Below are 57,671 nucleotides of genomic sequence, written 5' to 3'. Positions count from 1 at the left end.
GATGTGCCCATACACCGGCCAAATAATCTGCCTGAAGTTCAGAGCGGACGGATAGCTCATTCAATTCTTCCTCACTGACTTTGCCGCGGGCTTCATTTAGGTCTTTGTTTAAAGCAAGGAGGGTCTGAACATGGTGACCGACTTCATGTGCGATAACGTAAGCCATGGCGAAGTCACCAGGTGCCTGAAAGTTTCTTTCCAGTTCATCATAGAAGCTTAAATCGATATAGAGTTTCTGATCACCGGGACAGTAGAACGGACCTACTGCAGAACTCTGCCCACCGCAAGCTGACTGAACATAATCATTAAATAATACCAGGGGTGGTTCTGTATATTGCATGCCATTTTCCTTGAAAATATCTGACCAAATGGTTTCTGTATCTGCGAGCACTACCGATATGAAATCGGCGAGTTCAGCTTCGCGCTCTGTTTCGACATACTGGGTTGTACTTTGCTGATCTGTAGTTGTTGTGCCTGATAGGAAGTCAAGAGGGTTCCCGCCGAGAAACATGACAAGCAGCAGGATGATTATTCCTCCTGTTCCGCCACCTGCCAGTGCAGGAATTCCCAATCCGCTGCCGGAACTTCTGCCCCTACGATCCTCAACATTGCTGCTTTGTTTTCTGCCGCGCCATTTCATTGCCAGTCCCCCTGTACAGTTAGAGATATATTTAGTATATACCCAATTCGCAGGGTTCTAATGTATCGTTAGGGGAGGGGGTGTTGTCTTGTTTATGTCTGAAGAAAAATGAACCCTTTCCTGGTTCGAAAGGGTTCATCTGCAGTTCTGTTATAAAATTTGCGACAGGAATAATTTCGTTCTGTCGTGCTGGGGATGATCAAAGAGCTGCTCTGGTGTACCTTGCTCCACAATCTCTCCGTAATCGAACAGAATAATTCGATCGGCAACCTGTCTGGCAAAGCCCATTTCATGGGTTACCACTAACATTGTCATACCAGAGTCAGCCAATGTTTTCATAACATCCAAGACTTCTTTTACCATTTCGGGATCAAGTGCTGAGGTAGGCTCATCAAACAGCATGATTTTTGGCTGCATTGCTAAAGCCCTTGCAATTGCGACGCGCTGCTGCTGCCCGCCGGAGAGCTGGCCGGGAAATTTATCTGCCTGTTCCGGTATGCCTACTCGCTCTAAGAGGTCCTTAGCGATTTGTTCGGCCTTTTTCTTCTTCCATCTTCTGACCCAGATTGGGGCCAGGGTAATATTTTTTAAGATGGTCATGTGGGGGAATAGATTGAAAGATTGGAATACCATTCCCGTCTCTTTACGAATCTCTTCTATATTTTTCAAGTCGTTTGTCAAATTTATCCCATCAATGTTGATATCGCCCTCCTGGAATTCCTCAAGTGCATTCAGCGTGCGGATAAATGTGGACTTTCCTGAACCTGATGGGCCCAGTATAACAATCACTTCGCCTTGCTTTACTGTCAAATCTACATCTTTAAGTACATGCAGATCACCGAACCATTTATTGAGCCCGCTGACAGATATAATATCTTTTCGTTTCTCCACTGGGGTATTTAGCTTTTCAACTCCAAATACGCTTTCCATCGTTTCATTCCCTTCTTTAACGTTCTCCGACTCCTAATGACTGCTCAAGCCTTCTGCTTACATGTGACATTAATGAACAAAAGATAAAATAGATTAAGGCAATAAATAGGAATACCTCCATTGCTTTCCCCAGAAATTCTGGATTGGCAATGATTTTCTGCCCCATACCGAGTAAATCTGTAAGACCTACAATCGCAACGAGCGAGGTATCTTTAAATATGGATATGAATTGTCCTACCATTGCTGGGATAACTGCCCTAAGAGCCTGTGGCAATATGACCAGTCCCATCATGCGCGGGTAATTCAGTCCTAATGCCTGTGCAGCCTCAAATTGGCCACGGGGCAGGGATTGTAATCCACCTCGGATATTTTCAGCAAGGTAGGCAGCACCGAATAAGGTAAATCCAATCATCGCCCGGAGGACGTTGCTAATCTCAATGCTATTCCCGAGAAATAGTGGAAGCATTAATTGAAATACAAATAAAACAGTAATTAATGGAATGCCTCGAATCAATTCAATATAAATGATGGAAAACCACTTAATTGCTGGCAGTTTGCTTCTTCTTCCAAGTGCAAGCAATAAACCTAACGGAAAAGAGCAGATTATCGATACCGCGGCAATAAGCATAGTTAATAAAAATCCTCCCCAAATGTTTGAATTGACGGGAGCGATAATTCCGAAGCCATTTAACAAGGAAATGGTGATTGGTACCAATAATATCCATAAAATTAATACGGGTAATTTCATTTTCGCAAACTTCTGACCGAGATAGAACATGATGAGGAGCAGCGCTATATTGCCCCCGAGAATAAATCTTGTACTAGGTTCGACGAATGGCATTACAAGCATAATCAGCATTAACGCACCAATCGTAACTGCAACATGGCCGATAGATCCTTTCCAAATTCCCCAGGAAGCACCAAGCAAAGCAGAAGTAAGCCCTAATACAGACCAAATCCGCCATACCTCTTCTGCAGGGAATTGTCCTACCATCAGAAGTTTAAAGTTTGCGGTTATTACCGACCAGTCAGCCGAAATGATAAATTGAAGTGTGTTTATCGCTACATAGCCAACTACGGCAGCGGAAACAACTGTCAATAAAGTTTGCAGCCAGCTGCTAAAGAGATTCTGTTTTATCCATCCTAAAACTGTCAATGAAGATCTTGGAGGTTTTCTAGGCAGTTTTCCTGTGTCCGGCCCACTATTCAACTCTATATTTAAGTTTTCCAACAAATTTCACCTACCTTTCGACCAACTGCATTCTTTTATTAAAGATATTCATAAATAAGGAGGTCAATAAGCTGATGGTCAAGTAAACGGCAATCATAATGATAATTGCCTCAATAGCCCGACCGGTCTGATTCATGATTGTGTTCCCTACACTTACAATATCCTGGTAGCCGATAGCGACGGCCAAACTGGAATTTTTCGTCAGATTTAAATATTGACTTGTGAGCGGAGGAATAATGATTCGAATTGCTTGTGGGAAAACGACCAGTCGTAAAGAAGTAGAGCTTTTAAGGCCTAATGCTTTCGTGGCTTCTTTCTGCCCGTTGCTGACTCCCATAATTCCCGCTCTGATAATTTCCGCGATAAATGTTGATGTATAGATTACGAGCCCCAATAAAACGGCAGAAAAACCAGGGGAGAGTGTATTTCCTCCAATGAAACTTTTACCTTCTATGGAAGGCGCTATTACTTGAAAAGGGCCGCTCTGCGTAGTAATGAAAGCTGCTCCTAAAGCGATGATCAATATTCCGAATGCTGAAATGATCGGGTATCTGCGCTTCCCTGACTCCACTTCTTTCTTCATAAGCAATTTATAACTGATGATCGCCAGGATAATTCCTGCAGCAGCAATGATTCCCCAGAGTAATGAATTTGAATTTGCTTCAAACCAAGGGATGGCAGTACCGCGATTGGTAAGGTAGAAAGGCCCTACCTTTAGTGCATCCTCAATTTGTGGCATTGGAAGAAAAACAGCGAAATACCAAATGAACATTTGTACAAGCAAGGGAGTATTCCGGAAAATTTCGACGTATCCAAATGCCAGCTTACTGACTAACCAGTTTTTGGACAATCTGGCTATGCCGATAATAATTCCGATAATGGTAGCTAGGATAATGCCGAAAAATGCCACTTTTAGAGTATTTAGGATTCCTACCAATATAGCTTTCCCATATGTATCAGTTGATTGGAAATTCAAGATAGATTCAGAAATAGTAAACCCTGATGTATTGCTTAGAAAGTCGAAACCGATTTGCATTCCCAGCTGATTTAGTCCTGATAATGTGTTGGATAGGAGAAAGTAGATGGAAAAAATCAATGCTATTACAAATAATAGCTGCAGCAGTATAGGGACAATTCGTTTATCGCGCCAAAAAGGTGTTGCGACAGAAGAATTCTCTTTTTTCATTCTTTCACCTCTTTTTTAGAAATAGAGGTCTGCTATCAGAGGATATCTCATGATGCAGACCACTATTTTAAAATGTTTTTATACTTTTAGCGGAATGGAGGGGAGTACAAAATACCACCATTTGTATAGATATCGTTGAGACCGCGATCCAGTTTGAAGATTGTATCTGGTCCAAGATGGCGGTTATAGATTTCCCCGTAGTTTCCAACCTGCTTGATTACTTGATATGCAAAGTCGTTAGGAATTCCCAATTGTTCTCCGAGATTACCCTCTGTACCTAAGAGACGCATAATCTCAGGATTCTCATTTTCAAGGAATTCATCAACGTTTTCTGAAGTGATTCCGAATTCTTCAGCCTGAATTGTGGCTAATGTAATCCACGTGACAATGTCATACCATGTGTCGTCTCCTTCTCTTACAGAAGGGCCGAGCGGTTCTTTGGATAAACTTTCAGATAGAATCTGATGTGCTTCAGGATCTTCCATAATCGATTGGCGTGATACTAGACCGGATTTATCGGTTGTCCATGCATCCACACTGCCGGATTCGTATGCAGCAACTACAGCATCTGCATTATCAAAAACTACTGCTTCAAAATTAATTCCTCGAGCGCGCATTTGGTCTGCTAAGTTCAACTCTGTGGTTGTTCCAGTTTCAACTCCAATACGGGTGCCTTCCAAATCTTCCAGGCTCTCAATGCCGCTATCTGCGGGAACCATGATACCTTGTCCGTCATAAAACGTAATAGGTGCAAAGTTCAGCCCGACTTCTGTATCACGGTTTGTTGTCCAAGTGGTGTTACGAATCAGAACATCGACTTCGCCGGTCTGCAAGGCAGTGAAGCGTTCCTGGGCTGATAATGGGCGAAATTCCACTGCCTCGGCATCACCCAATACCCCAGCAGCAATTGCTTTGGCGAAATCAATATCAAAACCAGTATTCTCACCATCTGAGCCAACATATCCAAATCCAGGCAATGTATCATTGATACCGGCAATCACTGTTCCTCGATCAACAACAGTATCCAATGCCGAGCTTTCGTCTTCTGATTCGGCTTCTGCGCCCTCATCCTCTGTGCAAGCAGCCAAAAATAGTACAAAAATCATAAGAAAACCGAATAAAAATGATTTCTTCATTTTCTACCCCCTATTATAATTTTGTATAATTATTCCATCTGTTTTAGGAATTTCTTTTTATCAGATGGATAAATACCCACGGGATTTATGTATATCTAGGAAGAATGAATCAGATGTAATGTTACCTAACTTGATATGTCATATTTTATAACTAAAAAAACACATAGTCAACACAATATTTTAAATTAACACAAAATTATAATAATTTGTAAGATTATCTTACAATACTATGACAAGGAAAAAATCTCTGAAAATAAAGGGAAAATGGTTCGAAATCGGGAATTTACTGTTTTGAATAAAGGGAGGGAAAACATAAAAAAGACCCGAAAATGCAGATATCAGCTCTGGATTTTCGGGTGGGATAAACAGATTCGGTTTAGATATATCCAAATGGGATCACTTTATCTTAAATTGCTTTGTAATGGTTGATAGAGAGTTCGATAAGGTCATAAGCTTTAGTCCAATATCATGCGTGTCTTCTGTCTGCTGATATTGATGCTCGCTGCTGGTGAGCATTTCTTCGGTGCTGGCCAATGTTTCCTGTGAAATAGAAGCAAAGTCTTCAGCGGACAATTCCAGTTTTGGAAGCTCCTTTTTTAACTCCCTTAATTCTTTTTCTGTTCCCTTGAGATTATTGGTTGTTTCGGCGATTTCCTTCATCAAGTGGTCAAAGGAAGCCTTTGATTCATTGGCAATCTCCAAATTACTGCTTGTCTTAAGAAGCATTTGTCTGAATTCAGTTGTTGCGTGGTCTGTGATTTCTTCCATATTCGAGATGGAACTCGTTATTTGGTCCGCTGCCGCTGATGACTGTTCTGCAAGCTTTCCGACCTCATTTGCCACCACTGAAAAGCCTTTTCCGGAAGCGCCTGCCCTTGCTGCTTCAATCGATGCGTTTAATGATAATAATTTGGTTTGTTTAGCAATACCTTGAATTAATCCGACGAGCTTTGAAATCGATATTGCATCGTCATTGACCTTCTGGACGATTTTGTCCAGTTGATAGAAGTCGGTTTCAAAGCTTTGGAAGGAAGTGATTAGTTTTTTTATATTTTTTTCCCCATTTAAAGCAGAAAGCTGCATCCTCTCAGCGTTTGCAAATACGTGATCCATATTTCCCGCCATGATTTCAGTTTTATTTTTCATAGCAATTGAGCTCGATACACTGTCTTCCGAGCTGCTTGCCGTTTGTTCTGCGCCTGCTTTTACGACATTAATTGATTCAATCAGGTCATGACTGGATTGGAGGGCGCTATTCGATGAGTGCTGCAAATCCTCTCCTGTATGATGGAGTTCCGAAGTTGTACGCTTTAACTCATCGAGCATTGTACGCATCTGTCCGATCATGGCGTCATAGCTCTTATGCAGGGACACGAATTCCGGCAGCGTTGTGTTCGGTGCTGGCGTCTGCTGCAGATTGCCCTCCCTTACTCCTCGCATTGTATTGCGCAAGAAGGTTAGCGGCTTTGTTAAGGTCTGGACGAAAAGTGTCAGTAGAATAGTAGAAATCAATACACTTGCAGCAATGATAGAAAGGATGGAATAGCCCATTTCTATAACAGGTTCCATAAAGGAGCTATCCGGAACAAGCAATGTATAGATTCCTCCGATTTCCTCCATTTGCTGGAAGGAAATCGTATAGCGTTCGCCCTCAATCTCTCTCTTAATCTGTCCATTTCCTTCTTCTGTTATAGCCGTAATCAGCGAATCGGAAATCGGTGGCAGTGTATCTGCACTAACTGTGAAAGGATTCGCTACATTATCTGAAATATAGAAGAACTGGGACTTTATTCCGTCTGTTTCCAGCTCTTCCTGCTGGGTACGAATACTCGCATTTAATTGCTGCATAAAATAATGGGGATCACTGACATATAAAAAGTGCAGATTTTCTGCTATGTATCCCATTAATTGTGTTTCTCTTGCTAATCGGTCCTCTATGGTATTCATGGTGATATTTTTTGCCTGTATATACGAAGCCGTTCCGACACTTACGATGGAAATAACGATTAAAGTTATAAATAGGATCAATAATCTGCTTCGCAGCGTTGCTTTTGAAAGAAATCTATTGAATAACCGATACATGATACTTTTCCCCTTTATGATAAGTAGTCCTTTTGTACTGCTACCAATAAATTATAGCAGTCAAATATTAAGCCAATGTTAAGTTTTGACATTATTAAATTAGTAAAGGTTAGAATTGGAATTGCTAATTTTGTCCACTTCCATTCCATTGAGCAAAAAATAGGAGTATAATATATCGATGACGCTCAAATATAGGAGGAATAAAATGGCTACTATCAACAAAGGTGCAAATAAGTTCTATGTGGGAGACAATGTCAGGAATCCATTGGCAGAGATTACTTTTGTGGAATCTGGAGAGGAAAGACTAGTCATAGACCACACCTACGTATCGAGTGACCTTCGTGGCCAAGGTATTGCAGGACAATTAGTAGAAAATGTAGTGCTTTATGCTAGAGAGGCTGGCAAGAAAATATTGCCTTTATGTCCATATGCTAAAAATAAAATGGAAGAAAATGAAGCATATCATGACGTTTTAAGTAAATAATAAACATAGATTATCTAATATTAATTATAGAAAGGTGCTGAGGGTGATGTACCTGACTGTTCAGGATACTGCAGAATATTTGTCTATGGATGAAACGAAAGTATCTGCACTCGTATTGCAAGGACGTATTCGTGCGATTCATGATGGTGAACAGTACCTTATCAATAAAGAACAATTCACGACACATTTTGAACAAGTAGAGAAGTATCGATTGATGATAGAGGAATACCTTAGTGAACCGATACCAGAAGATATCGATGTAAAGGATGAAGATTAGGTAAGGGAAATTCGCTTACAATAAATCAAATTATTATCTTCCTAGTTATCTTTTTGTTTATATATTTGCATTTCAAATACATTCCATCTAATGTTAAGACTAAGCTGGAGAGCATTCCGGTTTATGCTTAACATTTTTGTTTAAGGAGCTAACTATTATGGCTAATAAAAAATATTCGAATTACAGAAAAGAAGCAAAGTCATTGAAATATGAAGTAAAAGAACCTGAGGAATTATTGACGTTTTTATTAAAGGTTATGTCCAATAGAAGCCGTAATTCTGTGAAGTCAATTTTGGCCAGAGGTCAAGTGACGATCGATGATCATATTGAAACTAAATATAATTATAATCTTCGTCCGGGCCAGACTGTCACAATTTTAAAGAACAAAGCGGCAATAAAAGAAAATGTACTAATCGGGATGTCCATTCTTTATGAAGATGAGGATGTAATTGTCATCAATAAGGAAGCGGGACTATTATCGATTGCAACCGAAAAAGAGAAGAAACAGACTGCGCTCCACCAATTAATGGAGTATGTTAGAAGAGAAGACCCTGAGAATAGAGTGTTTGTTGTCCACCGATTGGATAAAGATACTTCGGGAGTTATGATGTTTGCCAAAAGCGAACAGGTTAAACGGAAGATGCAGGATAACTGGAAGGATATTGTAAAAGAACGCACATATGTCGCTCTTGTAGAAGGAAAGGTTGTAAAAGAGAAGGGATATATTTCTTCGTGGTTAAAAGAAAGTAAAACACATTTGATGTACTCCAGCCCTACAAAGAATGACGGAATGCATGCAATCACACACTATCAGGTAATACAGGCGAATGAAGAGTTCTCATTACTGGAAGTTCAGCTTGAAACAGGAAGGAAGAATCAGATTCGTGTCCATATGCAGGATCTGGGGCATCCGGTTGTAGGAGATAAAAAATACGGTTCCAAGCAACGGAATGCAATTGGAAGATTAGGTCTTCATGCAAAGGTGCTGTCATTTAATCATCCAACAACAGATCAGCTGTTGTTGTTTAAGGCAGATGTACCACAATCGTTTCTATCTAAATCAAAATAATTTTGCCAAGTCTAAATATTTTTTTGCAAAAATCAAATAAGTAAGAACATTCAGGGTGGAAACAATGTATAATTAACATACATTGTTAATCTGGAGGTTTATTATTTTATGTATATTTTTGCAATGACGAAAGAAATGGCTTTATCAAAAAAGATGATGGTATCTGAACGATGAATAGGAAATTGGCCTTTTTGGATTTACTTTGTTATGGAGCAATCCCTTTCTTAATCTGGAAATTCGGAAGGGAGCCTTTGGGTGATTATTGGGCCATACTGCTTTCAACTGCTCCCGCATTCATTTATACGGTTTATCGGTTTGTGAAGGAGAGACAATTCAACGTTTTAGGTTTATTTATTATTTCATCCCTGCTTATTAGTACAACGGTTAATCTATTGTCATCTTCAGCTGAGAGGATGCTTTGGAATCAGGTTTTTTTAGGGTTTGGATTTGCCTCTGTTTATTTATTTTCTATGCTAATAAAGAAGCCGCTGGCACTTTACTTTGCAGTGGATTTTGCCTATTTGCAAGGCTACCCTCGTAATGACTCAATATCATTATTTAAAGTGAAAGAAATTTTTATGGGATTTCAATACATTACATTACTATTTGCTTTACGCAATGTATTTCAGAATCTATTAAAAATGTGGCTTTTAACGCGTTATGGTGCGGATGGCTATGGCCAAATGATTATTTACATGACGATAACCGGCTGGGTCTTTAGTGGTCTCATTATGGCAGGGTTCTATTTGAATTCTGTGAAAATCAATCAATTCTTGAAAACCAATATGGAAGAAAGCAAAAGGGCTGAGGCCAACAAGTGACTCAGCCCTTTTAAAATGGCGCCTTTTTCACGACTCTTCCTTTTCTGCCGGTAGTTGTTTCTGCGTGTTTCAGTGAGTTGACTACGGATTCCTCGGTAACTTCAATTACCGCCTGAAACAGCTGATTCATCACGGGATGGTCATCACGTAAATGAGTAATGGATTCGGTTGCATTTTCGGTAAAGTGAGGGTGTTTATTTGCAGTTGAAAATGCGATTGCGATATCGCCGCTTCCATTGTCTATATTGCTCCCGACTCTTCCAAGTCCTGCTGCAGATCGCTTGGCAAGCCGTTTCAATTGCCGGTCATAGAGTGGGGCGTCTGTTGCAATCACTATCATGATGGAGCCGTCAGGAGTGTCAATCTCAAGATTTTTCCAATCGGCAAATCGCGCTTGATCCCGTTTTCCGAAGTTGCTTAGTACGAGGCAGCCGACAGTATATGCTCCTATTTCCGTGGTGATTTCTCTGGAAGCTGTGCCGATTCCGCCCTTGTACCCAAAACAGACCATCCCTTTACCTGCACCAACAGAGCCTTGTGGAGTGGGAGATGAGGTTGCATTGTTAATCGCTTCTATAGCGTGTTCGGGCTTTACTGCCTGCATTCGTATTGAATTCAGATAGCCATCATTGCATTCTCCAACGACAATATTGATTGTACTTGTTGTATCGCCGATTTCTTTGCTTTCATTTATCATATATTTAAGAGTTCCATCGGTTACCGCGCCAACACTGAACGTATTCGTTAGCATAATGGGAGATTCGATTAGTCCAAGCTCATTGATCTGCACAAGTCCGACTGTTTTGCCGAATCCATTAATAACCGAGCTTGCAGCAGGTATTTTTTCCATAAATAAATTCCCGGAATGAGGAAGAATGGCAGTTACTCCCGTACATATCGTATTTTCATCATCCACTTTTTCATATAACGTCACATGTCCAACCTTTACATCACTGACATCTGTAATACAATTAAATTTCCCTTTTTGTAATTTCATGACAATCTCCTTTGATGAGGAATGTTGTAGATTAAGACTAAGACCTTTCTGTTCTTCCTATATAGTCGGTTTATTCGTTTTTATGTATACATTTTGATTATAGCAAAATCTAAATAAATAAGTAATTTTTGAATGTATTTGAGCTACTATGGGAAACTAATGATATTATTTGCCATGGAGGATAGAACATGAAACGAATCGTGATGATGGCACTGTTAATGGGTTTATTTTTCTGGACTGCCGACACAATTATAGCTGAATCGAATGGAACAGAGATAGGTGATGCAGCACCCGATTTTGAACTGCAGACGATGAATGGGGAAACGATCCAGCTTTCTGACTATAAGGGCAAACGGGTGATGCTCAATTTCTGGACGACCTGGTGTCCGCCGTGCAGAGAAGAAATGCCGGATATGCAGCGGTTTTATCTGGATAACGATCCAGTAATCCTTGCAGTGAATTTAACCGATACGGAAATGAACAAACAACAGGTTGTACAATTTGTTCAAGAATATGAGTTGACCTTTCCCATTCTGATGGATGTGGATGGTAAAGTCTCCACCATGTATAGAATAAGTCCAATTCCCACAACCTATATGATCGACTCGCAAGGGATTATCCGATATAAAGCGTACGGTGCACTCAACTATGAACGCATGATTGCCGAATATGAGAAGATGAAGTAAATGTACGGATTTGGCCCTGCCCCCTGATTTGTTAGAGGGGGCTTTTTTATGGAGTGAACCGCTTGGAGCCTGTAGCGCACAAAAGTTACTTTTGGTGGACCAATTAAGCGGGTAGAGGCCCAGTTGGAAGTTGGCTGTCCCTTAGTATAATGTTACTGCAGAAAGTACAGTTTCGAAGTAGAATAAGGAGGGGCGGGGTATAATGGGAAATTAATGGTATATCACATAAAATTACTGGTAAATCATTAAGGCTCTTTTCGTAAGTATTGTTGTTATTTCTAACTTTGTATTTGATGGAAACTGTGACGTAACAATATATGATTGGTGATTTATCCCCATTCCGGAAACAAACTACGCTTTTCGCGGGCTCGTGTAAGCCAGAGCACTGCTTGCGATTGCTTCCTTGTTCCCTTGCACCGAGGAAGCCTGCTTCGAAGCGTTACTGGAAGACGCAGGTGCATCTAGCGGGGGCTTAGCGTTTTCAGTTTTTCTGAAGACAAAAAAGCTAAAGTGAATTTCCTCATTTCTATGCTGCTCTGTCAATTGTTTGTAGAAATTATGGTGTGGTAACCTCCGCTCCGGAAATACACTGCGCTTTCCGCGGGCTCGCGATGAGCCTCCTCGCTCGCAAAGTTCGCTCCCTGTGGGGTCTCATCGTCTTCGCTTTCCCGCAGGAGTCTTCGTATATTTCCTCCGCTATGATTGGGTTTTCTGAATCGATTTACTAATATTCAATTATGAAGCTGATGGATTGCAGCGCAGGGCAGTCGACTCCAGCGGGAAAAGCAACGGCTGAAGATCCCGCAGGAAGCCGGGCTTGCTTCCGAGGAAGCTGAAGCGTTGCCCGCGGAAAGCGACTGCCCGGAGCGGAAATCGGGCATTGCTGTTACCTTGCAGTTTATATATTTTATGGAAAACAACAATCTTTGAGAAAACAGCCATCATTAAAATTACGGATATATCCCAAATGTTAATGAAATATCCCGAATATTAATGATATATCAATGAAAACAAAGAGGCATCGAGAAAGCTGGGACAGTGCGGACGCACGATTGGGGGAAGCGGCAGATATATCTTGTATATTGGATGGGCGGTATAATATCCTTAATTGGATTTCATCCTCATTAAGTGTTATACTATAAAAAATTTCATACGTTTTATTCCTTCGGGGTAGGGTGGAATTCCCAATCGGCGGTGATGAAGCATTAGCTTCTAAGTCCGTGACCCGTGCGGTTTCAACAACCAAACGGTGGATCTGGTGTGACTCCAGAGCCGACAGTTAAAGTCTGGATGAGAGAAGGAATTTTGGACATGCATCTTTAATAGCTGTTCCATTTTGTGCATTTATGTGCAAATACTGGAATGCTATTTATTCACGGTGCGTGTAATTAAAATTCTAACTTTAAGCCTCTGAAGATCATTCAGAGGCTTTTTTCTATGTCGGAGGCAAATTGGTGTGGAGGAGGAAGGCTGATGTTTACAGGAATTATTGAAGAGATGGGGACAGTGGAAAAAATAAAAAAAGTATCTGAACAGGCAGTATCATTAACGATTGGATCCAAAGAAGTAATAAAAGACGTCAACATCGGTGATAGTGTCGCGGTCAATGGGATTTGTTTGACCGTAAAACAGATGTCTTTGAAAAGTTTTGAAGTCGATGCAATGCCCGAAACAATCAGATCTACGTCATTGCAAGCACTGAAACCAGGCGCAAAAGTGAATCTGGAGCGAGCGATGATGGCGAATGGCAGATTTGGAGGCCATTTTGTTTCCGGACATGTTGATGGAACAGGAAGTATTATCGATAAGCGGAAGAAGGAAAACGCGATTTATTATGATATTGAGATTAAAGAAGCATTAGCAGGATTTTTAATGTATAAGGGATCCATTACAGTTGATGGCATAAGTCTGACTGTGTTTGGTGTCAGCGGCAATGTTTTTACGATTTCATTGATTCCCCACACCGTTTATGAAACGGTATTAGGTGAAAAAGGAAAGGGCGATATCGTCAATATTGAATGTGATCTGCTTGCTAAGCATGTGAAGCATATGCTTCAGATTCCAAATGAAGCAGATCAGGAAGGCGTCAATGAGGACTTACTGAGGACAGCAGGTTTCATGTAAATCGAAAAGGAGTGATTAGATGGTTCATACTATTGAACAGGCTATAGAAGATTTAAAAACTGGAAAACCCATTATCGTTATGGATGACGAAAATAGAGAAAATGAAGGAGACTTTATTGCACTTTCGGAAAGGGCAACACCTGAAGTGATCAACTTTATGATTACACATGGAAAAGGGTTAGTCTGTACGCCAATAAAGGCAGATCTTGCCAAAAAGATTGGTCTTCCACTGATGACTGAAAAAAGTACAGACCCTTTGGGAACAGCTTTTACTGTATCGATTGATCATCGAGACACAACAACAGGGATCAGTGCTGCAGAAAGATCAAAGACAATACTTGAATTGACTAATCCGAAAGTGGCAATTGACGATTTTAAAAGGCCGGGGCATGTATTCCCGCTGATAGCAAAAGCTGGTGGTGTCCTGGAGCGTCCCGGACATACTGAGGCCGCTGTAGATTTGGCAGTCCTGAGCAATGGGTTTCCTGCCGGGGTGATTTGCGAAATTATTAACGAAGATGGAACGATGGCCCGCAAGCGGGATTTGGAAAACATAGCAGAGAAGTTTGACTTGAAAATAATAACCATCGCAGATTTAATTACTTATCGGAAAAAACAGGAGAAACTAATACTTCAATAGAAAAAGGGGATGGAATATATGGGAAATATATATACAGGAAATCTAGTTGGTACAGATTTAAGGATTGGGATAGTTGTAGCGAGGTTCAACGAATTTATCACAAGTAAATTACTCGATGGGGCATCTGACACGTTGAAAAGGCATGGTGTTGCAGAAGAGATGATTGACACTGTCTGGGTACCCGGTGCATTTGAACTGCCGTTAATTGCCCACAAGATGGCAAAGAGTGATAAATATGATGCGGTGATTACGTTGGGAACCGTCATTCGTGGCTCAACACCACATTTTGACTATGTTTGCAATGAAGCTGCAAAAGGGGTTTCCAATGCTGCTATCCAAACGGGCAAACCGGTCATTTTCGGTATTCTGACAACGGAAACCATTGAACAGGCCATCGAACGTGCAGGTACGAAGGCAGGCAATAAAGGCGCAGAAGCAGCAGTTACAGCGATAGAAATGGCGAATGTGATAACAATGCTGGATTGATCCAGCATGAATAAAGTCGGGAGAGGTACTTTACCGCTCCCGACTTTTAATCTAGAAATATCCTTCCTGTTAAGCTAAACTACTAGTTAGGGGATTTTAAACGAACCGGAGGAGATTACCATCAAATTACTCATAGCACAACTTGGCATCGTGGCAATAGTCTGGGCGGGAATGGCCACGTTTTTTGAAGAAATGAATAACACAAGTAAAATCATTTTTTATCTTGTGACATCCTGGCTGCTATTTTTAATTGTAATTATGATTAAAACATTTATTAGGAATCGGACCGGGAAGAATAATTGATCGCTACTTATGCAACGCGAGGAAGGTTTAACTATGCTTACAATTGAAAATTTACATAAATCCTATGGCGAAAAGATACTTTTTAACGATATTACTTGTACAATTGCAAATCAGGAAAGAATTGGATTGATAGGTGTTAATGGTACTGGTAAATCAAGTTTCTTAAAAGTTATAGCAGGCTTGGAACCGCCTGAAAAGGGAAGCATTAAGCATCCAAAAGACTATCAAATAGAATATTTGGCACAGGAGCCTGTTTTAGATCCCGATTTGACCGTTATGGAGCAGATTTATTTTGGCGAGGCTTCCATCATGAAGTTAATGCGTTCTTATGAAGCAGCACTATTGAAACTGCAGGAGAATGCCGACAACCGGGGAAATCAGGAACGGCTTATCCAATTACAACAGAAAATGGACGAAGAAGAGGCTTGGGAAGCAAATACTGCAGCTAAAACCGTATTGACGAAGCTTGGAATTACCGATTTCGGGAAAAAGATTACCGAACTGTCAGGCGGACAGCAAAAGCGTGTGGCAATTGCAAAAGCACTCATCCAGCCTGCTGATTTACTGATTCTCGATGAGCCGACAAATCATCTTGACAATGAAACGGTCGAATGGCTGGAAAAATATTTGCAGACCTACAAAGGTTCCTTGTTGCTCGTAACACACGATAGATACTTTTTAAATCGGGTAACAAACAGAATCTATGAGCTTGATAAAGGCAATCTCTACAGTTATGAAGGAAATTATGAGATCTTTCTGGAGAAAAAGGCAGAACGCGAAGCACTTGAAATCAGCAGTGAGCAAAAACACAGGAATACATTAAAACGTGAATTGGCCTGGCTTCGCCGCGGTGCAAAAGCAAGATCAACTAAGCAAAAGGCAAGAATTGAACGTGTAGAAGACTTGAAAAAGGAAACCTTTGATACAAAGAAGGATGACCTGGAATTCCAAGTTGGTTCGACCAGATTAGGTAAGAAGGTTATTGAACTTAAAGAAATTGAGAAATCCTATGACGGCAAAGTGCTTCTCCGTGATTTCAGCCATTTAATCGTGCCTGGGGAGCGTCTGGGTATCATTGGTGCAAATGGTTCCGGAAAAACAACATTATTAAATATAATGGCTACCCGCATTCAGCCTGACGCAGGAGAAATCGAAATAGGGGAAACTGTCAAAATCGGCTATTACACACAGGGTGACGAGGAATTGGATGCAAGCGTGCGCATTATTGACTATATCAAGGAGATAGCAGAGGTTATTCACACAAAAGACGGACAAGTAATAACTGCTGAACAAATGCTTGAGCGCTTTCTCTTTTCCCGTTCCCAGCAGTGGACCTATATTGGCAAGCTTTCCGGTGGGGAAAAGCGCAGACTGTATTTACTTAAAGTTCTAATGACAGAACCGAACGTGCTCTTCCTCGATGAACCGACAAATGACTTGGATACTCAGACATTAAGTGTCTTAGAAGATTATCTGGATCATTTTCCGGGAGTTGTTATAACCGTATCCCACGACAGATACTTTTTAGACCGGGTAACCGAGCGTCTGCTGGTTTTCAAAGGTGAAGGGAGAACGGAGCTTTTCTATGGAAATTACAGCGACTATCTCGAGGAGCGAAAACAGAACGAACGACCACAGCCTAAACTCGAAAAAGTTAGCGAAAGACCTAAACAACCAAAGAAAAAGCTTTCCTATAATGATCAGCGGGAATGGGAAACAATTGAAGACAAGATCATGGAACTTGAAGGAAAAGTAGAGGAGCTGCAGCAAGGGATCATAGACGCCGGCAGCGACTCCGAACAAGTGCAAAAACTTTTTGCCAAACAACAGGAAGCTGAAGCAGAACTGGAAGCAAAGATGGAAAGATGGGAAGAACTTTCTCTCCTTGTAGAGGAAATGGAAAATAGATAGGTGAATTGTTTCAATTGTGGCTTGTCTGGGAACGGATTGGCCGGGGCCGGAATGTGTGGATCTGTGAGGGTGGATGCTGATGCTTGGAGTGAAAATGCTGAAGTTTGGCGCAGAAATGCTGAAGTTCACGAGAGAAATGCTGAAGTTTGGCGCGAAAATGCTGAGTTTGACGCAGAAGTGCTGAAGTTCACAAGAAAAATGCTGAAGTTCACAATTACAGAGTACCGGCCGTGCCGGCAGCACCGCCCAGCGCAAGAGCCCCCGTCAAACGAGCGGCACCAAATAGAATTAGAGCTAGGGCCCAGTCGGAATGCATGAGCCCGACCACCAGCCTCGCACTAGCGGGGCTTTTCAGCAGGAAAGAAAAGCCGGTTTGGAGGCCTTGTGAGTGAAAATGCTGATGTTTGGAGCAAAAAAGCTGATGTTCACAAGAAAAATGCTGAAGTTCACAATTACAAAGTTCCTGTCGTGCCGGCAGCACCATCCAGCGCAAGAGCCCCAGCCGAGCAAGCGGTACCAAATAGAATTAGAGCTAGGGCCCAGCCGGAATGCATGAGCCCGACCACCAGCCTCGCGCTAGCGGGGCTTTTCAGCAGGGGAAAAAAGGCGATTTGGAGGCCTCGTGAGTGAAAATGCTGATGTTTGGAGCAAAAAAGCTGATGTTCACAAGAGAAATGCTGATGTTCACAACGAAAAGGCTGATGTTCACAAGAAAAATGCTGAAGTTCACAATTACAGAGTACCGGCCATGCCGGCAGCACCATCCAGCGCAAGAGCCCCCGTCAAACGAGCGGCACCAAATAGAATTAGAGCTAGGGCCCAGCCGGAATGCATGAGCCCGACCACCAGCCTCGCACTAGCGGGGCTTTTAGCAGGAGAGAAAAGCCGGTGTGGAGGCCTTGTGAGTGAAAATGCTGATGTTTGGAGCAAAAAAGTTGATGTTCACAACGAAAATGCCGATGTTCACAAGAGAAAGGCTGAAGTTCACAAGAAAAATGCTGAAGTTCACAATTACAGCCCACTGCTAATCCGCCTATCCCCGCTAGCCCACAGCGCCCCACGCCCCACAAGGCCGGTTGCGCTCCCTGCTCCTCCACGATCCGCGATCCGCACTGCGCAACACTTGGCAGCGCAACACGCCCCACGCCGCACGCCCCACAAGGCCGTAGCGCTCCCTCCCTCTCCACGCCCCGCCCACGCCCCACAAGGCCGTAGCGCTCCCGCCCCCTCCACGCCCCGCCCCAGCCCCACAAGGCCGGTAGCGCTCCCGCCTCTCTTGGCTAAAGGCAGTGTCTTGTCATATACAACAGTGCACAAAAATAGAGTGGAGGATGCCTTTTAGTGGTATCCTCCACTCTTTAGTTTAATTTAAGCCTTCAATTTCAATACTTTCGACGATGGCGGTTCCATTATCCAGTAGGTTTGCTTCCAATTGGACTTGATCACCTTGCTGCAGGAAGACTGCAACAGGTGCTTTGGCAGAAGTTAGGGTGTAGATTGTTTGATCATCTGCTAGTAGAAATTGGATTAATTGTCCTTCATTTTGATTTGTTACGACGACTCTTTCAATGGAGCCGGTTCTGGTTTCGAGATCAGCGCCTTCTCCAGTGGACTCGACATTGCTTGGATTCTGTGCCAGTGCGAGACGGTAGGAATCGAGCGTCTGTCTTGCTGTATCGCCAAAGACGACGAAGTCTGAATCTGCTGCTTTGATATATGCATAATGCTTAAATAGTCCGTTTGGATCCAAGACGTTGACTACCCAGGTTGGATTCCCATCAATGTTATACAATAGAGGCATGGATCCGGTCCAGTTTTTCTCAGGGAACTCTTTGTTGACGATTTCTCTTGCACCTTTACTATCCATGATTCCATTATTTTTTGAACCATTATAATAAACAAGTTCACCGGTACGGGCATTTACTAATGTATATCCCAGAGCGGAGTCAATGTTTTCTTTTGGAGAAGACATATCAGTGAAATAATGCATTTCTCCATTTTCATCAAAGATTGGGGTTACATTGCTTTCTGTGCCGGACTCATTCGGGATTTTTACATCTTTTTTGCCGAAAATAGAGTTCAGCCAGCCGTGAATGTATTTACCGAAATACTCGTTTTCGTCAGAGGCTATCTCTGAACTGATTGAACCATCAATGAATTCAGGGGCATCCTTTGTATCATAAAGGGTCACTTTGCTAGTTAGCGGATCAACTACAGCGACATTCAATTTAGACATATTAGGCTTATTCGTTAGACCGATTGGCTTATAAAGTGTCTGTACGTACCACGGTTTTCCATCTTCATCAACCTCAATTTGGGCTTCGCCGCTTTGAATATAATTTGGGTATGCGTTATAAATCGTCCGTTGAATGTTATGGTTAAAATAGCTTGAATTTGTATATTTCATCTTGCTGCTGATGAATTCAGGCTGTGCATTAATATCGGTTGCAGAAATCATAAAGTAGCCTTCTGTTTCTTTTCCGCGGAAATAGCGCCAGAAATCAGTGAATTCTACAGGGGCAATAAACACAATATCATCATTAACCTGTTGTACCTGTAGCTTTCCAAGGTTATAAAACTGTGTATTCGGGACAACACTCATTGCCTTTTGTACCTTATTTCTTGCTGATTCCGGGGAGACAACAATCGGTGTTGAGTCCTTATCGAGCGGTTTTGCTTCTTCCATTTCCTGTTTTGCAATCGAATCGTACGTGTCATTTAAAGCGAATATCCCCATAATAAAAAACGCTGGTATGGCAATCACAGCCACTGCAACAATCCCGACAGAGACAATATCGAATTGCCTGCTTGTTTTGGTAAACGGCTTGCTCATCGTTATTCCATACAGTGCAAGCACCCCGATAAATCCGATTATTAGATTGGCAGTTGTCATATTAGGTATCGTAATCGCCGGCATCATCAGATAGACGATAATGAGGGTAACGAGAAAAAGAATTAAGGTGATTATTCCAACAGCTTTAATCGTAGTGTTGCGATGCTTCTTATTTCTAATTATAAAATATACTGCAATCATAAAGTAAAGAAGTAAAGAAAGAATGGTTGTTGTTAAAATACCGGTCATGGTTTTCACAGCTCCTATAGTAGTTTCTAATTAGTTATACGGTCCAGATAAGGAAAGGGTTTCAAAAAACTATACACTTTTGTTTAACTTTTAATCTTTTTCATTTAGACTGAAGGCAGACAGAGTGATTAAGGGTGAGGTTATGCAGCAGATATATAGTGATATTATTCAATTTCGGGGAAGTCATTATGATTTTGGCTTCATGCAAGGGAAGTTGCTTAAAGATTCTTTCACGATTGAAAACAGGAAGAAACAATGGAAATTAAGAAGACCCCGCTTTACAATCGAGGTTGAAGAAGTGAAACAAGCAATGTTGGATTTTGCACCTGGCATATGGGATGAGTTGCTTGGATTGAGGGATGCCTTGGAGTGGAGCATGGATGACACACTTCAGGAATTTGGCGGCTACCGGACTAATTACAAAAGAAGCGGATGTTCCATATATTCTGGTTCAGACTATATGATACGCAATTACGATTATCATCCTAAAACATATGAAGGACGTTTTTCACTTTATCAGCCAAGTGACGAAGGCTATGCAGTCATGGGTCCAACACAGCAAATCACCGGAAGATTGGACGGTATGAACGAGAAGGGGCTTGTGCTGGGGTACAATTTTACCAATCGAAAGAGACCTGGGGAAGGATTCATCAGCAATATGATCAGCAGAATTGTGCTGGAAACCTGTGCGAATGTGCAAGAAGCGATTCAATTGCTTCAAAGTATTCCGCATCGCTATGCATTTAGTTATGCAGTATTGGATGAAAGAGAAGAAACTTTTATTGTGGAAGGTTCGGCGAGAGGCACCCATGTAAGAAAGGGAAACATCTGTACCAACCATTTTGAAGAATTAGAGCAGGAAAACCGTAATTATCTGGATGATTCCTATAAACGCATGCATGCGATTCAAGCGCAACAATCAGCTGCTACGGACGCTCAGAAGGCCTTTCAGATGCTTAATGATACCGATAAAGGGATTTTTTCGAAGCAATATAAGAACTGGGGTGGAACGATTCACACTTCTGCCTATTTTCCAAAGAATTTAAAGGCATGGTTTGCACTTGGAGGGGACAGCAGGCCAAACGAAATCAATTTTTCAAAGTGGATTCTTGGTGAGAACATCGAATATCCTAGGATATATGGTGAAGTAGATACCGAGTTGCCTTTTGCCCATATGGAAAAAAATGTACGATAAAAATGATGTTTAAAAAACTAAGAATTAAGGGAAAATAACCGTGGACTGTATTTATTTATAAAAATAGTTATAATGAACACAAGGATTTATATTAGGAGGAATCATATGAAGCTATATCAAGTAAGAAAAGGTCAATTTGTGTTTTATCAGAATGAACTGCATAAAGTATATTCGGTAAAGCCAATGTTTAAAAAATCTATCCATATGTATCGCTTGAAGGATATGAAGCAGATCCTCACCCAGGCCCCTGAAATTGAATTATACAGACCGAAACATAATGACACGTTTATTTTCTACGGGAAGCGATATACAATCGACCAATATGCAAAGCCGCAGCCGGGAGATTATATTCTAATTGTAAAGCCTGCTCCAGATTTTCTTGATCACTACTCATTAAATGAAATCGAAAAAGTGGAAAGTGTTGAGGATGGAAATGTGATTACGACACGTGACAATGGTGTAAAGCATAATGAATATGTCGTCCTTGTTCCGGGAAGGCAGGATGCTAGTCAGGAGATCGCCTATTACGATAAAAATCTCGTTCCGGAAGAGCAGCAGATACAGGATGAGTCCATCAGTTATCTTGCAGAGAATGATGAGACATTGAAGCCTGCAGTAGGTGATATTTATCTGGATGTACAAAATAATACAAAAGCGATGGTAGTAGCGATGACTGAAGATGAAATTGTATTTGGCCATGGCGTACGCATACATGTCGCAGAATTACTGAATGAAAAGAATTACGAACTCGTCTATCAGTTTGAAGTGGACTGATCTTGTCTGTAAAGAAAGCAAAATCCCGGCAATGTCGCCGGGATTTTTTTACTGTCTGGGAAATTATAAAATCGGTTGAATGTGAATAACAATTAAAACCAGGCTCAGCTGCAGGCGCCAGCGGCTAGCGATACTTCCCTTACCCCGGTGGAATAAGTTTACATCGGCTCAGTTCGTTCAACTGGTTGCCTTTATCTCCTGCGGTTCAGACCGTACGCTGCTGACCGGCGATCTGCTCTTCTATTCTTTATTCCATTCGCTTAATGCCTTGTATCCAATGCTGTTGATAGGGTCCTTGGAGCTCGAATAGGCGGGAGAATACCCGAGCTCGAGTTCGGGAAGGTCCGCTATAGTCAATTTTCCCTTAATGGCAGTTGCAAGTACTGCCATCCGCTTATCGACACCATCAAATCCTACTACATTTGCGCCATAGAGCAATCCGCTTTCTTTGCTATAGAATATTTTTATCCATAGCTTTTCAGATCCTGGGTAATATGCTGCGTGGGAATAGCTGGGTAAAAATGTTTCTTTAAAATCTATCCCTTCTTCTGCAAGTGTCTTGCTGCTATGGCCAGTCAAGGCAACCGTCAAATCAAACACTTTCAGGATAGCGGATCCCTGGTTTGCGTGATAAGGGGTTTGCCCGCCATTCAAATGACTGGCTATAATATAAGCCTGTCTGTGGGCTGGCCAGGCGAGTGCGATGTATCTGGGAGAACCAGTCAGGAAATCTTTGGTTTCAACGGCATCACCAAGTGCATAGATATCCGGATCACTTGTCTGCATATAGTCATTGACAGCTATTGCTCCAGTACTTCCTAACTCAAGCGAGGCACCGGTTGCCAATTCGGTATTCGGCTTAATTCCAATCGCGAGAATCGTCATATCGGCCTTTATTTTTTCTCCGCTATTTAAGAGGAGAGTCCTGCCGTCATCTCCAAATGCCTGCAAGCCGTCGTTCAGGATGATGTTGACACCTTTTTCTTTCAAATGCCCCTCAATAATCTCTGATACTTCTTTATCCAAATTCCCAACAAGCTGTGAAGACCTGTCGACGATTGTACAATCCAGTCCTAATGCCTGCAGGTTTCCAAGCATTTCCATACCAATAAATCCTGCCCCTGCAACGGTGACTGAAACTGGCTTGGAAGAGTTTATAAATTCAATGATCCTGTCCATATCCTCAATCGTGCGCAATGCAAATGTCCTGCTGTTATCTATCCCTTCTACTTGGGGAACAACAGGGGAAGCACCCGGAGAAAGGATGAGTTTATCATAATGTACTTCCTGTATTGTTTCCTTTTTCTTATACGTAATCGTCTTCTTGAAACGGTTAATGGAGGTAACTTCCGAACGGATATTGACCTGGACATTGTATTTACCTGCGAACTTTTCAACTGGATATAATAACGTATCCCGCTTTTCGACTGTCCCGCCGATATGATAGGGCATGCCGCAATTGGCAAAGGAAATATATCCACACTTTTCAAACATCATGATTTCGGAATCTTGGTCAGTTCTGCGTATTTGGGCAGCAACGGTTGCGCCACCACCGACTCCGCCAACAATAATAATTCTCTTCTGTGGCATCAGTTAACTCTCCTTCTGATGAATTCGCGTTTCTTCTTATATTACCCCTAATGTGCTAAGAAAAACGATTAATATTGTGATTGGAACAATCCAGCGCATTAGTTGGAACCATATAAGATAGGTACCGCCCTGAAGTTTATTACCGTTGGAAAACTCCTGCTTGATCAATGTTCTATCCATGATAAAGCCGATGAATAAGGCGATAAACAGACATCCTGCCGGCAGCATGATATTACTTACCAGAAAATCGCTTGCATCGAAAACAGTCTTGCCAAAAATCTTGAACTCTGCAAGCAGGTTGGATGACAATGCTGCAGGTATTCCGGCAATAATCACGAGTATCCCAGCTAAAAACGATACCTTCTTGCGGGACCTTTCTTTTTTCTCCGTAAATGCTGATGTGATAATCTCAAGCATACTGAATGAGGAAGTCATAACGGCAAACAAAAACAGCAAAAGGAACAAGCATAAGAATAGTTCGCCAAATGGCATTTGGGCAAAGGCTTCCGGGAGGACAATGAATAGCAGTCCCGGTCCTTCTGCAGGTTCGAGTCCAAAGGCAAAGACGACAGGGAAAATGGCAAGTCCTGCCAATAGAGATACAAAAATATTCATCACAGCGACAGAACCCGCTGAAGCAGGTATGCTGACATCTTTTTTTAGATAGGAACTATATGTCACCATTACCGAAATACCGACTGCGAGGGAAAAGAATGCCTGTCCTAAAGCATATAGAACGTTCTCTGCGTTTAGCTCCGAAAAATCGGGCTGCAGGAAAAAGCGAATTCCCTCCATCGCTCCGTCAAAGGTAACTGAGCGAATCACAATCACAATGAAAAAAACAAATAATAATGGCATTAGCAACTTACTTGCCTTTTCGATTCCATCTTTAATTCCAAATGAAACAACGATAATATTCAGAAGCACAAACAGTGCAAGACCAGCAATTGTCAGAAGCGGGCTGCCTGTAATCGCTGCAAATAATTCAGGGTAGTCAGCATTTTCCTGAATGATTTTCCCTGGAATCGACAGAAGGCTGTAAATAAGTACCCATCCGCCGACAACACTGTAAAATGACATAAGAATAAAGGCTCCTGCAACTCCCCAGTGACCAATCAATGACCAGGGAGCTCTGGGTGCCAGCTTCTGGTAGGCACTTACTGCTTCCTTCTGGGCGCCCCTGCCGATAATGAATTCCGCAATTAGAAGCGGGAGGCCGATCAGTACTGTGAATGCAATAAATAACAGGAAGAAAGCCCCGCCGCCGTTTGTTCCAGTCATATAGGGAAACTTCCAAATGGCACCGAGCCCGATGGCTGCTCCTGCAGATGATAATATAAAGCCGAGCTTGGTCGACCATTGATCTTTCTTGTTGTCCATGAGTCAAAATTCCTTTCGTATGTGAAAAAATTATCTTCCTAGTATAACACAATCGCATGCTGCATTGAATGCCGATATGGAATCGGTGTATGGCTGGTCATCTATAGAGGTTCACAGTCCGCAAACATCGTATATTCTAAACAAATGTATGTCTTTGTGAAATACCCATTTTGATTTTCGTTATTTATTTGGAAGCAATGCCGTTGATTGATCAGTACGTATAATTAACAATAAATTCATTATATTAAAAATAGTTGAATAACTAAGTTGTACACATTTATACTTGGTGTAAACCTTACATATCCTTCTGTATAGGTACCTGTTTATTGGCTGTTAAAGAATTGAAGTAAGAAAGGGGAGGAAAGGTATGGCAGCAGTATCGTTAGATGTCCCACAAATAATGAACTATATAGGTGGCATATGGCAGGCCGTAAAAGAATCGCGAGGGGTAATTAACCCAGCAACAGGTGAGACAATCGTGCAGGTGCCCTTATCAGGTACGGATAGTGTAGAAGAGGCAGTAAAGGCTGCTAAAAAAGCACAGCAGGATTGGAGGCTAGTTCCAGCCCCACAGCGGGCAGAGGTATTATATAGAGTCGGCTTTCTGATGAAAGAGAGGAAGGAGAGGCTTTCCCAGCTGCTGACAATGGAAAACGGTAAGGTAATTGAGGAGGCCCGCGGCGAGGTCCAGGAAGGAATTGATATGGCCTATTATATGGCAGGTGAAGGGCGCCGTTTATTCGGCCAGACTACGCCTGCTGAACTAAAAGATAAATTCGCCATGAGTAATCGCGTCCCTGTTGGTGTGGTCGGGCTCATTACACCATGGAATTTCCCGATAGCAATTGCGACCTGGAAATCCTTCCCGGCGATTCTGGCGGGCAATGCAGTCGTATGGAAACCGGCAACCGAGACACCGATCATGGCATATGAACTGGCCAAAATTTTCGAAGAAGCAGGTCTTCCCAGTGGTGTTCTGAATGTTGTTTTTGGGTCCGGTTCGGCAGTTGGTGAAGCGATGGTACAGCATAAGGAAATACGGGTTATATCATTTACTGGATCAAATGATACAGGGCGGAGCATTGCAGAGAAATGCGGGAAGCAATTGAAAAAGGTTTCCTTGGAAATGGGCGGGAAGAATGCAGTAATTGTTATGGATGATGCCGATCTCCAACTTGCGGTGGAGGGAATCCTTTGGAGTGCATTCGGTACAAGTGGGCAACGTTGTACGGCATGCAGCCGTGTAATCGTTCATGAGAAGGTGAAGCAGGATCTGGAAGAACGGCTGCTTGCAGCCATGGATAAGCTGACCATTGGGAATGGTTTGGATGAATCGGTTAAGGTGGGACCGATCATCAACCAGACTGGAATCGATAAGATTAAGGAATATATTGAGATTGGAAAAGATGAGGGGGCTATATTGCTTACCGGCGGACAGCAGGTTATAGATGATGACCACAAAGACGGGTTTTATTTTGCTCCTACTTTATTTACGGATGTAACTGCAAACATGAGGATTGCCCAGGAAGAGATCTTTGGACCAGTAGTTTCCATTATCCCGGTGAAAAGCTTTGATGAGGCGGTAGAGATGAATAATGGTGTGGAATATGGTCTTTCAAGTTCCATTTTCACCAATGATGTGAACCAAGTATTTAGGGCACAAAGAGATTTGGATACGGGAATCGTCTATGTGAATGCAGGAACGACGGGTGCGGAAATTCATCTGCCGTTCGGTGGCACAAAAGGAACCGGCAATGGACACCGCGATTCCGGCGTGCAGGCCCTGGATGTATTTACGGAGTGGAAGGCAATCTATGTGGACTATAGCGGAAAACTGCAGCGCGCACAAATAGATGTGGAATCATAAGCTACTTATAGAATGCTGTTCAAATTGCGGTGAAACAAATAGATGTTTTGCATCCGCATTTGGATATATTCCAGTAAACTGCAGGGAGTGAGCAATATGAAGATAGGAGTACTTGGTGCAGGGCTAATGGGGAAAGAGGCAGTGCGTGATTTGGTCAAGAGTACGGATGTAGATACTGTAGGGCTGGCAGACATTGATATCGGCCGCGCACAGGCAATCTGTGATCAGCTGAACTCAGCTAAACTAAAGGCATTTCAGGTAAATGCTGCTGAACAAGGAGAACTTGCAGCATTTATGAAAAGCTTTGATGTGATAATCAATGCCCTCTTTTATTCCTTTAATGAAGTAGTGGCCAAAACAGCGATTGCGGTTGGGGTGAGCTCTGTTGATCTGGGAGGACATATTGGCCATATGACAGATAAAGTACTGAAAATGGCAGAAGATGCGAAAGCGGCTAACGTTACACTCATACCCGACCTTGGAGTGGCACCGGGTATGATCAATATCTTATCTGGGTATGGTGCAAGTAAATTGGATAAGGTGAAATCAATTAAGCTGTACGTAGGCGGTATCCCGGTAAGGCCAGAACCACCAATTGAATATAATCACGTTTTTTCCATGGAGGGGGTATTTGACCATTATACAGACCCATCTCTCATTATCCGAAATGGGCTGAAGCAGGAAATCCCTTCCCTTAGCGAAGTTGAAAAGGTTCACTTTGAGAAATTCGGTCCACTGGAGGCCTTTCATACATCTGGTGGAACATCGACCCTTTCCCTTTCATTTCCGAATATAGAGACACTCGAATATAAAACGATCCGCTATCCTGGCCACGCGGAGAAGTTTAAACTGCTGGTCGACCTGAATCTGACAAAGCTCCATTATGAAGTGGAAGTGAATGGCAGCATGGTAAGCCCGCGTGAAGTGCTCCTGAAAGCACTGGATCCGATTGTCGAACTTGGTGATAAAGAGGATGCCGTGTTATTAAGAGTAATCGTTTCTGGAGAAAAAGATGGGGAGCCTGTTTCCTATCAATATGAGATGATCACATATAAGGATCAGCAAACAAAAGTAACCGCCATGGCACGAGCTACTGCCAATACCATTTCGGTCGTAGCTCAAATGGTAGGGAAGGGAACGATAGATAAAAAAGGCATTTATCCACCTGAACAGATTGTACCAGGGCAATCGTATATAGAAGAGATGAAAAAACGCGGGGTCCATATTGTCGAGTCTGTAACCAGCGGAAAATCATCCCCTGCTTAAATCTGTTTTTTAGTGGAAGAAATGAATAAGACAATTTTAAAAAGCCAGTTCAAACGATTGCTGATATATCGGCAATCAACTTGAACTGGCTTTTAGATTTTATTCTTTAATGGAAAACACTGGATAATCTTATCCAATCCAATCCCTAACGAGACTGTATTACATACATTTGAGATGTATACGAACCGGAATTATTTTGCTGCCTTTTGCAGTTTACCGATCATTTTAAGTGCGCGCCCTGTTCCGATTGCAACGGATTCAAGTGGATTTGGAGCCATGTGTACAGGAACACTTATCTCATCAGACAGCCAATCCTGCATGCCATTTAATTGCGATCCACCGCCAGTCAATACAATTCCATTGTCAACAATATCCCCGCTCAATTCTGGAGGGCATTCTTCCAATGTGGAACGGATGGTTTCCAAAATCTGTTCCAGAGATTCTTTGATAGCATGGTAGATTTCAGTGGAAGAGATTTCAATTGTTTTTGGCAAACCGGTCACCATATCGCGGCCGCGAATGTCCATTGTTACTTCTTTGTGATTCGGATGCGCATAACCGATTTCCATTTTGATATTCTCAGCAGTACGTTCACCGATAAGAATGTTGTATTTCTTGCGGATATGCTGAATTATTTCCTCATCCATTTTATCTCCTGCCGTACGGACAGAATTACAGGATACAATCCCGCCGAATGAAATGATGCCTACTTCTGACGTTCCTCCACCGATATCCACAATCACATTGGCGATTGGTTCATCAACAGGAAGGTCTGCTCCAATTGCTGCTGCAACAGGTTCTTCAATTAAATGAACTTGTTTTGCCCCGTAACTTGTAACAGCGTTATGAATTGCCCTTCTTTCGACAGTAGTGCTCCCTGAAGGGGTGCATACGACCACGGTTGGCTTGCGCATAGACATGCCAAGCGTTTTGCTTACTTTTTTCAATAATTCTTTCAACATTTGAGCCGTTACATCAAAATCCGCGATGACGCCATCTTTTAAGGGGCGAATAGGTACAATATGTTTCGGTGTTTTACCGACCATTTCTTTTGCTTCTGAACCTACAGCTACAACCTGTTTCGTATTAATATCAATTGCCACAACAGATGGCTCGTTTAAGACAATTCCTTTTGATTTTGAGTAGACAAGAATATTAGCAGTACCCAAGTCGATACCGATTTCAGCATTTGAAAACATAGTATGATCCTCCAATGATGACAGATTATTTTTTTATATTACTCTTTAATAAGAATTTACAGTTTCAGGAGGTAGAGTTCTTCCTGACTCCGACCAGAAAAAAGCGATAGATTTTCCCCAACTATAAAGTACGTTACTCTTAAAATTAAAACATTCAATGGGGGAAAATCAAGTGACATTTTTATTACAAATTATTGCAGGATGTAATATAAACCCTTGATATAAAAGGTGTCAACCACTTGTTTGTAGTAAAATATTCCTGCTCATTGAACATTTTCCTGTTTATCCGTTTTTAGGGTGTTTACTATTTCTATTATATATAAGGGTTTGAGATTAACAGGCATAAATTACCGCAACAAATGAACCATTATGGAAATCCCTTCCTCTATTATTACAAAAAACCTATGCTATGATAATTTTGCACCAAGCGACAACAACAAAAACCAGAAGGAGAGTGCATTACATGTTTAAAAAAGTAGGAATAGCTACTGCATTGTCAGCAGCTTTATTATTCGGTGGAACTTTTTCAACTAATGCGGAAGCTTCAACTAATCAAGATAACCAGTTAAACAGTTCATATAAAGTCTATTACTCTATTAATGGACAATGGGGTACAGCTTCAGGGGAAGATGTACAAGGTATACTGGATAAGGTCATGAATCGGTTCGATATTAATTGGAGCGAATTTGACTGGAATTCTTTCAAAGTAGAAAAGCAGAATAATGCTCAACAAAATGCTAAAGATGAAGATAAAAATAAAGAAGAAAACAAAGCTAAAGAAGAAGTGAAACAGCCTCAGAAGGAAAAACCGGCAGAGGCAGAACAGCCTGCCAAAGAACAACCAGCTAAAGAGAAGCCGGCAGAACAAGAAAAACCAGCAGCTGAAAAGCCAGCACAGGAGGCACCTGCTAAAGAGGAGCAACCAGCACAACCGGCAGCACCTGCTAAGCAACCAGCACAACAAGAAGAACAGCCAGCTCAGAATCAGCAACAATCAGAATTAAGCCAATTTGAACAAGAGGTAGTTGAATTGACAAACCAGGAAAGAGCTAAGCAAGGTTTGGCACCTCTGGAGATTGATACAGAATTAAGCAAAGTGGCACGTGAAAAATCAAATGATATGGCAACAAATAACTATTTTGACCATAATAGCCCAACATATGGCTCGCCATTTGATATGATGAAGAGCTTTGGAATCTCATACAGCACTGCTGGTGAAAACATTGCACAAGGACAACGTACTCCTGAAGAAGTAGTAAATGCCTGGATGAACAGTGAAGGTCACCGTGCAAACATCTTAAATGGCGACTACACGCATATCGGAGTAGGATATGTTGAACAAGGTAACCACTGGACACAACAATTTATTGGAAAATAAGTATAAAGCAAAACCAGCAATAAAGCGTCCGTCAATCCAATCGAAACGATAAAGGCGTTTTAAGCTGAAGGTAACTGAATAAAAATACTGATTGGAAAGACCAGCTCAAACGGGCTGGTCTTTTTTTTCACTACTTTTATGACACGGGATTGAATTGTTTTGACACGAAGTACAATTATAATTCTGCAGATGGGTAGAATAGATAGTGAAAGGGTATAGCGATTTACATACTGATTTAACTACATATTGCTAATGAGGTGTAATAAATGGTACAAGGATCAGCTAACTTAAATATGGAATTAACGGAAAAGTGGCTCCAGGATTATGTAGATAACTGGGTAAGTTTTTTTAAGAAACAGACCGTGGAGGGAGAGGTTGCCTCTTATATCCCCGTTTTGGCAGCTGCTGATAGGGAAGCATTGGGTATCTCCATTATTGGAAAAAATGGAGGGACTATCAAATCCGGCACAATAGAGTCAAAATTTACCATCCAAAGCATTTCAAAAATCCTTACCTTTATTGTAGCATGTATGGAAAGAGGGTTATCCTATGTCTTGAACCGTGTTGACGTGGAACCGACCGGAGAAGCGTTTAATTCGATTATGCATCTCGAGATGACACAGCCCAAAAAACCATTCAACCCGCTTGTTAACTCGGGAGCACTTACCATTTCCTCCATGCTTGAAGGGAATACTTCTGATCAGAAATTGGAAACACTTTTTATTTTGCTGGAAAAGATAATCGGTTATCGTCCAGAAATAAATGTGGAAGCATATGAGTCGGAGCGGGACACGTCCATGAGGAACAGAGCGATTGGCTATTACCTGCTGGAAGAGGGGTATTTGGAATCCGATTTGGGGATTACTTTGGAAACTTATTTTAAGCAATGCTCAATTGATGTGACAATTGATGACCTGGCGAGAATTGGACTGGTATTATCCAACGATGGGCTTGATCCGGATACAGAGGAAGAGATTATCCCGAGAAAAGTAACGAGGCTTGCGAAGGCCTTAATGCTGACATGCGGAATGTATGATGCCTCAGGGAAATTTGCCGCCTATGTTGGGATACCGGCTAAAAGCGGTGTGTCAGGCGGGATAATGGCTGTCGTTCCACCGCGGGTCAGGGAAGAAGAGTTCCCTTTTCTGGAAGGCTGCGGAATCGGTGTCTATGGACCTGCACTTGATAATCAGGGAAATAGTATGGCTGGTATAAAGCTTTTGCGTCATATAGCGAATCAATGGGATTTGAGTTTATTTTAGGAGGTATTCCTATGTGTGGAAGGTATACGCTGCTCGCTGATGAGCTGGAGGTTTTGAAAGAATTTGGATTGGACCAGGAGATTGAATCCTTTCATCCAAGCTATAATGTAGCACCAGGTCAGAATGTGCTTGCAATCATAAACGATGGGAATGGAAAAAGAGCGGGATATTTACGCTGGGGACTTATACCGTCGTGGGCAGAGGATGAAAAAATCGGTTATAAAATGATTAATGCAAGAAGCGAAACGGCACATCAAAAGCCAAGTTTTAAAAACCTCCTGACCCGTAAGAGATGTCTGATTGTTGCCGATAGTTTTTATGAATGGAAAAGAGTATCAAATGAAAAGCAGCCGAAAAGAATACAGGTGAAGGATCGGAAACTGTTTGGCTTTGCGGGGCTGTGGGATAAATGGGTGCAGGGGGACCGTACATTATTCACATGCACCATACTGACAACGAGTGCCAATCGCTTTATGGAGGATATTCATGATCGGATGCCCGTGATATTGCCAAAGAGTAAAGAGGATGAGTGGCTGCAGCCTCATAAGCTTAAGCCGGGTGAAGCAAAAGAGTTTTTGCATAGCCTTGCTGATGTGCCGCTTTCGGCTTATAATATCTCAGATTACGTCAATTCCGCCCAAAATAACGATCCGCTCTGTGTCAATCCAATAGTATAAATAAAGGGGAAGTCCTGAAACTTTCAGGACCTCCCCTTAAGATTAAGCAGACTTTGCTTTTGCCGATTTTTCCTGTTCTTTTTCTTCCTTGGCAATTTTCATGAATTTCTTCGTTTCATAGGCTACGACACCAGAAAGTCCCAAGAGACCAATCAGGTTCGGTATTGCCATCAATGCGTTCATGATGTCGGCCATTAGCCAGACAACATCAATCAGTTCAATCGCTCCGTAGAATACAACCAATACAAAGACGATTCGATAGATAGATAGGGCTTTATCATTCTTAAATAAATATCCGAAACACTTCTCACCGTAGTAAGACCAGCCAACAAGTGTTGAGAAGGCAAAGAATACAATGGAAATCGTTACAAGATAACCACCTGTTTCACCAAGGAACGCTGAAAACGATGCACTTGTCAACGGAGCTCCGTCAAGACCTCCGGAAAATTGATCTGCCATGACAATCGTAATACCAGTAATGGAACAGACAAGGATGGTATCAATAAATACCTGTGTCATCGAAACAAGTGCCTGACGACCAGGGTAATCTGTCTTCGCAGCGGCAGCAGCAATTGGAGCCGAACCGAGGCCGGCTTCATTGGAGAATACCCCACGTGCAACCCCGTACCTGATTACGGTTCCCAATATACCTCCACCTACAGCACTGCCAGTAAATGCGTCCGTAAAAATCAGGCTAATGGCAGCGGGGATAAGGTCAAGATTCATTACCATAATGATTAGTCCGCCAATAACATAAATTGCTGCCATAATTGGCACAAAGAATGCAGTAACTTTACCAATGCTTTTAATACCCCCGAGAATTACCAAACCAGTTAAGAGAGTAAGGACAATACCGGTTACCCAGGTCGGGATATTGAATGATGATTGCAATGCATCCGATACAGAATTGGATTGAACCATGTTTCCAATTCCAAATGCAGCGATGGCCCCGAAGATAGCAAAAAGGACACCAAGCCACTTGGCATTCATTCCTCTTTCAAGGTAATACATCGGTCCACCTGACATTTGCCCTTTGCTATCGGTTGTGCGATATTTGACAGCCAGCAATGCCTCCGCGTATTTTGTCGCCATTCCAAACAAAGCAGTAATCCACATCCAGAATACCGCACCGGGTCCACCTACTACTACGGCAGTAGCCACACCTACAATATTACCGGTTCCTATTGTAGCAGCCATGGCGGTCGTCAGTGCCTGATAGTGACTAATATCACCCTTTGATTTCTTATCCTGTCTCTTTGGGCTGAAGGCAAGCTTCAAAGCATACGGCAAGGCCCTAATCTGCAGGAAGCCCAAACGGAATGTTAAATACAGTCCAGTGCCAACAATCAGAATCAGTGTTGGCGGTCCCCAGACAAAACTGCTAATGTCACCAAGAATATCTAGCATTATCCATCCCCCTTTAATTTGTATACTATTAAATATTCCGAATATTTAACGTTATGTCAAGCGAAATTAGGTAATTTGTTATAAGTAAGGGTTTACATAGGGCGTTTACGATATAATTGAAGTTTTTTTAGCCTACTTGTTTTGATTACCAGAGGAGTAGTCGCTTATAATAGTATTGGACTATTTCAATCTTAGTAGTTGGTGGCTATTCCTGTTGCTTTATTCGGTAATTTCGAGCATGATTTCAGGGTTCATAGGGATATATTAGCAAAAATAACCGCTATATCAGTAATACTATCGTTATATCGGTATTTAACCATAAATTTCCAATCCGTAAATCTTTAGAAAAGGCTGTTTTCTCAAAGATTGTTGTTTTTCATAAAATATATAAATTGCGACGTACCATCAACAGCCGATTTCTGCTCCGGGCAGTCGCTTTCCGCGGGCAACGCTTCAGCTTCCTCGGAAGAAACCCACTTCCTGCGGGATCTTCAGCCGTTGCTTTTCCCGCTGGAGTCGACTGCCCTACGCTCCAATCCATTAGTTTCATAATCGAATCAGTAATTTTTAATTCGATTCAGAAAGCCAAATCATAGTGGAGGAAATACATGGAGACTCCTGCGGCAAAGCGAAGACGCTAAGACCCCACAGAGAGCGAACTTTGCGAGCGAGGAGGCTTAGCGCGAGCCCGCGGAAAGCGCAGTGTATTTCCGGAGTGCAGATAAAGCACCAATGATTTCTAGTTACGTCGCAGTTTCTATCAAATACAAAGTTAGAAATAACAACAATACTTACGAAAAGAGCCTTAGAAAAAGATCCGATTATTAAAAACAGGAAAGTGGTGTTATGATAATGGTACGTGTATTATTTGTATGTTTAGGTAATATTTGCCGGTCGCCGATGGCTGAAGCTATATTCAGGGATTTAGTGAAAAAGGAAAACCTTTCTGATAAAATTGAAGTGGATTCAGGTGGGACAGGAAATTGGCATTCCGGCAATGTACCGCATAAAGGCACAAGAATCCTGCTGGACCGTGAAAAGATATCCTACGAAGGAATACTTGCACGGCAAGTTGAGGAGAATGACTGGGATGCTTTTGATTATATTATTGCCATGGATGAGCAAAATATAGAAGACTTGGGTAAGATACATAAAGCGGACGATTCCGTTATCGTTATGAAATTAATGGATTTTGTCGATAATTCTCCCGAAGTGGATGTGCCAGATCCGTACTACACTGGGAACTTTGATTATACGTTTCAGCTGGTATCGGCAGGTTGTATTCAATTACTTAATTATATGAAAGAAAAACATCATTTTTGATTAAAGGAGAGATTCAAGATGGGAAAACGCAAATTACTAATGGGTATTACACTTGGAGCGGTTGTAGGGGGAGCCACTGCATTATTTGACAGAGAGGCAAGGGAATATGCAAAGGATAAACTGACTGCAGCCAAATCGAATTCATCTTATTTTATGAGCCACCCTTCAGAAGCCATTCATAACTTAAGAGATGCATTTGACCAATTTAATCAAACCTTTGCTGATGGTGCTGCTAACGCGATCAATGCCTTGGAACAAGTTGAGACAACTTTGGATAAAGTAGCGAATAAAAAAGAGGTTAAAGAAATACAGTAGAACAACTAGCTTTTTACGGGAGCGTGCGATTTTGAAAGATATACTGAACCTCGTTAAACAATTCTATCAGCGCATGGAAGAAGTTGATGTATTCGGTCTTGCCGCCCAATTGGCATATTTCTTCTTATTATCACTGTTCCCATTCTTGCTGTTCTTACTGAATTTCATTGGCTATCTATCGATTGATATCCAGGTAATCCTTGATACGATTGCAACGTTTGCACCTTCACAGGTAATGGATCTAATTCAATTAAATGTCCAGCAAATGCTGAAGGAACAGAACGGTGGGCTTTTATCAATCGGAATCATTGGTACACTTTGGGCTGCCTCAAATGGTGTCAATGCCATAACCAGAGCCTTTAACCGAGCATATAGGATTGAAAGTGACCGTTTCTTTTTTGTGGACCGGTTAATAGCAATCGTCATGACGATTGCTATGGTAGTGGTCATTATAATAGCTCTTTTGCTGCCTGTGTTTGGCAGAATGATTGGACAATATGCATTCTCTATCTTTGGCTTATCCGCAGGGTTTCTTAATGTATGGGAAACCTTGCGTTGGGTCGTTTCCTCGGCAATATTCTTCATTGTATTATTCTTCCTTTATAAAATTGCCCCGCATAAAAGGATTTATTTCAAAAATATCATCTGGGGTACGGTATTCGCTACTGTGTCCTGGCAGACGGTTTCATGGGGTTTTTCCTTTTATGTAAACAATATCGGTGATTACTCGGCAACATATGGCAGTCTCGGAACTGTCATCATATTGATGATCTGGTTTTACCTGTTTGGCATTATTGTCATTACCGGAGGTGTAATCAATGCCTTTATACGAGAACATCGCTCAAGATAATGCAGATTAAGCTATTAAACCCCGGACAAGTTCAATACAGAATTGCCCGGGGTTTCTTTCTATAAGCTCTTAATGTGTTTTAGTGTTGCGTGATTAAGTTCCAGTCGTAATTGAACAAACCGAAACAAAACCTAAGCAAACCTATGTCTAAGCGGATTTGAACTACCTAAGCAAACCTATGTCTAAGCGGATTTGAACTACCTAAGCAAACGTAAACCGTTTAAGATTACAAGGATGGTACTTCCTTCATGGCCAAGTACACCAAGAGGAAGGTCGATCAGCTGGAAGTAATTACTTAAAATAAGCAAAACGATCACACTTAGCGAAAATAGAATGTTCTGTTTAACAATCCGGTTCATTCGGCTGGATAATTGAATGGATCCGGTAATTTTAGATAAATCATTATTCATCAACACGACATCTGCTGTATCTAGCGCTATATCTGTTCCTTGCCCCATAGCAATACCGGTATTGGCGCTTGCTAAAGCTGGTGCATCATTGATTCCGTCACCCACCATAGCCACATTTCTGTACTGTTGACGCAGTTCTTTGACAAACTTCACTTTATCCTGTGGCAGACAGTTTGCGAAGTAGCGATCAATGCCTGTTTCCACGGCGATAGCTTTGGCGGTCAATTCGTTATCCCCTGTTAGCATGAATGGTATGATGCCATTGCTTTTCAATTTTGCAATCGCTTGTTTGGTAGTTTGTCTCACGGTGTCCTTTAAGGCAAACATGGCTACAATCTTATCTTCCTTTTTGACAAACGCGACTGTTTTCCCTTCTGAAGCCAGCCGTGCAAGTGCGTTATGCTGAAATTCCATTGCTGCTTCTTTTCCTACAAAGTCTGCTTTTCCGATTGCCCATTTATTTGTCAGGACAGCCGATACGCCATTTCCGCTGAAATTTTTCCAATGGAGTACTTCTGGTTGATTGCTGCTGCCGGTATTTGTCTGACAAAAGCTGGCAATAGCCTGGGCTAGGGGATGTGTTGATTGTTTTTCAATTGCCCGAGCAGCAGCCATGATTTGCATTTGATCTTCATCTGGCGCAAAAATGGCATCTGTGACAACCGGTTTCCCATTTGTTAAGGTACCCGTTTTATCGAGAGCTATTGCTTGAATACTGTTCAGATTCTCAATATGCACCCCACCCTTAAAGAGAATGCCTTTCCTGGCAGCGTTTGAGATGGCCGATAGGGAGGCGGGAGAAATGGATGCGACAAGTGCACAGGGTGATGCTACTACAAGCAGGACCATTGCACGGTATATACTTTCGGATAGTGACCACCCAAGCGTAAGATGCGGCACAAACATCATGATGGCCACTATTGCTAGGACAGCATAAACATAGGCATTTTCGAACTTCTCAATGAATAACTGAGATGGCGACTTTTCCTCTTGTGCAGTTTGCACCAGATCAATGATTTTTTGGAATAGAGTCTCACTTGGCCTTGTTGTAATCTTTAGCATGATGGTCCCGTCAAGAGCAACTGTCCCGGAAAATACCTTATTGCTAACTGATTTATTAACTGGTATTGATTCACCGGAAATCGTACTCTCATCAATCGATGATGCCCCTTTAACGATAAGCCCATCCGCAGCAATCCGTTCACCAGCGCGAACAAGGACGAGGTCATCCAACTGGAGTTCAGAGACGGGAACGGTTTTCTCCACACCGTCTTTGATCAGCAATGCTTCTTCCGGCTGCAGGTCCATTAATGAGGAAATCGCTTTGTTGCTTTTATTGATGGAGTAGGTTTCAAGTGCCCCGGATAAAGCAAATATAAAGATAAGTATGGCTCCTTCTGTCCAGTATCCAATTGTAACCGAACCGATTGCTGCAAGAATCATTAATATTTCTACGTTCAATTTCTTCGTCCTGATGGTTTCGGTAATACCTTCTGATGCTTTAGCATATCCGCCAACCGCAAAAGCAAGGAGATGAAGGATTACCCACCATGATTGGGACAGATTATCTCCGAATAACCAAGTAAAGAGTATCAGCGCACCACTCAATAGTGCAGCTATCAGTTCAATATGTTCTCCAATCCTGTGAAATAATGTAGTCGAAACAGCGTCCTTTTTAGGATGTATTGCAGAATTTAATGACCCATGAGTAATATCCATTATCATTTTACCTCCTTAATTGATAATAATAATCATTACCATTTATAAATAGGTAATTACTGATATAACTTAAAAACACTGATCAATCCGTTGATTAACGTTTAATAAATGGTACATCAATGAAAAATATATGATGTTTCAAACGTACATTAGATATTAAATTATAATAATTATAATTTAATATCTAATGTAATTATATCATCGATAGAAGGGGAGTCAATCAGAAATTGCTCACCCTACCTTATTTTTAGCCCATATAGTGTTATAGACAATGTGTATATTTTAGTGATACAGAACAATAATCGTTTATTTAAAGAGATGAATCTGTTACAATTATCTGTGAGTTTTATATATAACACAAAGGGGTGGAGCAGATGAGGAAATTTAATTGGTATCTGATTTTAATCGCAATTATTGCGGTACTTAGTGCATGCGGTACTACTGAGGAATCAGAAGAAACAGAAAAGCGTGGGGGAAATGCAGCCGAGGAGGCTGCAGATGAAAGATGGGAGCAAATACAGGATGCGGGAGAGCTTGTTGTAGGTACTTCCGGTACATTAATTGGCGCTTCGTTTTATGATGAAGATGATGAATTGACCGGTTACGATGTGGAGGTATTGCGCGAAATTGCAGCGCGTCTTGATCTTGATGTTCGTTTTGAAATAATGGGAATTGACAGTATGCTGCCAGCTGTGCAAAGCGGCAGAATTGATGTTGCAGCAAATGATATTGAAGCAACCGATAAAAGAAAAGAAGAATTTAACTTTAGTGAACCATATAAGTATTCCTATAGTACAATGGCAGTGCGGGAGTCAGATAACTCAGGAATTGAAACATTGGAAGATTTAGAAGGCAAAAAAGCTGGTGGGGGCGCTACAACCATCTATAGTCAAATTGCAGAACATTTCGGTGCTGAAGTAATCACCTATGGCAATGCACCAAATGAGGCGTATTTAAGTGATATCAGCAACGCGAGAACAGACGTTGTAATCAATGACTATTATTTAACTAAATTCGGTGTGGCAGCATTTCCTGATTTCGATTTGCACTTGCATCCAACACTGAAATTCCATCCAACAGAACAAGCTGTTGTTATTCCTAAGGATGCGGATCAGCTGACGGAAGAAATCAATCGTACATTAAATGAAATGCGTGAAGATGGTACATTGTCGGAGCTGGCAGTAAAGTTTTATGAAGAAGATGCATCCGTACCTCCTGAAGGTGAAATAGAAGAAATAGATGGTCTGGATTTGTAAGGGGAATAATAGATGAACGTAAATGGATTTGATTTTGGAGGATTATTTGATGTAGAACTGGCAATCGAGAGTCTTCCTTTCATTTTAGAAGGAGTTCCGATGACACTGCTTATTTCGGTTGCTGGAATGGGAATTGGCCTTATTCTGGGATTGTTGCTTGCGCTGGCCAGAGGCTCTAGCAATATTCTGTTGCGCTGGCCGACACGAGTGTATATATCCTTTATGCGGGGAACCCCGATGCTCGTATTTCTTTTTATTCTTTATTTTGGTCTGCCGGTTGTAGGTATCGAATTTAACGCCATTACTGCCGCCATCCTTGGATTTGGATTGAACAGTGCGGCCTATATAGCTGAAATCGACAGGTCGTCCCTCAATAGTGTAGACGATGGGCAATGGGAATCGGCAAGAGCATTGAATATGCCATATTGGAAGACACTGCGAATCATTATTCTGCCACAGGCGATCAGGATAGCCCTTCCGCCTTTAACGAATGTGTTTATGGACGTGGTGAAGGCAACATCACTTGCTGCTGTTATAACAGTTCCAGAGCTTTTCCAGAAAACACAGATTGTTGCCGGCAGGGAATTCGATGCGATGACGATGTATGTATTAGTTGCGCTTATTTATTGGCCGATTTGTATCTGTATTGGATATTTACAGGAAAGATTGGAAAAGCGATATAGTAAGTTTATCTAGTTTAGGATACTCTTTTGAGTATCCTTTTTCTTTTCTTTGAGTAAATGTAAGTATCTTTCTTTGAAAGTGTATAATTTAGCATTATCGGAAAAAAATAGGGGAAAAGAAAGGAATGGATAACATGAAGATAAATAGAATAGCTACTGTTGTACTGTCCGCTTTCTTATTGTCCCTATTTTTTCCAACTGCTATACCGGCCGAAAAAAAGCCGGAAAATGATATTGAAATCCCTAATCATGTTTTAAATATTTCTAAAGAAAACACATATCCAAATTCAACTGAAGACCAGGAAGTGATTGAACCTAGTGAACTGACCCAAGAGTTATTGGACGGTGTATCCATGCCAATTGAAAACCCTGATTTGATTAAGATGCTGAATGAGACAACGATTAAACCATCTCCAATTTCGATTGGTTACCGTGGAATGATCTATCTTGGAAGATGGGCCTTGAATTACAACTCAGAGGAGTCCAATATAAACTGGGAATATCAGCAGATAAATATAAATGAGCTGAATAATATCGGTGGGGATAATACTCAAAACATGAATTACATTCAACAAGAACAAAAGGAAATAAAAGGAGCGCTGACAAATAAGATTGCTGATCCTGATGATGTAAAGAAAATGATGCTGCTTAAATCGAAGGAAAAGACCAAGCTTCCATTATCTTATAATACGATTATCGGTAAAAATACAAAGAAAGATAATTCCTATGCGATTCCGGCGAAAAAGTATGGAACATTACAGGCGTACGCTTCGGCAGTTAATGAGAAAGGGCAGGTTACCTTTGGTGAAGTCTATGTTCAATTAAAAGGGTCAAAGAAATCAATTGAAATCAAAAATGTAACGAAACAAGGGATTGGAGCCTGGATACCGATTCAGGATCATGTTTCTTACTCCTTCCAGATAAAATAGAAATGGCCCTGTAAAATAAATTTTTACAGGGTTTTTTTATAAATGAGTTGATTTTTTTATCTCGTTACTTTATTATGGTAAAGTGTTAAAGGATTATTCATCACAGACAGACATAGGGGGAAGCATTAGCATGGAATGGATTGTTATTATATCCGTATTCGTAATGATGATATTAAGTTTACTTCGCGTAAATGTAATTATAGCAATTATTGCTGCAGGACTGACTGCAGGTTTAATATCTGGTTTATCTTTCGTGGAATCAATTGACCTGCTTGTCAGCGGAATGGGGGGAGGTGCCAGCACTGCACTAAGCTATATACTTCTGGGGGCATTTGCCGTAGCTATCAGCTATACAGGCATCACAACCATTTTAGTCAACTATCTTATACGGATGCTGACAGGAAAGAAAACAATGATGCTGCTGGCAATTGCAGGTGTTGCATCATTATCTCAAAATGTAGTGCCGGTGCATATTGCCTTTATACCAATTCTAATACCGCCATTATTGAAGCTCTTTGATCAAATGCGCATGGACCGTCGAGCGGTTGCTGTCTCATTGACATTTGGCTTGAAAGCTCCATATTTAATGATTCCGGCTGGATTTGGTCTGATATTCCACGGTATTATCGTTGAAGGCATGGAAGGAAGCGGCGTGCCGGTTACTGTCGAAGAAACGGCAATGGCTATGCTGATTCCGGGACTGGGTATGGTTGTAGGGTTATTGATAGCAATATTTATAACGTATCGCCGTGATAGAGACTCCGTACCTGGAGCTGGTGGTGCTGGAACAATCATCCAGACGCCATCAACAGACAATGTTAGATTCAATAAAACGCATTTGCTTACGATTATTTCTATTTTAGCAGCACTGCTTGTCCAGATTCTTACCGAAAATCTTATTCTCGGCGCCTTAACTGGTTTGCTGTTTATGTTTCTATTCCTTGTCGTACCATTTAAAAATGGGGAAAGGGTCATTTCGGAAGGTGTTGGCATGATGGGCTCAATTGCCTTTGTCATGCTTGTTGCATCCGGTTACGGAACGGTGCTGCAGGAAACGGGTGCAGTGGATGCCCTGGTTGAATTATCCTCTTCGTATTTGGGGGATAATCAGGCAGTTATTGCATTCGTGCTATTATTAGTTGGTTTATTAGTTACACTTGGCATTGGATCATCCTTTGGGACAGTGCCAATTATTGCTACATTATTCGTACCTATTTGTATAGCTGCTGGTTTTTCGCCGATGGCTACCGCAGCGTTAATCGGTACTGCTGGGGCACTTGGGGATGCTGGTTCCCCAGCATCCGACAGTACACTTGGTCCAACGTCCGGTCTGAATGCGGATGGAAAACATAATCATATATGGGATACAGTTGTTCCAACGTTCATTCACTTCAATATTCCATTGTTTATCTTCGGATGGATCGCTGCAATGGTTCTATAGCATAATTTAATATAAAAAGGGACAAGGTAAGAAAAAAACAGGTGGGTTGTTATGCGAAAATTTATGGCAGCATCTATCATTTTTCTTACCCTTTTTGTTTGTCTCTCGGGACCTGCAAATACAAGTGCATTTGGTTGGGGATATAAAAAGAATACAGAACATCAGATTCCCGATATTGGGAAATATAAGGAAATACTGGATAAATACGGTGCTTACTATGTAGATGATTCTGGTGAAAAAAATATTTATCTTACCTTTGATAATGGCTATGAGCAAGGATATACAGCAGAAATTCTGGATGTGCTAAAAAAGGAATCTGTTCCTGCAGCTTTTTTTGTGACAGGGCATTATGTGGAGAGTGCTCCAGAATTGATTAAAAGGATGGTTGATGAGGGTCATATTATTGGAAATCATTCCTATCATCATCCGGATTTCACTGTTATCAATAAAGATGCCATCAAAAAGGAATTGGAAACATTGGAAGAGGCAGTTGCAGAAGTAAGTGACCAGAAGGATATAAAGCTTCTGCGACCGCCACGAGGGGTATTTAATGATAATACATTAAAATGGACGAATGAACTTGGGCTTATTCATGTATTCTGGTCACTTGCTTTTCAAGACTGGAATGTGAGTGAGCAAAAGGGTCCGCAATATGCCATTGATCAAATCATGGCACAGGTGCATCCGGGAGCAATTGTGCTTCTGCATGCTGTCTCTTCCGATAATGCAGAAGCCTTAGAGCAAATTATCCAGGAACTGAAAAAACAGGGATACACGTTTAAAAGCTTAGATGACCTGATTATTAAAGATTTACTTCCTGATGGTTTAATTGGTCTATAAGGAAGGTATATAACAAACAAGGGATTGTCTTCATCACTGACGGCAGTCCTTTTGCTATTGGTAAATAAAAAAGAAAAACAAAATACTTGAAAGTCAAAAAAGGTCAGAGTATAATGAAATCAAGGTCAAAGATAGTCAAAGTCAAATTTGATTAATATAGATTGATAAAAACCAAGGAGGAATGGGAAATGCAATGTCAACAGTGTGGTGTTAACCAAGCTAGCATAAATGCACAAATGCAAATCAACAATCAGAAAATGGAAATGCATATTTGCAATGATTGTTTCCAGGAACTTCAGGATAAAATGATGAATTCAAATGACTTTTTCTCTAATACTCCATATGGAAACTTTAATGATGCATTTGCAAATAGCTTTTTCCAAGGTAATGGAGGAAGCAATATGGGAACAAAAACAAAACAGAAAACAAATAAACGGAATGGCCTGATTGATCAATTGGCGAAAAATGTTACCGATGCAGCAAGATCGGGGGATATTGATCCAGTAATTGGCCGTGCCAAAGAAATAAAACGCGTAATTGAAACATTAAATAGAAGAAATAAGAATAACCCGGTTCTGATTGGAGAACCAGGTGTAGGTAAAACAGCAATTGCAGAAGGACTGGCAGTTAAAATTGTGGAAGGCAATGTACCTGTAAAATTACTTAATAAAGAGATATATTTGCTTGATGTTCCATCACTAGTTGCCAATACGGGTATTCGTGGTCAATTTGAGGACCGAATGAAAAAACTGATTGAGGAATTGCAATCCCGTGAGAATGTGATCCTGTTTATTGATGAGATTCACCTTATGGTCGGTGCCGGAACTGCTGAAAGCTCACAGATGGATGCAGGGAATATTTTGAAGCCTGCACTTGCAAGAGGAGAATTACAATTGATCGGGGCGACAACGCTTAAGGAATATCGTCAAATTGAAAAGGATGCTGCACTGGAACGGCGTTTACAGCCAATCATTGTCAATGAACCGTCTGTGGAGGATGCAGTACAGATTCTGGATGGTATTAAAGACCGCTATGAAAGATTCCATGAGGTTCGCTATTCCGATGAGGCAATCCGTGCTTTTGTCACATTATCAAGCCGTTATATCCAAGATCGATTCCTGCCCGATAAAGCAATCGACCTAATGGATGAGGTTGGATCGAGACTTAACCTTGCCAACGCACAAAAGGATTCCAAGACTCTTAAACAACGCTTGGATGATGTAGTGAAAGAGAAGCAGGAAGCGGCAGACCGGGAAGATTATGAACAGGCTGCAAACCTCCGCTATCAAGAAATACAATTGCAAAAGCAATTGGAAAAAGTGGTTGACGGAGAAAAAACGTTAGATGTCGATATCTCTGACATTCAACTTGTTGTCGAGGAGAAAACAGGAATTCCTGTAACCAAAATGCAGTCTGATGAACAGGAAAAGATGAAAAATCTTAGTGATAATTTGCGTAAACAAGTTATTGGACAGGATGAAGCTGTTAACAAGGTAGCTAAAGCAATCCGCCGCAGTCGTGCAGGATTGAAATCAAAGCATCGTCCGATTGGTTCCTTCCTATTCGTTGGACCGACTGGTGTAGGTAAAACCGAATTGACAAAAGTATTGGCGGAAGAACTGTTCGGTACAAGGGAAAATATGATTCGACTTGATATGAGTGAGTATATGGAGAAACATGCCGTGTCTAAAATTATTGGTTCCCCTCCAGGATATGTAGGACATGAAGAAGCTGGACAATTAACGGAACGCGTCCGCAGAAATCCATACTCCATCCTGCTGCTGGACGAGATTGAAAAGGCACATCCCGATGTTCAGAATATGTTCCTGCAAATTATGGAAGATGGGCATTTGACTGACTCGCATGGCCGAAAAGTAAGCTTTAAAGAAACAGTGATTATCATGACAAGCAATGCCGGAACTGGTGTGAAATCAGTAAATGTCGGTTTTAACAGCAATGCTCATGAGGCGGTATCCACCCTTGAGAATCTAAGTGATTACTTTAAGCCGGAATTTTTAAACCGATTTGATGCGATTGTCAACTTCAATGAGCTTTCAGAAGATCACCTCATGCAAATCATTGACCTGATGCTTGGTGAATTGGAAGCTGCCATTAAAGAAAATGACATAGCCATAACCATTACGGATACGGCAAAACGTCAACTCGTCAAACTTGGCTATGATGTACGATTCGGTGCAAGACCACTGCGCCGAGTCATCCAGGAGAAGATCGAGGATCCATTGACCGATTTGATACTTGAAGAGGAAGAAGTTCAGCAAGTACAAGTGGATGTTATTGATGACGAGATTTTAGTTAAGGCTGTTCGGTAAAAAGATTGTGAAAGAGTCCAATTAAATATATTAGAAAAAAGTCCGCTGAATCCGATTCAGCGGACTTTTTTCTATTTTTATTGTGTTTTAAGTGGTTAGCAAGAAATAATATCGAAGTTCCTCTAATAACAATTGGTTCTCCGTGAGAAACTAAAGGCAAATGAAGAAGAGGATGTTTCTAATGAAAAAATGGATTGCATTTATCATCATTCTAAATTTATGTCAATTAGCATATCCATCTGAAACTAACGGAGAAGCTGCTCCGGAAATGGAGATTCACTTTATTGATGTAGGGCAGGGAGACAGTATGTTCATTCGTACTCCAATGAACAGGACAATTCTTGTTGATGGTGGCCCACCGGGTGCAGGAGACGAAATTGTCTCCTATTTGAAAAAGCAAAATATCAAAAAGCTTGACCTGGTTGTCGCCACACACCCGGATATGGACCATATTGGAGGTCTTCCTGAAGTAATGAAGCATATCGAGGTCAAAGAGATTCTCGATACTGGCAAACTGCATCCGACCAAAACCTTTGCCGCGTATATAAATGAAGTCAGGAAACAAAGCATTCCAGTAAGAATTGCCGAAAAAGATACATTAATTGAAATAGATCCGATGATGAAGATGGAAGTTTGGAATGCCTTTGAAAGGTTAAAGAATAACAATGAATCCTCTATTGTCCTTAAAATCACTTATGGGGAAGTGGATCTATTATTAATGAGCGATGTGGAGCAGGAGCAGGAAAAAGAGTTCCTTCATGACTATAATGTCAAGGCTGAGATTATTAAAGTGGCACATCATGGTTCGAAAACGAGTTCATCCCTTGAGTTCCTGCAGGGAGTTCAGCCTGAAGTAGCCATTCTGACATACAGTAAAGAGAATGATTATGGACATCCCGTGAACCGTGTCATTGAAAATTTATATAGGGTCCATTCCATGATCTACTCTACCGCCGCAGTGGGAAATGTAGTGATAAATACGGATGGTACGGATTATATCATCATACCGGAAAAGAATCCTGTTAATAAGCTGATCGAATCAGCTGGATAACATATACGTGATGAAGTTGCATACTAGGCGAAGATTGACTTTTGTTTAAGCAGTAAAGACTTTTCGTATTAATGCGTATGGCATACATCTTGATGTATGCCATTTTCGTTTTTTGGGTTCAGCGGGTGAAGAAGTAAATTAAAGAAATGATTGACAAATCAAACGAATGGTTATATTGGTAGTTACATAAGTAATTAACCAATCAAGGAAGGGATAAACATGAAGAATTTATTAGATGATAACCGGCCAATATTCCTTCAGATAAAAGAACAACTAGAAGATTCAATCATCGATGGAAGCATAAAGCCAGGAGAAAGAGTTCCGTCCACTAATGAATTTGCTGCGTTTTACAATATAAATCCAGCCACAGCTGCTAAAGGAATCAATGAACTGGTTGCTGAAGAAATCCTTTTAAAAAAAAGAGGTGTTGGTATGTTTGTAACTGAAAAAGCAAAGGAAATTCTGGTTGAAAAGAGAAAGAAGACATTTTATGAAAATTATATGCTCCCACTGATAAGTGAAGCAAAAAAACTAGAAATCAGTGCCGATGAATTATTGGAAATGATAAAGAGGGGGAACGAAGAATGAAGATTGAAGTGAAAAACCTGTCTAAAAACTACAAGGAACATCATGCCCTGAATGACATCAGTTTTACATTGGATGGTCCGAAGATTTACGGATTGCTTGGCAGAAACGGTGCAGGAAAGACGACGTTTATGGATATTCTGTCAGGGCAGATTCTGGCCAGCGGAGGAGAAATACTAATCGATAGCGAAAATCCTTTTGATAACCAGCGCTTAACGGAATCCATTTGCCTGATTAAAGAGGGGCATAATTTCAAGAGAGATTTAAAAGTGAGACATGTGCTAAAAATCTATTCATTTTTTTATCCTAATTGGGATCAATCTCTAGCAGAAGAGCTAATAAAAGAATATAACCTGCAAATGGATTCGAAAATTAAAACCCTTTCAAAAGGAATGGAATCTGCACTTGGAATCACTGTAGGATTGGCAAGCAAGGCACCCATTACGATTTTTGATGAACCATATATTGGACTTGATGCACCATCGAGAAAGAGATTTTATGAAATTATGCTGGAAGAGTATCAGAAAGAACAACGCACCATAATCTTTTCTACACATTTGATTGATGAAGTTAGTCTTTTGTTCGAAGAGATACTGATATTGCGGGAAGGGAGACTGGTTTTACAGGAAGAAGCAGAAATATTAAGGGCAAATACGATAGCGGTGTCTGGCACTAAAGAAGAAGTGGAAGCATTCCTTACTGGCAAAGAAGTAATCGAAAAGAAGCAATTTGCCGGTAATATGTCTGCATATGTATATGGGACTGCAGAGGAAGCGAGGATGTATGGATTAGCAGCTGAAGGGGTGCCGATTCAGGAATTGATGATTTATTTGACCGAAAGAAAGAAGGGGGCCTAAAACAGAATGGGCAGACAAATTAAAGGATTACTTTATTTCTATATTACCGATATACAGCGTTCCTTAAAGATTTTTTGGAGTATTTTATTGGGTATTCTCATTCTATCATTGGCAATTGGATACTTTTTATTACGTTTTGATGAGGGAGGATTCTTTTTTGGGTTATCCTTTCCAGTCTATGTCTATTGTGCAATTTTGGGTTTTATAACAGTTAAGGAGAGTATCCCTTTTTCACTAAAGATGGGTGCTGTTAGGAAAAATCTGTTTATCAGTATTGGCATCCTATTCCTTGGGATAGCAATTGTGAAAGCTGTGATTGCTAGTACGCTGCAGACCATTACGCTGATTTTTGCAGATATTGCAGGCATTCATACATTCCAATTCATCCACCTAGCGCAATTTATAACAGATAATTGGCTAAACAGAGTACTGATAGATACGGCAATTATGTTCTTTCTGCTTTCATTCATGTTTATAATCGGACTTCTGTTTTACAAGAGCGGAATGCTCGGAGCAGGGATTGTCATCGGGTTATTAACTGTAGGATTGCTTCTTGGAATTGCACAAGGCTGGTTAATAGATTTCATTATAAATCTATTTAAGGGCTTGGATATGGCCTTTATTGCCCAAATATTTGGTGTGGGATTGGTTGTCTATGGGATTTCATTTCTATTACTAAGGAAAGTGACGACTGTGAACGTAAAATGAACAACAGAGAGGGACTGATGCTTCATACATCAGTCCCTCTCTTCGCAGTTATTATAAGCCGAGCAGAAGGGGAATGCCAACTGCCAATCCGATAATGGTGAGCAAGATAATCCATGCTAATGGCCTGGCGAAATTAATCGTCCAGCCGACACCAAAACGCTTCTCCAAAAACAATGATGGATCATCTTTATTCACATAAAATTGGCCGAGCTTCCAGTGTTTATCATCATCCTGATTGATGACATTTCCTGATATGCCACCGGTGCTCTTAACCCGGCTTCCACCTTGCCCTGTTGTCATGGATAGCCCAATAGCACCACCGATTAAGCCGATTGTTATGAGCAGCGGAATGAGCGTAAGGAATTGCTGATTGATTGGAAAAATAAATGAAAGCTGGATCAATGAGAACATGAGGGTTAATGCTAACCCTGATAATATAATGTAGGCTGACCACCTTTTGCGGAAGATTACATTTCTGCGTATGGAATCTTGTGGATTCTCCGGGTCAATCTGTTGTTTAGCGTAGCCAATCATTTTGTTGATAAAAAGAAAGAGTAATGTTAAATACATTTGCATTATCGGATTGATTAATAATGTGCGATAAGATTTTTCCTCCCAATTGGTAACTTCACCTTCAAAGTTATACTGCATCGGAATTCGCTGAGGAATGTCCTGATACGCTTGAAGCGTAATGACAATCGTAGCAATCGAAATAAGAAAGGAAAGTAGAAACCACAAGTTTGAGTGCGTCAGCTTTTGATTCCGGAATTTAGTGTCTATAAAAATCTGCTGGGATTTCTCCTTTGCCCAATTCTCTTTTTCTTTCAGCTTCTTCATATCAGAATGAAATTTCAAGTAAATAAGGAAACTGCCAACTAGAAAAACGAATATAGTTACGCTGAAAAGAATGCTTATGACAGACTCGCTGTTAGTAAGGATGGAACTTATCATTAAAAAGATTACGGTAATAAGCAGACCCAATATTCCTGTCAGCATGGAATATTGTTTCCGCATTGTTTTCAGATCCTGCCTATTATAGACATCTTCGGGAATACTCACACCAAAGCTCTCTGTTTTCCTTGTCCAATAAGGTATGAAGATCATGGAAATGAAACCAGGGATGAGCAGAAATACAAATATAATGAGCATATCATTCATGGATTTCACCTTCTTCTTTAAATTCTGTAAAGATATCACTGCACATTTCTTTGAATTCTTCTTCGGTTAAGCCTCTGCAAATGGAATTGGAGATGAGCGGATGCAAGCTGCTTTTCAATTGTTTTCTAAACGCTTTATCCGCTTTGGGTACCCCGTCCGGATTAATAACGACTCCTTTTTGCCGATGAATTAAAATAAACCCATCCTGTTTTAATTGCTGGTATGCTTTATTCACGGTGTGAAGATTGATTCCGATATCTGCTGCAAGCGACCTGACTGAAGGCAATGCATCTCCAGGATGTAGTTTCTTTTTTGCTATACCTTCAATGATTTGATGTTGCAACTGGATATAAATGGGTTCTGCTGATTCTAATTCGAGCTGAATGAACACATGTATCAGCACTCCTTTCATGATTTTGTGTTATCTGTTATATATATAGTATAACAGATAACACAAATGAAGCCAATCGAAAATAAAAAAATTGATGATTCCATTTCATATTTATTCGTTATCAACAGAGTTACCCACAGTATAAACATGAATAGAATCAGGGTATCGCGTTCCAATCCACATTATCCACAATTTAAATATAAGTTATCAACATTATGTTAATTACTGTTGAGGTAAACTCGATTTATGGCAGTGTTCTTGACAATCCAAATAAAATTGGCCAAAAAAAAAGAAAGCCAAAGCATTTAGCTTCGGCCACCTCTTTGTGTAATCTGATTGTAAATACGGTCTGCATTTTTAAACTCTTTCTGATAAAGAACTTCCTGGGTTTTAGAAAGAAACTTATCAGATTGACCAGGTTTCAGTTTAGCCATCATAATCCCTCACTTTAATGACTATAATGCCCATTAAGGTGATCCGTTATGCAGGCAGAGAGCTAATTATCACGAAACCTCTTCATCAGTTGCTTCAGCTCCATTAGATCTGAACTGCTGATAGGACATGTAATGCTCTTTTGTTATGACGAAAAGATCATAGATATCTTCATCGGGATTTACTTTTGCATAGACTTCCGGGTACACATCATTGCCTAAAGCTGCATATGGTAACTTTAGGACAGCCTTTAAGGAACGCTTGTTTGTTTTCCTTACTTTCATAAATATGCCCTCTATCCCATAGGAGGAGAATACCATATCAAAGAATTCCTCCTTGGCACGTTGATTGTATCCTTTGCCAAAATAAGGCTGGCCAATCCAGGTTGCAAGAAATCCATGGTTCTGATCAAGGTCAAAAAGATTGATTGTACCAATTGGTTGATGGTATTCATCTATAATCGTCCTGGAGATTAGCTCTCCGTTTTCTTCCGCTTCGATTGTTTGTCTTGTAATGAAATAAAATTCATCACTTGTTTCTGCTTTATGTCTAACATAAGGAAATACCTCTGGGTGAGCCATCAGTTCAAAAAGCACAGGAACCTCATGTAAATCGCGCATTTTAAGCATAAAAAATACCCTCCTCATTCCAGGCGGGTAAAAACACTGATTCTCCATAAGGAAATCCAGTGAGTGACCCACCCTCGAATTTTTATTTTAGCGTTCAACAAAAATTCGGGGTGGGAATCGAACCCACTAGAACCAGATAAAACTGGTGGCGCACCATTTGCCTTCCCTATTTAATTCTGTGTTGTAATACGATTCATTCATCTCTTTCGTATTTTAGTAATTTTATTTTACAATCTTTTTATCAAAAAGGGAACTATTTTTTTTGTTAATTTTTTCTTTGAATTAGTTTTGGAGCAGAAGTATCTTTTGTCAGGTCCTTCAAGGCATCTTTCAGTTTTGGAGATGTAAATTCAAAACCTTGGTCCAGAGCTGCCTGAGGCAAAACAAACTGCCCTTTCGTAACCAGCTGTCCCATTTCACCGATAGCTGCATGGACGATAGCGGCCGGAGCTGGGAACCAATAAGGACGGTTTAGCATTTGGGACATAATTTTCATGAAGTCCTTGTTCCTTTTCGGATTGGGAGCTGTTATATTGACAGGTCCTGACAGTTGAGGATTCAACAAACAGTATTCAATCAGACCGACAGCATCCTTGATATGGATCCAGGACATCCACTGTTCGCCATTTCCGATCTTTCCGCCCAAGAATAGTTTAACTGGAAGACTCATTAAAGGAAATGACCCTTCCTGACCGAGTACGATTCCAAAACGCGCATAAATGGTTCGTATATTCATTTTCTCGACGTGCTGGGCGGCCTCTTCCCACTGTACTGCCACTTCAGCCAAAAAGTCTTTCCCGGGGTGTGTGGTTGCCTCTGTAAAAATTAGATCTTCCGAATATCCATAATATCCGACAGCTGATCCACTAATGAAGACGCTTGGCTTGCTTTTTAGATTCTTAATCAGAGTCACGATTGCATTTGTTGCTTCTAACCTGCTTTTGATAATTTCCTCTTTTTTCTTCTGTGACCAATATCCGAAAAGTGATTCACCAGCCAAGTTGATTACGCCTTCAATGCTTGGCAGTTTATCTGCTGCATAATCATAATTTATGTATGTTGTATCTGTAGTGTTCCTCTTATCGGAGAGTGACCTTGTCAATATATAAGTATGATGACCTTGCCGATGTAGTGATTCTGAGAGATATTTACCGATAAAACCAGTTCCTCCACTAATGATGAAATTCAAACTAATTCCTCCCTTAATGCTTGCTGTTGGTTGATTTCCGGCAATAATTATAGAAATCGTAAGCTAACAACCTGCCTCAAACCGCCATATATCAGTATTTTTTACAATATATCAGATTAAACGCCAACATATCACCATTTATCCATACTCTTTATTTTATTATACACATCCATCCGATTCTTCCCGTAATATGGAGGATCTTTTTCTATAAATAATCTTCAATACGGTTCACTGGGCGCTGTGCCTATTGTTCTGTTATGATGAAGGGGAAGGGGTGGGCACTATGAGAAAAATTACCCGAATCACCACACAAGTGAAACATAAGAATCGGTTCAATATCTTTCTGAGCACTGCCAAGGGTGAAGAATATGGATTCAGTGTTGATGAGGCGATATTAATCGAATATCGTCTAAGGAAAGGTCTTGAACTGGATGATGCCATGATTACAACGCTTGTTCAAAAAGATACACTACATAAGTCATATACCCAAGCCATCAATTTTCTAAGCTATCGGATGCGAACAAAAAAGGAAATTATCGATTATTTATCAAAAAAGGAAGTAGAAGAAGAACATATAGAACAAATCATCAAGAAGCTGACAAATGAGAAATTGATTGATGACCAGCAATTTGCAAATATGTTTGTCCGTTCCAGGGTGAACACTTCGACAAAAGGGCCAAATCTAATCAAAAAGGAACTGATTGACAAGGGAGTTTCTGCTCTTCTTGCAGATGCTGCACTTAAACACTATCCTCTGGAAAAACAATACGAAAAAATAAAAAAGCTGATCAACAAAAAGATACTCTCAGGCAGGAGCAATGATTCATTTCGTAAGCAAACACAGCAATTGCAAACCAATCTGATGCAGAAAGGTTTTTCCCAGGAAGTCATTAAAGAAGCCTTTATTGGTATACAAGAAGAAAAAGACGAAGAGAGTGAGTGGGATGCGCTTGTTTATCAAGGGGAAAAACTGCTCAGAAAGCACCAGACGAAACAGGAAGGGTTCGTTTTAAAAAGAAAGGTGACAGAGGGATTGTACCGCAAAGGCTTTTCGTTTGAATTGATCAACCGATTTTTGGATGAGCAGCTGAAAGAATAAGAAATCAACGTGGAGAACTGATTACATAATTGATAAAATAGAAACATGACTGGAGGTAAGAACATGAATTATCGATATAGTGATTATTCAATCGAACAATTACATAGAGAAATAGGGGAATTGAAAGAAAAAGCACAGAAAGCTGAACAGCTGGGCAATATTTCTGAAGTTCAAATAAATGAACGGAAGATGCAGGTTGCTTTGGCATATACGTTAAATCCAGACGAATTCGCTTCAGATGGAGTTTATCAGTTGAAAATGGAACCGGGATTTAAATTTAAAATCAATTATGTCAATGGTGTTTTTGCCTGGGGCCACCGGATAAATCTTCTGGAAGAAATGTATGAGAAAGAAGAAGCATTACCAATATCGCTGCTTGGCAAAAAAGTAGCGGAATAGATAAGGGAGCGGTTTTTCTGCCAAAAGTAGCTTGGGAATCGCATGATGCTGTTACGTCGGCAATTTAGAAACATCAATCCTTTGGAAAAGAGCATAATGGAAAAATCCGAACTGATTCAAAATTCTTCTGTAAGAATTTAAATCAGTTCGGATTTTAAATTGGCCAAATTTGATTTGCCCATCAAATTCTTATCGCTGACAAGGCCTATGGGTGAAATGTTCCGGGTCACTCTTTAATGTCAGAATCTTTTATACGGTTGTGTCACCCACATATAATTTTCTCTGAAGCTTATGCTCTGAGAAAATCCAGCCTGTGTAGGAACTGATGATTTCTTCGTTTTCATCGATCTGTACTACGGCAACAAACGGGTAGTAGCTCTTGGAACGATATCGCAAATCAATAAAGCGTATCTCAGTGAATGCATCGAAATAGTTGATTTCCCAGCGGTAAACAGGTGAAAAGTTTAAGAAAGCCTGTATATTTTTATCTGTTTTCGCGATATTGATAATTGGATTATCCGGTAAAGGAACTTTCCAGAATTCGTCAACTATCTCAATATGACGGTTTTCAACTGTACCGACATAAAACTTATCCTCGGTTGTTATTGCTACTCTCCAGTAATTTTGTTTCATGGTAGGGGACGTTGCAATCTCCACTGTATCGGGATAATATTCCATTATTTTTTTGACGATTTCCCTTTTGTCCATATAACGTTTCATGTAATATAATACAATGACTGTATAAATGATCAGCCATGTGTATCCGGGATTGGCTCCGAGCGCCCAGGCGGCAATGCCGGCAATATTCAGGAAAAAGATATAGGGATCGAATGTATTAATGAATCCTTTTGCTATCCATTTATTTGTAAAAGGTCTAAATGCCTGGGTTCCATATGCATTAAACAAGTCAACAAAGACATGTATACATACTGCCAGAAATGTCCATAGCCATAGATGCAAATAACTTACTTCCGGCACAAACAAATAGATAACACTGGACACCAGCAATCCCCATAAAACGATTGCCGGTAATGAATGTGACGCACCACGGTGGTGACGTATATAAGTAGCATTATTTTTGAGTTTAAAGACTGTATCAAAGTCAGGGGCATGTGAACCAATTACTGTGCCGACTAATACAGCATTGAATAATGTTGGATCGCTATGCACTGCAGGGTCTAAAGTGGCCAGTCCACCCAGCGCAATACCCATTACGATATGCGTGCCAGTATCCATATATGAAGGTCCTCCTTGAAGATAACTTTATTCAATTATTAATAAAGTTTTATAAATGTATTGTAACATAAAGGAAGTGCAATTATGACTGATAACATCATAAAGAATTTTGACATTACCCAATTTCAGGTTGATCTGCTCCAATGGTATGCTGAAAGCAAACGTGATCTGCCTTGGCGCAGAGAAAGGGATCCATACAAGATATGGGTTTCTGAAATTATGCTGCAGCAGACCAAGGTCGACACTGTTATTCCTTATTTTAATCATTTTATGGAGAAATATCCTACTGTATATGAGCTTGCTGCTGCAGATCAGCAGGATGTTCTAAAAGCGTGGGAGGGATTAGGTTACTATTCCCGTGCAAGAAATCTTCAAAACGCTGTAAGAGAGGTTGTTACAGTTTATGGAGGAGAGGTTCCCTCAACGCCCGACGAACTTGGTTCATTAAAAGGGGTTGGTCCCTATACAACGGGTGCAATTTTATCGATTGCCTTCAATAAACCAGAACCCGCTGTGGACGGAAATGTAATGCGCGTTTTTTCCAGACTTTTAAAAATTGAAGACGATATTGCCCAGCCCCGCACCAAAAAACAATTCGAAGGGTATGTTCGTACATTAATTTCTGAAGATGACCCTTCTTCCTTTAATCAAGCAATTATGGATCTTGGTGCCACTATATGCACTCCAAAATCCCCTGCTTGTATGTTTTGCCCGGTTCAGCAGCATTGCAGGGCATATTCAGAAGGCATACAGGAAGAATTGCCAATAAAGAAAAAGGCAAAACGGCAAAAGACAATCCCTTATGTTGTCTTATTAATAAGGAATGAAAAAGGCGAATATGTTATCGAGAAAAGGTCGGAAAATGGCTTGCTGGCCAATCTTTGGCAATTTCCGATGGTACCTGTTGAAGAAATCGGTATGGATCACCTGGAAAATTGGATTTACAGCGAATATGGGCTGCAGATTCAACTTGGCGAACAGAAGGGAAAATTAAAGCATGTTTTTTCTCATTTGATTTGGCGACTTGAAATTTACGAAGCAACAACCGTTCATACCAAAACGGATGACAGCAGAATTATTTTTGCCAACCAAACGGATATAGTCAAATATCCTTTCCCCGTTTCCCATCAGAAAATGCTGAAGTACCTCGAAGACGCAAAACAATTGAATGGCTAAAAACAATCAAGACTCACCTATTGATTAGGGGTCTTGATTGTTTTCGGACCGGTAATACATCTCTTTATTGATCTCATGCAATACAGTTAATCCCTGTGCATTTATATAAGGTAAGATCTGCGAAAGTGCATGTTGAAAGTATTGCAATTCACCATCCTGCCATCTTGTTTTACTGATCATGGACAGTTCGGCAAAATCTCTTGGTAAAGTCATGTCCATATCCCTCCAATAACGAAGTAAAAAATGAAGTAAATCGCAACTATAATTTGTGCAGCAAATGGCATTTTTATTACTGCCAGATTTTACGTCCCGGGCATTGATTGCTTTTGTAAAATTCATGGGATAAGTTTTTTGCAACTGGACAAATTAATTATTGCGGAGGTGATATTGATGGCTAAAAAACCAGGTCAAACAACTGCAGGTACTAACGTACAAAAAGTAAAACAGCAAAACCAAAAAGCAGCTCAAGGACAAGGGCAGTTTGGAACTGAATTTTCTTCTGAAACAAATGCTCAAGAAGTAAGAAAGCAAAATCAAAAGTCACAATCAAACAAGAAGTAACAAATCGATAATCATTAAATTTAG

At 40.9% G+C, this 57,671-nt stretch carries 54 protein-coding genes, 1 pseudogene and 1 riboswitch (1 of these 56 running past the window's edge); of the genes and pseudogenes, 35 read left to right on the top strand and 20 right to left on the bottom strand.

Annotation, left to right across the window (positions count from 1 at the left end):
- From ypfJ to OMHG_RS13875, 6 genes are all read right to left on the bottom strand, one after another.
- On the bottom strand, positions 1-640 hold the 5' portion of the coding sequence (gene ypfJ / locus OMHG_RS13900; RefSeq protein ID WP_010651497.1) for a KPN_02809 family neutral zinc metallopeptidase. The gene continues 221 nt to the left of window position 1, outside the view; the window shows 640 of its 861 coding nt (coding positions 1-640); its start codon is at positions 638-640; its stop codon lies beyond the left edge, outside the window.
- A gap of 150 nt (positions 641-790) precedes the next feature.
- Complete coding sequence (locus tag OMHG_RS13895; RefSeq protein ID WP_010651496.1) at positions 791-1,570, bottom strand: amino acid ABC transporter ATP-binding protein; 780 nt, start codon at positions 1,568-1,570, stop codon at positions 791-793.
- Between the two features lie 16 nt (positions 1,571-1,586).
- Positions 1,587-2,726, bottom strand: a complete 1,140-nt coding sequence (locus tag OMHG_RS13890; protein WP_237566199.1) for an amino acid ABC transporter permease — start codon at positions 2,724-2,726, stop codon at positions 1,587-1,589.
- Between the two features lie 85 nt (positions 2,727-2,811).
- Positions 2,812-3,987: an amino acid ABC transporter permease gene (locus tag OMHG_RS13885; protein ID WP_010651494.1), complete on the bottom strand. Its 1,176-nt coding sequence runs from the start codon at positions 3,985-3,987 to the stop codon at positions 2,812-2,814.
- Positions 3,988-4,073: 86 nt separating this feature from the next.
- On the bottom strand, positions 4,074-5,123 hold the full coding sequence (locus tag OMHG_RS13880) for an amino acid ABC transporter substrate-binding protein (RefSeq protein WP_010651493.1): 1,050 nt from the start codon (positions 5,121-5,123) through the stop codon (positions 4,074-4,076).
- Between the two features lie 396 nt (positions 5,124-5,519).
- Positions 5,520-7,205, bottom strand: a complete 1,686-nt coding sequence (locus OMHG_RS13875) for a methyl-accepting chemotaxis protein (RefSeq protein ID WP_010651492.1) — start codon at positions 7,203-7,205, stop codon at positions 5,520-5,522.
- Positions 7,206-7,410: 205 nt separating this feature from the next.
- Here OMHG_RS13875 and OMHG_RS13870 point away from each other — a divergent pair, with 205 nt between their 5' ends.
- From OMHG_RS13870 to OMHG_RS13855, 4 genes are all read left to right on the top strand, one after another.
- Entirely contained in the window at positions 7,411-7,689 is a 279-nt protein-coding gene (locus tag OMHG_RS13870; RefSeq protein ID WP_010651491.1) for a GNAT family N-acetyltransferase, read from the top strand.
- 46 nt (positions 7,690-7,735) lie between these two features.
- Positions 7,736-7,966 carry an excisionase family DNA-binding protein gene (locus OMHG_RS13865; RefSeq protein WP_010651490.1) on the top strand — a complete coding sequence of 77 codons (231 nt, stop codon included), beginning with the start codon at positions 7,736-7,738 and terminating at the stop codon, positions 7,964-7,966.
- Between the two features lie 157 nt (positions 7,967-8,123).
- Complete coding sequence (locus OMHG_RS13860) at positions 8,124-9,035, top strand: RluA family pseudouridine synthase (RefSeq protein WP_010651489.1); 912 nt, start codon at positions 8,124-8,126, stop codon at positions 9,033-9,035.
- A gap of 170 nt (positions 9,036-9,205) precedes the next feature.
- A complete protein-coding gene (locus OMHG_RS13855; protein ID WP_010651488.1) occupies positions 9,206-9,856 on the top strand; it encodes a VC0807 family protein in 651 nt (216 codons plus the stop codon).
- 10 nt (positions 9,857-9,866) lie between these two features.
- On the opposite strand, the gene OMHG_RS13850 is transcribed toward OMHG_RS13855, so the two are convergent.
- Positions 9,867-10,853: a DmpA family aminopeptidase gene (locus OMHG_RS13850; protein WP_010651487.1), complete on the bottom strand. Its 987-nt coding sequence runs from the start codon at positions 10,851-10,853 to the stop codon at positions 9,867-9,869.
- A gap of 188 nt (positions 10,854-11,041) precedes the next feature.
- Between OMHG_RS13850 and OMHG_RS13845 the strand changes: the two genes are divergently transcribed.
- From OMHG_RS13845 to OMHG_RS19265, 7 genes and pseudogenes are all read left to right on the top strand, one after another.
- Positions 11,042-11,539: a peroxiredoxin family protein gene (locus OMHG_RS13845; RefSeq protein ID WP_010651486.1), complete on the top strand. Its 498-nt coding sequence runs from the start codon at positions 11,042-11,044 to the stop codon at positions 11,537-11,539.
- A gap of 1,157 nt (positions 11,540-12,696) precedes the next feature.
- Positions 12,697-12,845: riboswitch (FMN riboswitch) on the top strand.
- Positions 12,846-13,012: 167 nt separating this feature from the next.
- Positions 13,013-13,663 carry a riboflavin synthase gene (ribE, locus tag OMHG_RS13835; RefSeq protein WP_010651484.1) on the top strand — a complete coding sequence of 217 codons (651 nt, stop codon included), beginning with the start codon at positions 13,013-13,015 and terminating at the stop codon, positions 13,661-13,663.
- 19 nt (positions 13,664-13,682) lie between these two features.
- Positions 13,683-14,294, top strand: a pseudogene (ribB, locus tag OMHG_RS13830) (3,4-dihydroxy-2-butanone-4-phosphate synthase); the annotation flags it as partial.
- 27 nt (positions 14,295-14,321) lie between these two features.
- Positions 14,322-14,789 (top strand): 6,7-dimethyl-8-ribityllumazine synthase, encoded by a 468-nt coding sequence (gene ribH, locus OMHG_RS13825; protein WP_010651482.1) that lies wholly within the window; start codon positions 14,322-14,324, stop codon positions 14,787-14,789.
- 336 nt (positions 14,790-15,125) lie between these two features.
- Positions 15,126-17,003, top strand: a complete 1,878-nt coding sequence (locus OMHG_RS13820; protein ID WP_010651481.1) for an ABC-F family ATP-binding cassette domain-containing protein — start codon at positions 15,126-15,128, stop codon at positions 17,001-17,003.
- 626 nt (positions 17,004-17,629) lie between these two features.
- On the top strand, positions 17,630-17,839 hold the full coding sequence (locus tag OMHG_RS18435; protein WP_147629085.1) for a hypothetical protein: 210 nt from the start codon (positions 17,630-17,632) through the stop codon (positions 17,837-17,839).
- Positions 17,840-17,908: 69 nt separating this feature from the next.
- Positions 17,909-18,031 (top strand): hypothetical protein, encoded by a 123-nt coding sequence (locus OMHG_RS19265; protein WP_261796347.1) that lies wholly within the window; start codon positions 17,909-17,911, stop codon positions 18,029-18,031.
- A 335-nt stretch (positions 18,032-18,366) separates the two neighbouring features.
- Here the strand turns inward: OMHG_RS19265 and OMHG_RS13805 are convergent, their stop codons facing one another.
- A complete protein-coding gene (locus tag OMHG_RS13805; RefSeq protein WP_010651477.1) occupies positions 18,367-20,085 on the bottom strand; it encodes a hypothetical protein in 1,719 nt (572 codons plus the stop codon).
- 142 nt (positions 20,086-20,227) lie between these two features.
- On the opposite strand from OMHG_RS13805, the gene OMHG_RS13800 reads away from it, so the two are divergent.
- Together OMHG_RS13800 and OMHG_RS13795 are read left to right on the top strand one after the other, a co-directional pair.
- Complete coding sequence (locus OMHG_RS13800; protein WP_044476993.1) at positions 20,228-21,280, top strand: C45 family autoproteolytic acyltransferase/hydrolase; 1,053 nt, start codon at positions 20,228-20,230, stop codon at positions 21,278-21,280.
- Between the two features lie 105 nt (positions 21,281-21,385).
- Positions 21,386-22,054 (top strand): hypothetical protein, encoded by a 669-nt coding sequence (locus OMHG_RS13795; RefSeq protein WP_010651475.1) that lies wholly within the window; start codon positions 21,386-21,388, stop codon positions 22,052-22,054.
- A gap of 240 nt (positions 22,055-22,294) precedes the next feature.
- Here OMHG_RS13795 and OMHG_RS13790 read toward each other — a convergent pair whose 3' ends face one another.
- Entirely contained in the window at positions 22,295-23,644 is a 1,350-nt protein-coding gene (locus tag OMHG_RS13790) for an FAD-dependent oxidoreductase (protein WP_010651474.1), read from the bottom strand.
- 36 nt (positions 23,645-23,680) lie between these two features.
- Complete coding sequence (locus OMHG_RS13785) at positions 23,681-25,024, bottom strand: sodium-dependent transporter (protein ID WP_010651473.1); 1,344 nt, start codon at positions 25,022-25,024, stop codon at positions 23,681-23,683.
- A gap of 367 nt (positions 25,025-25,391) precedes the next feature.
- Here OMHG_RS13785 and OMHG_RS13780 point away from each other — a divergent pair, with 367 nt between their 5' ends.
- Both OMHG_RS13780 and OMHG_RS13775 read left to right on the top strand, forming a co-directional pair.
- Entirely contained in the window at positions 25,392-26,891 is a 1,500-nt protein-coding gene (locus tag OMHG_RS13780) for an aldehyde dehydrogenase family protein (RefSeq protein WP_010651472.1), read from the top strand.
- A 42-nt stretch (positions 26,892-26,933) separates the two neighbouring features.
- Positions 26,934-28,157 (top strand): saccharopine dehydrogenase family protein, encoded by a 1,224-nt coding sequence (locus OMHG_RS13775; protein WP_147629084.1) that lies wholly within the window; start codon positions 26,934-26,936, stop codon positions 28,155-28,157.
- Positions 28,158-28,348: 191 nt separating this feature from the next.
- On the opposite strand, the gene mreBH is transcribed toward OMHG_RS13775, so the two are convergent.
- Positions 28,349-29,356 carry a rod-share determining protein MreBH gene (gene mreBH, locus OMHG_RS13770; protein ID WP_010651470.1) on the bottom strand — a complete coding sequence of 336 codons (1,008 nt, stop codon included), beginning with the start codon at positions 29,354-29,356 and terminating at the stop codon, positions 28,349-28,351.
- Between the two features lie 463 nt (positions 29,357-29,819).
- Between mreBH and OMHG_RS13765 the strand changes: the two genes are divergently transcribed.
- The 3 genes from OMHG_RS13765 to OMHG_RS13755 all read left to right on the top strand — a co-directional run bounded on the left by OMHG_RS13765 (position 29,820) and on the right by OMHG_RS13755 (position 32,673).
- Entirely contained in the window at positions 29,820-30,734 is a 915-nt protein-coding gene (locus OMHG_RS13765) for a CAP domain-containing protein (protein ID WP_010651469.1), read from the top strand.
- 266 nt (positions 30,735-31,000) lie between these two features.
- Entirely contained in the window at positions 31,001-31,996 is a 996-nt protein-coding gene (locus OMHG_RS13760; RefSeq protein ID WP_010651468.1) for a glutaminase, read from the top strand.
- A gap of 11 nt (positions 31,997-32,007) precedes the next feature.
- Complete coding sequence (locus OMHG_RS13755) at positions 32,008-32,673, top strand: SOS response-associated peptidase (RefSeq protein WP_010651467.1); 666 nt, start codon at positions 32,008-32,010, stop codon at positions 32,671-32,673.
- A gap of 42 nt (positions 32,674-32,715) precedes the next feature.
- On the opposite strand, the gene OMHG_RS13750 is transcribed toward OMHG_RS13755, so the two are convergent.
- Positions 32,716-34,080: an alanine/glycine:cation symporter family protein gene (locus OMHG_RS13750; protein WP_010651466.1), complete on the bottom strand. Its 1,365-nt coding sequence runs from the start codon at positions 34,078-34,080 to the stop codon at positions 32,716-32,718.
- An 852-nt stretch (positions 34,081-34,932) separates the two neighbouring features.
- Between OMHG_RS13750 and OMHG_RS13745 the strand changes: the two genes are divergently transcribed.
- The 3 genes from OMHG_RS13745 to OMHG_RS13735 are packed head-to-tail and all read left to right on the top strand — an operon-like array spanning position 34,933 to position 36,568.
- Positions 34,933-35,403: a low molecular weight protein-tyrosine-phosphatase gene (locus OMHG_RS13745; RefSeq protein WP_044477010.1), complete on the top strand. Its 471-nt coding sequence runs from the start codon at positions 34,933-34,935 to the stop codon at positions 35,401-35,403.
- 18 nt (positions 35,404-35,421) lie between these two features.
- Positions 35,422-35,718, top strand: a complete 297-nt coding sequence (locus tag OMHG_RS13740) for a hypothetical protein (RefSeq protein ID WP_010651464.1) — start codon at positions 35,422-35,424, stop codon at positions 35,716-35,718.
- Positions 35,719-35,749: 31 nt separating this feature from the next.
- Positions 35,750-36,568 carry a YihY/virulence factor BrkB family protein gene (locus tag OMHG_RS13735; RefSeq protein WP_010651463.1) on the top strand — a complete coding sequence of 273 codons (819 nt, stop codon included), beginning with the start codon at positions 35,750-35,752 and terminating at the stop codon, positions 36,566-36,568.
- A gap of 197 nt (positions 36,569-36,765) precedes the next feature.
- Here the strand turns inward: OMHG_RS13735 and OMHG_RS13730 are convergent, their stop codons facing one another.
- Positions 36,766-38,697, bottom strand: coding sequence for a heavy metal translocating P-type ATPase (locus tag OMHG_RS13730; protein WP_010651462.1), 1,932 nt, complete (start codon positions 38,695-38,697; stop codon positions 36,766-36,768).
- A gap of 374 nt (positions 38,698-39,071) precedes the next feature.
- On the opposite strand from OMHG_RS13730, the gene OMHG_RS13725 reads away from it, so the two are divergent.
- From OMHG_RS13725 to OMHG_RS13680, 10 genes are all read left to right on the top strand, one after another.
- A complete protein-coding gene (locus OMHG_RS13725; RefSeq protein WP_010651461.1) occupies positions 39,072-39,953 on the top strand; it encodes a transporter substrate-binding domain-containing protein in 882 nt (293 codons plus the stop codon).
- 12 nt (positions 39,954-39,965) lie between these two features.
- Positions 39,966-40,649 (top strand): amino acid ABC transporter permease, encoded by a 684-nt coding sequence (locus tag OMHG_RS13720; protein ID WP_010651460.1) that lies wholly within the window; start codon positions 39,966-39,968, stop codon positions 40,647-40,649.
- Positions 40,650-40,770: 121 nt separating this feature from the next.
- Positions 40,771-41,565 carry a YfkD famly protein gene (locus OMHG_RS13715; RefSeq protein WP_044477008.1) on the top strand — a complete coding sequence of 265 codons (795 nt, stop codon included), beginning with the start codon at positions 40,771-40,773 and terminating at the stop codon, positions 41,563-41,565.
- Between the two features lie 130 nt (positions 41,566-41,695).
- Positions 41,696-43,006 carry a Na+/H+ antiporter family protein gene (locus OMHG_RS13710; RefSeq protein WP_010651458.1) on the top strand — a complete coding sequence of 437 codons (1,311 nt, stop codon included), beginning with the start codon at positions 41,696-41,698 and terminating at the stop codon, positions 43,004-43,006.
- 51 nt (positions 43,007-43,057) lie between these two features.
- Entirely contained in the window at positions 43,058-43,846 is a 789-nt protein-coding gene (gene pdaA, locus OMHG_RS13705; protein WP_010651457.1) for a delta-lactam-biosynthetic de-N-acetylase, read from the top strand.
- Positions 43,847-44,034: 188 nt separating this feature from the next.
- On the top strand, positions 44,035-46,176 hold the full coding sequence (locus OMHG_RS13700; RefSeq protein WP_010651456.1) for an ATP-dependent Clp protease ATP-binding subunit: 2,142 nt from the start codon (positions 44,035-44,037) through the stop codon (positions 46,174-46,176).
- 181 nt (positions 46,177-46,357) lie between these two features.
- The gene (locus OMHG_RS13695; RefSeq protein ID WP_010651455.1) at positions 46,358-47,227 is read left to right on the top strand and encodes a ComEC/Rec2 family competence protein; all 870 of its coding nucleotides are present in this window, start codon (positions 46,358-46,360) and stop codon (positions 47,225-47,227) included.
- A 219-nt stretch (positions 47,228-47,446) separates the two neighbouring features.
- Positions 47,447-47,815: a GntR family transcriptional regulator gene (locus OMHG_RS13690; protein ID WP_010651454.1), complete on the top strand. Its 369-nt coding sequence runs from the start codon at positions 47,447-47,449 to the stop codon at positions 47,813-47,815.
- A complete protein-coding gene (locus OMHG_RS13685) occupies positions 47,812-48,669 on the top strand; it encodes an ABC transporter ATP-binding protein (protein WP_010651453.1) in 858 nt (285 codons plus the stop codon). Before OMHG_RS13690 ends, OMHG_RS13685 begins: the two co-directional genes overlap by 4 nt.
- A gap of 6 nt (positions 48,670-48,675) precedes the next feature.
- Positions 48,676-49,377, top strand: coding sequence for a hypothetical protein (locus OMHG_RS13680; RefSeq protein ID WP_010651452.1), 702 nt, complete (start codon positions 48,676-48,678; stop codon positions 49,375-49,377).
- Positions 49,378-49,428: 51 nt separating this feature from the next.
- Here OMHG_RS13680 and OMHG_RS13675 read toward each other — a convergent pair whose 3' ends face one another.
- The 5 genes from OMHG_RS13675 to OMHG_RS13660 form a co-directional block, all read right to left on the bottom strand.
- Positions 49,429-50,535, bottom strand: a complete 1,107-nt coding sequence (locus tag OMHG_RS13675; protein ID WP_010651451.1) for a DUF1648 domain-containing protein — start codon at positions 50,533-50,535, stop codon at positions 49,429-49,431.
- Entirely contained in the window at positions 50,528-50,926 is a 399-nt protein-coding gene (locus tag OMHG_RS13670) for a GntR family transcriptional regulator (RefSeq protein ID WP_010651450.1), read from the bottom strand. The genes OMHG_RS13675 and OMHG_RS13670 overlap by 8 nt, the downstream gene beginning before the upstream one ends.
- A gap of 305 nt (positions 50,927-51,231) precedes the next feature.
- Entirely contained in the window at positions 51,232-51,360 is a 129-nt protein-coding gene (locus tag OMHG_RS18430; RefSeq protein WP_147629083.1) for a YfhE family protein, read from the bottom strand.
- A gap of 69 nt (positions 51,361-51,429) precedes the next feature.
- Positions 51,430-51,987: a GNAT family N-acetyltransferase gene (locus tag OMHG_RS13665; RefSeq protein WP_010651449.1), complete on the bottom strand. Its 558-nt coding sequence runs from the start codon at positions 51,985-51,987 to the stop codon at positions 51,430-51,432.
- 265 nt (positions 51,988-52,252) lie between these two features.
- Positions 52,253-53,176, bottom strand: a complete 924-nt coding sequence (locus OMHG_RS13660) for a TIGR01777 family oxidoreductase (RefSeq protein ID WP_010651448.1) — start codon at positions 53,174-53,176, stop codon at positions 52,253-52,255.
- A 283-nt stretch (positions 53,177-53,459) separates the two neighbouring features.
- On the opposite strand from OMHG_RS13660, the gene recX reads away from it, so the two are divergent.
- Together recX and OMHG_RS13650 are read left to right on the top strand one after the other, a co-directional pair.
- Positions 53,460-54,275, top strand: coding sequence for a recombination regulator RecX (gene recX, locus OMHG_RS13655; RefSeq protein WP_010651447.1), 816 nt, complete (start codon positions 53,460-53,462; stop codon positions 54,273-54,275).
- A gap of 63 nt (positions 54,276-54,338) precedes the next feature.
- Positions 54,339-54,674 (top strand): YfhH family protein, encoded by a 336-nt coding sequence (locus OMHG_RS13650; protein WP_010651446.1) that lies wholly within the window; start codon positions 54,339-54,341, stop codon positions 54,672-54,674.
- Positions 54,675-54,923: 249 nt separating this feature from the next.
- Here the strand turns inward: OMHG_RS13650 and OMHG_RS13645 are convergent, their stop codons facing one another.
- A complete protein-coding gene (locus OMHG_RS13645) occupies positions 54,924-55,910 on the bottom strand; it encodes a metal-dependent hydrolase (RefSeq protein ID WP_010651445.1) in 987 nt (328 codons plus the stop codon).
- Between the two features lie 84 nt (positions 55,911-55,994).
- On the opposite strand from OMHG_RS13645, the gene mutY reads away from it, so the two are divergent.
- Positions 55,995-57,086, top strand: coding sequence for an A/G-specific adenine glycosylase (mutY, locus tag OMHG_RS13640; protein WP_010651444.1), 1,092 nt, complete (start codon positions 55,995-55,997; stop codon positions 57,084-57,086).
- 24 nt (positions 57,087-57,110) lie between these two features.
- Here the strand turns inward: mutY and OMHG_RS13635 are convergent, their stop codons facing one another.
- Complete coding sequence (locus tag OMHG_RS13635) at positions 57,111-57,299, bottom strand: hypothetical protein (RefSeq protein WP_010651443.1); 189 nt, start codon at positions 57,297-57,299, stop codon at positions 57,111-57,113.
- A 177-nt stretch (positions 57,300-57,476) separates the two neighbouring features.
- On the opposite strand from OMHG_RS13635, the gene OMHG_RS13630 reads away from it, so the two are divergent.
- The gene (locus OMHG_RS13630; protein ID WP_010651442.1) at positions 57,477-57,647 is read left to right on the top strand and encodes a gamma-type small acid-soluble spore protein; all 171 of its coding nucleotides are present in this window, start codon (positions 57,477-57,479) and stop codon (positions 57,645-57,647) included.
- Positions 57,648-57,671 lie beyond the last annotated feature (24 nt).

Source organism: Oceanobacillus massiliensis str. N'diop (assembly GCF_000285495.1).
Taxonomy (GTDB): domain Bacteria; phylum Bacillota; class Bacilli; order Bacillales; family Amphibacillaceae; genus Oceanobacillus; species Oceanobacillus massiliensis.
Note: the sequence above shows the minus strand (reverse complement) of the source record. Positions and strands in the feature narration are given on the sequence as shown.

Excerpts from the sequence above, each read along its gene's own strand:
- OMHG_RS13895 (WP_010651496.1), bottom strand. The coding sequence starts at position 1,570 with ATGGAAAGCGTATTTGGAGTTGAAAAGCTAAATACCCCAGTGGAGAAA.
- OMHG_RS13885 (WP_010651494.1), bottom strand. The coding sequence starts at position 3,987 with ATGAAAAAAGAGAATTCTTCTGTCGCAACACCTTTTTGGCGCGATAAA.
- OMHG_RS13880 (WP_010651493.1), bottom strand. The coding sequence starts at position 5,123 with ATGAAGAAATCATTTTTATTCGGTTTTCTTATGATTTTTGTACTATTT.
- OMHG_RS13875 (WP_010651492.1), bottom strand. The coding sequence starts at position 7,205 with ATGTATCGGTTATTCAATAGATTTCTTTCAAAAGCAACGCTGCGAAGC.
- OMHG_RS13870 (WP_010651491.1), top strand. The coding sequence starts at position 7,411 with ATGGCTACTATCAACAAAGGTGCAAATAAGTTCTATGTGGGAGACAAT.
- OMHG_RS13865 (WP_010651490.1), top strand. The coding sequence starts at position 7,736 with ATGTACCTGACTGTTCAGGATACTGCAGAATATTTGTCTATGGATGAA.
- OMHG_RS13860 (WP_010651489.1), top strand. The coding sequence starts at position 8,124 with ATGGCTAATAAAAAATATTCGAATTACAGAAAAGAAGCAAAGTCATTG.
- OMHG_RS13855 (WP_010651488.1), top strand. The coding sequence starts at position 9,206 with ATGAATAGGAAATTGGCCTTTTTGGATTTACTTTGTTATGGAGCAATC.
- OMHG_RS13850 (WP_010651487.1), bottom strand. The coding sequence starts at position 10,853 with ATGAAATTACAAAAAGGGAAATTTAATTGTATTACAGATGTCAGTGAT.
- OMHG_RS13845 (WP_010651486.1), top strand. The coding sequence starts at position 11,042 with ATGAAACGAATCGTGATGATGGCACTGTTAATGGGTTTATTTTTCTGG.
- ribE (WP_010651484.1), top strand. The coding sequence starts at position 13,013 with ATGTTTACAGGAATTATTGAAGAGATGGGGACAGTGGAAAAAATAAAA.
- ribH (WP_010651482.1), top strand. The coding sequence starts at position 14,322 with ATGGGAAATATATATACAGGAAATCTAGTTGGTACAGATTTAAGGATT.
- OMHG_RS13820 (WP_010651481.1), top strand. The coding sequence starts at position 15,126 with ATGCTTACAATTGAAAATTTACATAAATCCTATGGCGAAAAGATACTT.
- OMHG_RS13805 (WP_010651477.1), bottom strand. The coding sequence starts at position 20,085 with ATGACCGGTATTTTAACAACAACCATTCTTTCTTTACTTCTTTACTTT.
- OMHG_RS13800 (WP_044476993.1), top strand. The coding sequence starts at position 20,228 with ATGCAGCAGATATATAGTGATATTATTCAATTTCGGGGAAGTCATTAT.
- OMHG_RS13795 (WP_010651475.1), top strand. The coding sequence starts at position 21,386 with ATGAAGCTATATCAAGTAAGAAAAGGTCAATTTGTGTTTTATCAGAAT.
- OMHG_RS13790 (WP_010651474.1), bottom strand. The coding sequence starts at position 23,644 with ATGCCACAGAAGAGAATTATTATTGTTGGCGGAGTCGGTGGTGGCGCA.
- OMHG_RS13785 (WP_010651473.1), bottom strand. The coding sequence starts at position 25,024 with ATGGACAACAAGAAAGATCAATGGTCGACCAAGCTCGGCTTTATATTA.
- OMHG_RS13780 (WP_010651472.1), top strand. The coding sequence starts at position 25,392 with ATGGCAGCAGTATCGTTAGATGTCCCACAAATAATGAACTATATAGGT.
- OMHG_RS13775 (WP_147629084.1), top strand. The coding sequence starts at position 26,934 with ATGTTTTGCATCCGCATTTGGATATATTCCAGTAAACTGCAGGGAGTG.
- mreBH (WP_010651470.1), bottom strand. The coding sequence starts at position 29,356 with ATGTTTTCAAATGCTGAAATCGGTATCGACTTGGGTACTGCTAATATT.
- OMHG_RS13765 (WP_010651469.1), top strand. The coding sequence starts at position 29,820 with ATGTTTAAAAAAGTAGGAATAGCTACTGCATTGTCAGCAGCTTTATTA.
- OMHG_RS13760 (WP_010651468.1), top strand. The coding sequence starts at position 31,001 with ATGGTACAAGGATCAGCTAACTTAAATATGGAATTAACGGAAAAGTGG.
- OMHG_RS13755 (WP_010651467.1), top strand. The coding sequence starts at position 32,008 with ATGTGTGGAAGGTATACGCTGCTCGCTGATGAGCTGGAGGTTTTGAAA.
- OMHG_RS13750 (WP_010651466.1), bottom strand. The coding sequence starts at position 34,080 with ATGCTAGATATTCTTGGTGACATTAGCAGTTTTGTCTGGGGACCGCCA.
- OMHG_RS13745 (WP_044477010.1), top strand. The coding sequence starts at position 34,933 with ATGGTACGTGTATTATTTGTATGTTTAGGTAATATTTGCCGGTCGCCG.
- OMHG_RS13740 (WP_010651464.1), top strand. The coding sequence starts at position 35,422 with ATGGGAAAACGCAAATTACTAATGGGTATTACACTTGGAGCGGTTGTA.
- OMHG_RS13730 (WP_010651462.1), bottom strand. The coding sequence starts at position 38,697 with ATGGATATTACTCATGGGTCATTAAATTCTGCAATACATCCTAAAAAG.
- OMHG_RS13725 (WP_010651461.1), top strand. The coding sequence starts at position 39,072 with ATGAGGAAATTTAATTGGTATCTGATTTTAATCGCAATTATTGCGGTA.
- OMHG_RS13720 (WP_010651460.1), top strand. The coding sequence starts at position 39,966 with ATGAACGTAAATGGATTTGATTTTGGAGGATTATTTGATGTAGAACTG.
- OMHG_RS13715 (WP_044477008.1), top strand. The coding sequence starts at position 40,771 with ATGAAGATAAATAGAATAGCTACTGTTGTACTGTCCGCTTTCTTATTG.
- OMHG_RS13710 (WP_010651458.1), top strand. The coding sequence starts at position 41,696 with ATGGAATGGATTGTTATTATATCCGTATTCGTAATGATGATATTAAGT.
- pdaA (WP_010651457.1), top strand. The coding sequence starts at position 43,058 with ATGCGAAAATTTATGGCAGCATCTATCATTTTTCTTACCCTTTTTGTT.
- OMHG_RS13700 (WP_010651456.1), top strand. The coding sequence starts at position 44,035 with ATGCAATGTCAACAGTGTGGTGTTAACCAAGCTAGCATAAATGCACAA.
- OMHG_RS13695 (WP_010651455.1), top strand. The coding sequence starts at position 46,358 with ATGAAAAAATGGATTGCATTTATCATCATTCTAAATTTATGTCAATTA.
- OMHG_RS13690 (WP_010651454.1), top strand. The coding sequence starts at position 47,447 with ATGAAGAATTTATTAGATGATAACCGGCCAATATTCCTTCAGATAAAA.
- OMHG_RS13685 (WP_010651453.1), top strand. The coding sequence starts at position 47,812 with ATGAAGATTGAAGTGAAAAACCTGTCTAAAAACTACAAGGAACATCAT.
- OMHG_RS13680 (WP_010651452.1), top strand. The coding sequence starts at position 48,676 with ATGGGCAGACAAATTAAAGGATTACTTTATTTCTATATTACCGATATA.
- OMHG_RS13675 (WP_010651451.1), bottom strand. The coding sequence starts at position 50,535 with ATGAATGATATGCTCATTATATTTGTATTTCTGCTCATCCCTGGTTTC.
- OMHG_RS18430 (WP_147629083.1), bottom strand. The coding sequence starts at position 51,360 with ATGGCTAAACTGAAACCTGGTCAATCTGATAAGTTTCTTTCTAAAACC.
- OMHG_RS13665 (WP_010651449.1), bottom strand. The coding sequence starts at position 51,987 with ATGCTTAAAATGCGCGATTTACATGAGGTTCCTGTGCTTTTTGAACTG.
- recX (WP_010651447.1), top strand. The coding sequence starts at position 53,460 with ATGAGAAAAATTACCCGAATCACCACACAAGTGAAACATAAGAATCGG.
- OMHG_RS13650 (WP_010651446.1), top strand. The coding sequence starts at position 54,339 with ATGAATTATCGATATAGTGATTATTCAATCGAACAATTACATAGAGAA.
- OMHG_RS13645 (WP_010651445.1), bottom strand. The coding sequence starts at position 55,910 with ATGGATACTGGCACGCATATCGTAATGGGTATTGCGCTGGGTGGACTG.
- mutY (WP_010651444.1), top strand. The coding sequence starts at position 55,995 with ATGACTGATAACATCATAAAGAATTTTGACATTACCCAATTTCAGGTT.
- OMHG_RS13635 (WP_010651443.1), bottom strand. The coding sequence starts at position 57,299 with ATGACTTTACCAAGAGATTTTGCCGAACTGTCCATGATCAGTAAAACA.
- OMHG_RS13630 (WP_010651442.1), top strand. The coding sequence starts at position 57,477 with ATGGCTAAAAAACCAGGTCAAACAACTGCAGGTACTAACGTACAAAAA.